Source organism: Paenibacillus residui, from assembly GCF_042677205.1.
Lineage (GTDB): Bacteria > Bacillota > Bacilli > Paenibacillales > NBRC-103111 > Paenibacillus_L > Paenibacillus_L residui.
Window position 1 is genome coordinate 1 of the sequence record NZ_JBHTIU010000076.1, and the last position, 47,170, is coordinate 47,170.

Below are 47,170 nucleotides of genomic sequence, written 5' to 3' on the forward strand. Positions count from 1 at the left end.
GTCGCCTCCCTAAGAAATACAATAATATATTGTAGGGTAGGACTCCAGTTTCGTTAGGGGGCCGTGGAGATTGTGCAGGTCTTTTGGACGTTTTTGCGAAAATCCCTCCGTTTGGCCAAAAAGACATGCACTTTCGAGCGTCTTTCGCTCTATTTTGGAAAAAGGACGAGATTCTACTGCATTTTTGCTCGTCTTTAGGGCCATGCGCCTGTTTCCGCCCATACAGCGGCTGCATGGCCGAGAAAGCGAAGTCAGCCCCGGAACGAACGGGCCCGTGCTCTTGGATCAATAAAAAAAGCTCCTAACGGAGCCATCTCGAAGATGAATAACCCGGTATTAGAGGAAGCTTTTTATGCCAATTAGAAAGTTTGTTCCATTTTAATGCTTTAATGAACTTAAACTTTCTAATGTGGTAAAAAAGCACCTAACGGAGCCTATCAATACCCCACAAAGTGACGTGTGACCTTCGAAGCGTATTTCGGGTACTTTGCGGGGAACCCGGAACTGAAGATGTATAACCCGGTATAGCGGAAGCTTTCTATGCCCCATAGGAAACTTTATCCTACATCGCATTAAATTTAAATGATTCCTATATGGTAACAAAAAAGGGCGATCTCTCGCCCCTTTTTGAATGGTCCCTCAATCGCTATCCCGATTAGGACCATTAAAATGTATCTTGCCACGCAGCGCAGCAAATAGTTGCATCAACACACGGCATCGTCAGCCGGACATCAATCAACCCGCTCAAACCAACCCGGGCAAATATTAGCGAAGCAGCCTCAGGCCATTGAGAATGACCAGAATGGTGCTGCCTTCATGACCGACGACGCCAAGAGGAAGCGCGATCCCTTGCGCGAAATTCGAAAGAATCAACAGAGCAATGACGGAAATGGCAAAGACGATGTTCTGTTTAACGATTCTCCGGGTCCGGCGGCCAAGCTCGACCGCCATCGAAATTTTGTCGATGTCGTCATTCATCAGAACCAGATCGGCGGTTTCAAGCGCAGCATCGCTTCCGGCCGCTCCCATAGCAATCCCTACGGTTGCCGTAGCCAACGCCGGAGCATCGTTAACCCCGTCTCCGACCATCGTCACTTTGCCGTATTTCTCCTTCAGTTCCTTGATTCGTGTCACTTTATCTTCCGGCAGCAATTCCGCAAAGACGAGATCGATCCCCGCTTCATCGGCGATCGCTTGAGCCGTTCTCCGCTGATCTCCTGTCAGCATGGCCACCGTAATGCCCAGCTTCCGCAGGCGGGCGATCGCCTGCTTGGCTTGCGGACGGATCCGGTCCTGAAGAGCCAATACCCCTGCTACTCCTTGTGAGTTCTGGACAATGGTGACCGTCTTGCCTTCATTCGCCCATTTCTCTACGATGGCTTCAATTTCTTCATTCATCCATTCTTTATCGGTGAAGGACGGCTTGCCGATTTTCCAGGTATCCCCGCGGTAATCCGCCTGAACTCCCCAGCCGGTCAGAGCCTTGAGCCCCGAAGCCCGCCCGATGCTCAATTGCTTCTCCTTTGCCTTGTCAACAATGGCTTTCGCCAGAGGATGCTCGGACAAGCTTTCGATGGAAGCTGCGATTTCAAACAACTCCTCCTCACTCATCCCTTGATAGGCCACCCAATCCGTAACCGCCGGCTGCCCGTAGGTGAGCGTCCCCGTCTTATCGAAGGCTACGACACTTGTTTGGGCAATGTTCTCTAAATGAGCTCCTCCCTTGAACAGAACGCCCTTCCGCGCACTATTGGATACGGCTGACAGCACGGCCGGCATAATCGACGCGACCAAAGCGCAAGGGGAAGCAACGACCAGAAACACCATCGCCTTATAGAAAGTAGCCTCCCAATTCCAGCCAAGCAGGAATGGCGGTATGGCAATTAACAATAGCGTAACTAATATAATGACCCTGGCATAAATCCGCTCGAACCGTTCTATGAAAAGCTGGGAGGCCGGTTTTTCGCTTTGTGCTTCCTGCACCAGCTTAATGATTTTGGCGAATAAGGTAGACTCGCTCGGCTTGGAAACTTCAACGAACAGCGCTCCATGGCCATTCAGCGTACCTGCGAACACTTCATCCCCGGGCTCTTTATCGATCGGGATCGACTCCCCGGTAATCGAAGCCTGATCCACGGCAGAGCTCCCTTCGCGAATCAGCCCGTCGGCGGGAATTCTCTCCCCCGGTTTAACCAGAACCAGATCGCCCACCGCCAATTGCTCGATCGGCACCTCTGTTTCCTTGCCATCCTTATAGAGAAGAGCCGTTTCCGGCTTTAAGTCCATGAGAGAAGAAATATCTTTGCTGCTCTTCTGCATTGTATAAGTTTCCAAGGCGCCGCTTAAGGAAAAAATAAAGATCAGCACGGCCCCTTCCGTCCAGTAGCCTATACTGGCCGCCCCGATGGCGGCAAGGATCATTAACAGATTGACGTCGAGATCCCTCTCGGCAATCAGGGTATGAAGACCTTCCTTCGCTTTGACAAATCCTCCTACAACGAATGCCAGCAGATACAAGCCAATAGAGACGGGCTCCGACACATACCCCATTCCCCAGGCTGCTGCGATCAGAATTCCGCTCGCCAGGGCCGCTATGCCTTCTCCATATTTACTCATCCAATCATTTCCTCTACCTTCATAGTCATCCTTACTATTGCAGCCTTTAGATTCACGGATCGATTCTTTTGCCGTTTGCAGAGAAGTACTCATGATCATAGCCCTCCTTATCTCAATGAGAATGATTACCATTTTTAACCCCCTAAAAACGACACATGCCGCTCCTTATACGGGAGCAGCATGCTACAAAACAAATTCAGGGCGTTATAAAATTAAATTGATTACTTGTTTATAATCATTATAATTTATTTTGGAGGACTTGTAAATTATAGTTTGTTCTAAATCAAAATAATTATTCGCGTCCGAAAGTCCGCTCCAACTGGCGAACCAGCTCGGCGGAAGCCTTCATAAGCTGCTCTACTCCCACAGTCATCTCCTGGATATGGTCCAAATGATCATGGATGAGATGATACAGGTCATTGGGTGTTGACGCCCTCTGGGGTAGTTCGGTGTCTCTGATTCTCCGGTATGTCTGCTCGTTCCAATCTCCCCCGGTTTTGGCCGGCGCAACCGCCCTGTCATAGGAATAGACGTCCCTTTCTTTCCTGGCCATCCGAATAACCCCGGATTTTGCCGTCCTGCCTTCTTGCCTTCCGGCTTTCCGGTTTCCCTTATCTCTTATCTCCTCTGATGGAATGAGCCATTCCTCATTCAGCTCGACAGGGGCCCTCTTAGCTCTGTTCCGGGCATTCTTCTTCCAATTAACCAGATCAATAGCTTCCAAGGTGCGAAGAGATTCGTTAACCCTTAAGCCAAGCTTTCTGCGAAACATCGTTCTTCCCTCCCGCCAAATCATCGCTTTTGATGTATTAGATGAGAAGAGCGGGGTTGTCTGCGGATAGCATCCGCCTAAATTGCCGGATCGGCCGATAAAATAGGCGCCGGCTTTTCCGTTGGACGTCATGTCTGTCCTTGGAAAGATAACAAAGAGGGTGTCCCTAGTCATCCATCCGATAACCTGGAGTACACCCTCTTAAGCTAATACCTTGTTAAGGCTCCATCATTTCGCCCATTGGCTTCACGGCGGAAGCCTCCGAATCGGAACCATTTCCGGCCGTCCCCGGCTTGTATGAAGAGCCTAGAAGCGGAGAAATGACGATGACCCCTATCACGAACAAAACCGCGGCGACTGTGAACATCCCTACGAGCGTGACTAACGGCTTAAGCACCCCGGACACCATCATCGTTACGACCATGGATCCCATGAAGAGAGGATTCAATATTCCATTCACCCGGCCTACGAAAGAGGATTCGGTGCTTTGCAGAATGAGCGTGCTGATTCCTATCTGAATCGCGGGCATGACCAGGCCACTGAGCAGCTGCCCGCCGAGTGTCAGCCATAGGTTGGTTGAGAAACCGACGATCAGCATTCCGACGGCACTGACCACCATACCGAAAGCCAGCAATCGCTGAGGGGCGATCTTGCGTGCAAATACCATAGCCAGACCGCCTCCAACAATCATCCCGATTCCGTTCGCCATCATGAGCCACTGCAGGTTTTCCTTATCTAACCCCAGTCTCTCGGTTACCAGAAAGACGGCCAGCGGCTGGATTAATCCGATAGCCAGACCGGCCAGCATGAAACAGCCTCCCAGCAGCGTCAGGGAGCGGCTTTGGAGCACATACCGGAAGCCCTGGGCCATTTCCTCACGAACTGTGGTCGAAATCTCTTTCTTTTCCTCCTGCCTATCCGCCGGGAGCAAGGTGAGAGCTGCCGCAGATAAGAGGAAGGCGACACCCATGATTAGAATGGCGACGTTGATTCCATACGATTGATAGACAAACGTCCCGAGAACAGGCCCCAGAATCATAAAAAGGGCGAACATCGTCTGATACAATGACATCCCCATTTGCATCAATTCCTCCGGGACATGGAGCTTGAACAGCTTCATTCCGGAAGGCTGGGAAAACTGGGACAATATAGCCGAGATCAACGTGGCAAAAAAGACAGCGTGCCAAGTTGCAAACATTAACGTGAGCAGCACGACGAAGACCGACACTGCACTGAGCAAATCGCACCAGATCATCGTCCGCTTGGGACGCCATCGGTCGGCGAAAGTCCCGCCGATAAACGAAAAAACGAAAATAGGCACAAATTCGGCCACATAAATCATGGATATCGCGAACGGATCCTCGTTGGTCATCTCCATGACAAAAAGCAATATCGCGTAATTACGAACCCATATTCCAATCTGAAGGAGCAATCCGGACAACAGGATGGCCTGAACAAACCGGTTGCGGAATAACCCCATTGGAGAAGGGTGGGATACGGTGGACATGTATTTATTCGCTCCTTCTATTCGGAAATCAAATTAACCCTTTTTACATTACATGGATTTTCCGTCCTACGCAATCGTTTTTTTCGTTATATTTAATCTTTCCCCCTAGAAAATATTGAAAACTATTCTTCCTATTCTTCCAATGCTTCCATAAAAAATTTTTAGATTGAACCATCCATTCCAAATGCAGCGCATTATCAGGATGGCTCAAGTCGCGAAAACAAAAAAACCTCTTCATCCTGACGGATTTCGAGGTTCTTCTTATGGAAATACTTCAACATCCCTTGGAGAACGGCATCCCCGACATCTATTTCAATTCAAATTCCACGCTCGTTTCGTCTCCCACCCTGTCGGATTGGTTATTATAAGGCTCTGAAATATAATAGGTCAGATTGGTAACCTCCTCCAGGTTGCTCTCTACCCGAAACACAATATTGCCCTTCTTCAGAACCTCTCCCCTAAACTCCCCTCCTACAGGATCGGAATGGTAGATACCGGTCTCAATCTGCTCCTTCGTATTGAGCACCAGCTTTCCTTGATGGGGACTCCAGTTCACTGTCTCACCGGATGTATTCTCAACCTCTACTTTAAAGACCACGGCATTAACCGGTTTGGAATATGGAGTGCTTCGGTAAGCCGGGTCCAACGTTATTTGCGTAATGGTCATTTTCATCGGTCCGCTCACGATGGTTTCATTGACATTGAAGCTCTTCAAAGCGCTAGGGGAGCTGCCTTCATTCAGAAGGACTTTGTTAGCCTCTCCGTCCCAAGCCACGGACAGCCCTAACGATTCGGCGACGGATCGAACGGGGAGATAAGTATTGCCGTCATAAGTGATCGGGTAGAGAGTTCCCCCCTGCTCATCTTTAAATTGCAGGGAACGGCCATTTAATTCTATCTGGATGCCTTTATTCAATGAGGCTTTAACCTCTTCCAGGCTGGTGGCGGCCCATGCGCCTATAGACATAGAAGCTGCGACAACAAGTGACATCATTGCGGTAAACATGAGCTTTCTTCTCACTGTTAACACTCCTCGCCATGGGAAAATGTTCCTAATTATTGTATCATAATCGGCGGCACGTTCAAACTCATCCTATTCAGCCGCTATTATCGCAAACTTCCATGCAATCTTACTTAAACAACAGAGAGAACACCGAAACAGCGTCCTCTCTTATTCATATATTTTGACTATACGATCTAAAAGTCTTATTATCCCGGACCTATAAGAACGGCCTGATTTGTTAGCTGCGTTCAACAATTTATAGTTGATCCTATTTATTGGATACCCCCCAACACTGTTTCTATAGACCCACCCGAACTTCATCGGATAAGATATTAAGAGAAGATCGTTAACGAAACGAATGAATAAAGGAATGATTGATTTGAAAGCAACCAGAGCCGCCAGCTTGTCCATAATCAGTAATTTTTTTGTCGTCACGCTCAAGCTGATCGTCGGTGTGTTAACGGGATCCGTGGCTGTCATTTCCGAAGCCATCCATTCCTCGCTGGATTTGATGGCGTCGGTTATCGCCTTTTTCTCCGTTCGCATTTCCTCCAAGCCTCCGGATAAGGATCATCCTTACGGACATGGCAAATTTGAGAATGTTTCGGGAACGATCGAAACGCTGCTCATCTTCGTGGCAGGAATCTGGATTATTTATGAATCCGTACAGAAGCTGCTGCACCCCGAGCCGATTCGTCTGCCCATTCTAGGTGTTACCGCTATGCTGATAGGTGCAGGAATAAACTTGATTGTGGGGCGCATCGTCAAGAACGTAGGGGAGAAAACGCAATCCGTAGCCATGCGTTCCAATGCCCTGCATCTCCTGACCGATGTTTACTCTTCCTTAGGGGTAGCTCTCAGCTTGCTGCTGGTCAGCCTGACCGATTTCTATCTGCTCGATCCGCTGATCGGGATAGCGATAGCCGTTTATATTATGAAAGAAGCTTTCTCGCTGGGGAAGGAATCCTTCCTGCCGTTGTTGGATACGCGTCTGTCCAAGGAGGAAGAGAAGCTCGTGCGAGAAATTATTGATTCTTACAAAGAGGAATTCATCGAGTACCACGCGCTGAGAACGAGAAGGTCCGGTCCCGAGGAGCATATCGATTTCCATCTCGTCGTGCCTTCCGATACAGATATTGTGACGGCCCACGATCTCTGCGACCGGATAGAGAGCGATCTGCAGAAGGTTCTACATGCTCCTAAAGTGTTTATTCACCTAGAGCCGGAGCATGAGCGGCTGACTCATCGTCCGGCTAGGTGAGGACAAGAATGCTGGAAGCAAAACGGTTACACCGCAACTGAAACTCGCAGGTTTTCTCCTATATACGGACATATCGTTTAGATCTCGTCACGTTTCAGCGATACTACCGTGTTCGCTAGAATATCCCCTTTCCATTCCCGCTAATGCAGGCTTGACGGTATTCCGACGGACTGGCCCCATACTTCTTGCGAAACAAGGTCGCAAAATAGCGGACATCCTGATACCCGATCCGCTCTGCGATATCCGCAAGCCTCAATCGAGGGTTCAGCAGGAGCTGTCTGGCCTGCTCCATACGTAATTGAATGACATACTCCTTATAATTTTGTCCTGTTTTCTGCTTGAACAACTGGCTGAAGTAGACCGGATTAAGGTAAACGATGGAGGCTACCTTCTCCAGCGACAGATCCTCCTGATAATGAGAACGGATATAATGAAGCGCCACCTCCACGGCACGTTCCCCGCCTTCTGCGTAATGCTCATAACCTTGAATTGTGGAAAACTGTCTCATCCGCCGGACTTTTTCCGCCACTTTAGTAAAATGGTCTACCCGCTCCGAATGCATCATTTGGAAAGGAAGGCGGAGATACTGTTTCAGATGGGCTCGCAGTTCGTTCAATAACCCGCCGAGCCTGCTCTCTTCTTCCAACGTAATCAACCCCAGCAAGCTCTTATTGTCCAGCAGTGTTACGAACCCGTGCCCGTATCTATCAATCAGCTCGCTCAGCACATTTTCGACGATGAAATTTTCCAATTGGACATTCCTGTCGCTTTCCATCTTGACCAGAATGAGGTGGAAGAATGGATGGTTTTCCATAAACCGTCCCAAATCAAACCGGCCGGTATCCAACCCCAGAGCCACCCTCTGAAAAATAGCCTCCCGTAAATATTTGCGGCCGCTCTTCCACCATTCCGCATCCTCGGCCAGCTCCGTTTCCCGCGCAATTTCCTCTTTTAACCTGCCTATCCTTTCGATCAGCGCCTCTTTGCCTATCGGCTTAAGCAAGTAATCCTTGGCTCCGAGCCGGACGGCTTCCTGCGCGTAGGCAAACTCGGAGTATGCCGAAATCACGATCCACTTAATATGCGGATGGCGCTTCCTTGACACTTTCATCAACTCCAGACCGGTCATCCCCGGCATCAAGATGTCGGTGAGTACAATGTGGATATAATGATTGCGCAGCAAAGCGGTTGCCTCCTCCGGGTTGGCGGCGAGGAACGTGCGGCAGTGGGGAAAGTGATTTCGCAGCGTTCTCCGAATACCTTCGCGAATGACATGTTCATCGTCGACAATCAACAAGTTCATGATCATCATCCTCCTCTATGGCAGGCAACGGCATCACGACAATGACTGTCGTCCCAGACCCGATGATGCTGTTTATTCTGAGACCGTAGGCTTCCCCGAACATCAGCGCAATTCTGCGGTGAACATTGGGCAGCCCGATTCCTTTCCGCGAGCCTTTGCCCTCTTCTGCAGTCGGGGTGGCCTCGGCTTTCCACTGATCCGCGCCCTCCGCCGTAGTTTTCGAACCGATAAGCTCTACTTCCCGCCTGTCCTCGGATATTCTGGAACCGATGCCATATAGCGACGCACGCAGAGCATGGAGAGCCGTTTCCTCTATGCCGATGCCATTATCTTCGATTACAACAAGAAGCTCGCGCTCTGTTGTTTGGGTATAAACACGAAGCTTCCCCGGCCGATCCACCGGCTCCAGTCCGGATTTCACGGCATTTTCAATAATCGGTTGAATGGTCATCTTCGGCAGCGGGACATCCAGCCACCGGCGGTCTACATCGATCTCGGCATGGACTCTTCCTTCCAATCTGCTTTCGATGATGGTCATATAATGGCGCATCTGATCCAGCTCCTGACGCAAGGTCGTCCGCGAGGCCTCCTGCCAGTCACTGCTGTACCGGAACATATGGGAAAGCGCAAGAATGACCCGCCCCAGCCGGTCATTCTCCCGTTCATCCAGCATCCAATAAATCATATCGAGCGTGTTGTATAGAAAATGCGGATTAACCTGAGATTGCAGCGCTTGCAGCTCGGCATTCTTCTCACTGATGGAAGCTAGCGTAATCCGCTCAATCAATTCGTCCATCCGTCGAACAATTCGATTGAACGAGGAGACCAGACTGTTGATTTCCTCAAAGGAACGAACATTGACCGCGCCTCTGAAATTCCCCCTCTCCACCTGCCGCATTTGACGAATCAACAGCTTGAGAGGAGAGGAAATATTCCGCGAAATCAAAGTAGCAAGCGCAATGGACAGAAGGACAAGCAGCACACTGACGATAATCAGATACTTTCTTGTCTTGATGATCTCCGCATGAATATCCGCCTCCGGAGTCAGTCCGAACACAGTCCATTCCGCGTGGTCAACCTGGGCGGCGGCAACTAATTCCCCTTCACGGTTCTCGACAACGGCACCATGACTCGTCGGACGCGGCAATCCGCTGGAGGTGGGAGCCTGCACGCGGTTCCATTCCGTGGAAGCCACCACCTTGTCTTCCTTATCCACAATGTAGACCCGGCTGTTCGGACTAATAGTGACATTGGAGAGCGCTTCGAGGATCGGCCTCGGATCCGTTTCGATGAGGAGAACTCCGATCGTCTGATAGGTCGACAGATCGTACAGCTTCCGGCCGAATGCAAAAACAGCCCCATCCCCCGAAGAGTCAAATACCGGGCCTTCGTATAATCCCATCCAGACGGCCTCCCCGGAGGATTGCTCCAGCTTCTTGAACCAATCCGTCTCCACATATTCGACATCATCCGTCGCCCCAGGAAAACGATTTTCATAAGTATAAATTTTGCCTTTATCCGTAATGATATGAATTCCTATAATGTCCTTGCGAGAGTAGAACACTGCACCCATAATGTTTTGGATCATCCGTTCCACATTAACGCCGGCCACCGGATCCTTTTCCTTCTCCCTCTCCTGCAGAAGGCGAAGCAGTTCATAGTTGCTATTCAACGATTTCGTCACACTGATGTATCCCTCAAGAAGCAGATCAAACAGGCCGGCCGTCTGAGAAATATTTTTCTCCGCCATATCGCTTATTTTCTCATGAATTAAGTCCGTAGTGCTGCGATAATAAAGATAACTGCCGAGCATGAGAAGAACCATCATGGAAGAGAGAAACAGCAGAAACAACCGACCGCGAATGGAATGGATTCCGCGCCCACGCGCCATCTTCAAGCCCTCTCCTTTAATAACCCGACCTGCTCCCATCTTATCACCCAACCGTCAAGGAGTCTGTCGAACGGAGGAAGCACTCTTCCAGTCCGAGAAAGTTCGACTTCCGGTCGCCGGTCGCCGGTCGCCTTCATAACGGTGATGCTCCGGTACTTCGGGACATTTGGAACGGACTCCTTGGCAAGCGCTAGCCTTTGACGGCGCCCGCCACCATTCCTTTAGTAATTTTGTCCGCAAGCAGAAAATAGATCAGGATCACCGGCAGGGCCCCAAGAACTAGAAAAGCGCCGATAGCTCCATAATTGACCGAATATTGGCTGACGAAGCTGTTTACACCGAACGGCAATGTCTTCAATTTCTCCGAGGAGATAAAGGTTGCGGCCATAATATATTCATTCCAAATATTAATAAAGGAAAGAATACAGACCGTCATCATAGGAGGAACGGATATCGGTAAAGTGATGCTGCGAAAAATGCGAAACACCCCGGCACCATCCACAACGGCCGACTCTTCCAGTTCCATGGGGACAGACTTCATAAAGCTGCTCAGAATAAATACCGAAATCGGGGTCTGAAAAGCGACATACGGCAAAATCAGGGATAAATGCGTATTCAATATCCCCATAGTTTTAAAAAGGATCATAAGCGGCAGTAAAGTCGCCTGCATCGGGATCATCATCCCAACCAGAAACAATAGAAGGACGGCTTGCCCGTACCGCCACTTAAATCGGGCAATGGCAAACGCGACCAGCGAGCTAAACAGCAGCACAATCAGCATCGTCACGGAGGTAACGATCAGACTGTTGAGCAAATATTTGAAGTAATGGCCCGATTCCACCGCATTCACATAATTGATCCACTGCGGGGAAGCCGGCAAGGAGAAGAAGCTTCCGGACAAGATCTCTTCGTTGGTTTTGAACGAATAAATAAACAACCATAGAAGCGGATACAATTGCGTAACAAACAGCACGGACAAGAGAACGAGAACAGCAGCCTTCGGCAGTGACACCCGCTTCTTCCCCGAAGGTCTAACCGGTTGTGAAGAAAGAGCAGGAACGGTGGCGCTCATGAACAGCCTCCTCTCTAGGTATATTTTTTCTCCAGCCGGTTGAAGGCCATATTAATAATCATCGTAGCCAGCAGGCAGAGGACGACCAGGAACGCGGCAATCGCGCTGCCGTACCCGTATTTCATCGATAAAAAAGACATGTTATACATATAGGTGGAAATCACTTCGGTAGCATGCGCCGGTCCTCCTCCGGTCATCACCATGACCATGTCGAACGCTTGCAGCGATCCGATAAAGGCCAGCACGACGGATATTTTAAAAATAGGAATGTTCATGGGCAAAGTGATATGCCAATCGGCTTTCAGTCCATCTGCGCCATCGATTTTGGCCGCTTCATAAATGTCGGAAGGAATATTCTGAATCCCGGTAAATTGGATCAGGACATGGTATCCCAAATATTGCCATAGGGCGACAAAATATAGCGAATACATAGCGATGGCGGGGTCCGTCAGCCAGGAACGGGTCCAACCGCTTAACTGAAGCCAATCCAGCACCTGATTCAGCATTCCTCCCATGGAAGCGGGGTTGTAGATCGTTTTCCATAACTGGCCCACCACAACGACCGACAAGATCACCGGCAAAAAGTAGCTGGATACGAGGAAATTCGGCTTTCGGACAAAACGGTTCAGCAAAATGGCCACAAATAATGCGAATGGAATTTCGGCCATGGAGAAGAACGCAAACATTAACGTTCTGCGCACGGACGGCCAGAACACCGGATCGTGGAAGAGCAGCCTCTCAAAATTGTTCAGTCCGACGAAGGTCGATTCTCCTATTCCGTTCCAATCGAGTAGTCCGCTGTAGAAGGAGACCAGAATCGGCACGAATACGACTCCGACATAAAGCAGCACGCTCGGCAGTATGAAGGCCGCTATTTTCCACGCAGAGACTCTTAGCACATTCAACGTAATTCTCCTCCTGTCCATGATTGGGGCAAAGGATTGAAAGCGGGCCCCAACCCTTATGCTGCCTCGATGTGAAATAACCCCTCATGCGCAGCTTACGAGTTTTATTATTATGAAAAAGGAATTTATTCCCCTTCCGTACCGAGGTACCCGCTTGTTTATTGGTTGCTTTCAAATGCAGTTTGATGCTCCTTCGCAACCTCCGCCGCATCCTTCTTCTGAACAAAAAGATTCTGGATGCTGGTTAGATGGGCTTGTGCCGTCCCGGGATTCATCGTATTGTCGAAAGCCAGATCGCCGCCCTTCACATCCTTGAAGAAGGAGAGGATTTCCATCGCCATTTCCGAGTAACCGGCTTCCTTGTAATCGCCGTCCACTTTCTGTCCAATCCCGACCGCACCTTTCGCTTTGAAGGACTCTATCGGAAAATTCAGCATAAAGTAGTTTAGAAAATCCTTCGTCTCCTCCAAATGCTTGCTATTGGCGGATATGGCAAAAGCACTGCCCGGGGCCAGCATAAATTCGTCCGGATCTCCGTTTCCATTAATCGTAGGGAATTTGAAGACGCCGACTTTCCCGTTAACCGAGGAGGTTTCGATCCCGCCGGTGGCCCAACTGCCCATGTAATACATCGCGGCTTTGCCGGTTTTGAACAGATTCTCTCCCGCATTGTAGTCGAAGGACGTTACCCCTTCCTGGAAAGCCCCCGCTTGAACAAGCTCCTGGAAGCTGTCGACCGCCTCGATAAAGGCCGGGTCCTCGAACGTTTTCCTGCCGTCCAGTACATCCTGCAGGAAGCCGGGCCCGTCGTTTGTACGAAGAAGCATATTCATGAACAGGAAGGAGCCGGTCCAGGTATCCTTCTCTCCGATGACCATCGGCTGTATGCCTTTTGCCTTGAGTGTGGTAACGACCTCGAGCATTTCTTCGAAGGTGGTCGGCACTTGAACGCCGCCCTGCTCGAACAGTTCCTTGTTATAATAGACCACGCCGATATTATTGCCATCGGGCAGCGCATATAAGTTATTGTCGAAGGTGTACCAGTCCAGAAGGCCATCCTGGAACGTTTCCTTCAGACCGTTCTTCTCCACCATATCATTTAATGGCGCAAATAATCCCGCATCAACGAACGGTTTCATTTGAGCTGCCGGATTGACAACCGTAATGTCGGGCACCTCCTTGGAAGCAGCCTGGGTCTTCAGCTTAAGCTTCTGCTGATCGGTATTCAACGAATCGAGCTCGATCTTCACGTTAGGATGATCGGCCTCATACTGCGCAACGATCTTCTTCATAATGCCATGCTTCGGGTCAGTCGGATCGGGGAAAATATTCTGAAAGGTGATCTGGATTTTCTCTTTCGGGTCGTTCTTGCTGCCTTCATTGGAATTGGCCGGCGGATTCGATCCCTGACCGTTATCGGAACCCTGGTTCCCCGAATTGCCGCCACAGGCGCCCAAAGACAACGCCAGCACTCCGATCAACGCAATTTTTCCAAGTTTAATGCCCACTTAGCACATCCCCCTTAATTTAATGGTACCTCCATTATCGCTTTGGGTTGGCAGCCCTTACAACAGATGAACTTCAGGATTGAGGTTTGCTTTCTTAAGAAGAAAGTGCCGAGGGGAGTAGTCGAAATCCGGAAAATTACGTCCTCTCGAAGCAGCGATCCATACGATGGGATGATTTTTCTAAAACCTGCCATACTAAGCTTAACATTATCTTAAAGGAGCCCCGATGGAATGAAAAATAAGAAGAAGCGCAATGAGGAAACCGGGCCGACTCTTGCACCTGGCATGAATATGCATGATGAAATGGAAGAAGAGGCAAGCGAACGGGAAATAGAACAAGGCGAATCGACTTCCGTTACCCGCCTGTATCTGGATCGAACCCCCGAGGATTAACAATTCCTGGACCAACTCAAACAGATAAGCCAGGCATTAAAGAGGCTCCCCGAAAAGTTATGGGGAGCCTTAGATGTTTTGGAACCTGATGGATGGCGGAACGTAATGTAAACTATAGCATTCTTCAATAAATAATGACGAAAATGACTGGAGGGGTACTTATGAGATATAAAGTCAACAATACGCCTATCCTCTGTCCCTGCTGCCGGAACGATACCTTCGACAAAGATTATCGGCAGCTAAACTCGAGGGGGGCCACCTTCTTCGGAATCGATTGGGCTAACCGAAATGCGGCTATTCTCGTCTGCACAAGATGCTCATATATTTCTTGGTTTATGTCTGATCCTTCCAGAGACTGAACCGTGTGTGATGACATTTCCCAAATGTAATTCTATACAGATTGGAACCGCAGCGTCAGCATCGAATGATCCGGCGTTTGCGGTTTTTGCTGTTCTGCTTATCCTTCATTCTAACCGTTAGAACAACTTTGTCGGATTAGACTTTCTTTGCTGTTCTCCCCGGATGGTATCCAAATAGTTATAGAGCGTAAACTTGGATATATCCAAAAACTGGCATACTTTATCGCCGGACTTCTTGATCAGGAAGGCTCCCTTCTGATCGAGGAATTCCACAGCCCTCTGCTTATCTTCCTTGGTCATGTGCGAAACGGCTTTGCCAATTTCATTCTGGCATTCCTGCAGCAGAAAATCAAGAAGCTCATTTACATCATTAACAAACGTTTCTTTCACTTCATTTTCGAAGCTGTGCATCGTAATGGACTTAATCGTTTGCTCAGCCATCAGAAACTCGGAGATGTCCAAATTAATACATAGGGCTCCGATCGTTTCATTTTCCTTGTTTTTCAAATAGATAGAAGTAGATCTTAAAATCCTCCCGTCCTTCGTCTGCGTAATATAATTGTATTTGTCCCCATCCTCCACCGTTCCACGCAGCACTTCAAGACCGAGGTTGCTCCCGCAATCACCGACCTTTCTCCCGGTAACATGCCCGTTTTCAATAACTGCGATCGTGCTTTCATATCCGTCCGTCAAGTCGTGAAAAACAACCTCGCACTTTTCCCCGAAATGTTTGGTGATGGCTTTGGCAATCGAGGAAAATAACTCTATTTCATTTTTCATGCTTTCCAATTTCATCCCGTCCCATACAAAAATTTTTTTATTCTTAATTATTTTTTATTCTAACACAAGATTAGCCGGCAGTCATTCATCCCTCTTCATAAAAAAAGCCGGTAACTACCCGATCGTCTAGCCCAAGACACGATCATCTGCAGTTCCGGCTTCGTTCCAATTTAATACCGATAAAACGTTCCTATTCGCTAATTTCCACTATCATTTCGATCTCTACAGGCGCCCCTCCAGGCAAGGAGGAGACCCCGATCGCAGCTCTGGCATGTTTGGGAGCCTCGTCAAAAAGCCTGTTCAACAATTCGGACGACGCATTGATCACTTCCGGGTGTTTCGTGAAATCCGGAGAAGACGCCACATAGCCGTTCAATTTCACAACCCGTTTGACTTTCGCCAGATCTCCCGTCGCCTGCTTCAGTGCGGCCAATAAATTTAATGTACAGACGACCGCCGATTCCTTGGCTTGTTCAATGCTCACATCTGCGCCGACAATTCCTTTGTAAGCCATCGAACCGTCAACCGAAGGCGTCTGGCCCGACAAGAAAATTAAATTCCCCACCGTCGAGAAAGCGGCGAACGGAGCATCTTTCGCCTTCTTTACTGGCAGCTGCAGCCCCATGTCGATAAGCTTTTGTTCAATATTCATAGTTCTTAGTCTCCTTTAGTTAATTGATTTCTTCATTATAACTCTCTGTTTACAGCATGACATCGCCGCTATTGGGCCCAAGTGTTTGACCGGTATAAATATTTCCATCCGGATCGGAAGCGAGGAAGATAGCTGTAGGAACAACTTCCTCCACTTGCCCGAATCGCGGCAGGGCAAGTTCGGATTTTTTCTGCCGTTTCCACTCCTCATCTACTGTGGCCATCAACTGGGTCTCAATTGGACCGGGCGCGATGCAGTTGGCCGTTATTCCATACGAACCGAGCTCCAGAGCGATCGACTTCGTAAAGGCGATGACCCCCGCCTTAGCAGCGGCGTAATGAGCATGCTTCACCCCGCCTTTCTGACCTAATTGGGAGGCTATGTTAATGATTCTCCCTGATTTTTGTCGGATCATATAAGGCACGGTATATCTTGTTGTCAGGAACACGCTTCTTAAATTCACATCGATCATTCTATCCCAAGTTTCAACGGACATGTCTTGAATAAGGCTGGTAGTCGAGATTCCCGCATTGTTTAACAAAATATCTATCCGGCCAAATTCATCCATCGTAGCCCGGACCAACCGTTCCGCTACCTCTTCTTGCGAAATATCTCCTTCCGTAAGAATGACCTTGACTCCATAGCTCTGCAGTTCTTGCGCGAATTTCTCCATTTCAGCCCGGTCCTGGCCGTAGTAATTAAGCGACAGATTGGCGCCCTCTCTCGCGAAACCTTCAGGAAATCCCCTGCCCATTCCCAATCCCGGTCCGGCCCCGGTAATGATTGCCGTTTTATTCTTCAATCTCATGCTTGATCCTCCTGCTCCCGTTGTTTTTCCAGCCATGATGCATACTGCCTTATACCGGCTTCGATATCAATATCCGGCTTCCAATTGAAATCCTCTCTCGCTCTATCTATCTTGAGTGCACCCAGGCTGTCGTAACCTAAATCTCCGGGGCCGACCTGTAGAATACAGTCCGGATATAGAGATTTCACGATGCCGACTATGGTCGAAAAGCGGATCTCTTTCCCTGCCCCTATGTTATATTCCGTGTACTTCCAGTTATCTGTCAACAAAGCGCAACCGATCGCTCTAACCATATCCTCAATATATATAAAGTCCAGCCTTTGGTCGGACCCATTATTCCAAATTGTAGGTATCCCATGTATAGCGTTATACAATAAAGTTCTAATTGGACAGTCCATCTGCCGTCCAGGTCCATAGACAAAGGATGCCCGCAATGAAACGGAAGGTATGCCATAATTTCGTACGATCTCTTCGCAAGCGACCTTGGAAGCCCCGTATGGGTGTTCACCGTGAAGCCTCTCCTCTTCACCGACTAGTTCCGCGCTAGTATTGCCGTATACACCAGCGGAGCTCATATGAACGAATTTTTCGACATGGTTCAGCCGTGCAGCCTCCAAGACGGTTAATGTTCCTGTCACGTTCACACGGTATATTTTATACGGATTGTCCGGGTACAGCTTCGGATGTGAAATGCCTGCATTATGGAAAACCTTGGTTACCCGAAACTCCTTCATGATTTGACATAACGTGCCGAGCTCCGTTACATCTCCCTCTACATAGTGACAGCCGTCCAACCGCTGGCTCGGACCCGGTATGGAAGGGCTGTAGCTGACGACACGGTGCCCCATGCCGCACAGATAACTAACGATATGTGTACCGATGAATCCGGATCCGCCCACCACTAGTATAGTCATTTTATCATTCCCCGTTTCAAGGCATCCGATGGGCTGATTTTCTGACGATGCAGATACTGTCCGCGGCCCGGCTTCCCAACGAACAAGCCGTTACTGACCAGCTCTTCCCCCCGGGAGAATACTCGCTCTGTGGCCCCTTGCAATTCCATTCCTTCGTAAACGTTATAGTCCGTTCCTTGCTGCTGCGTTCTATGAGATATTACCTTGGACCGGGCCGGATCTACAATGGTAATATCTGCATCGCTTCCTACGGCAATCGTGCCTTTCTTGGGATACAGCCCAAAAATACGGGCGGGATTAGTACTGGTGATTTCGACAAATTTCGATAAGGACACCCTCTGTTCGTAAACACCATAATGATATAAGAGTGGAAACGTAGTTTCAATTCCCGGGAGGCCGTTCGGAATTTGTGCGAAATTATTTCTGCCTCGCGTCTTGCCTCCTTCGAATGGAATGGAGGCATGATCCGATCCTATCGTGTGGATGTTCCCGGAGGCGATTCCTTCCCATAATTTGTCCTGATTCCATTTCTCCCGCAATGGAGGGGAGCATACGTATTTGCCCCCTTCGAAATCGGGCAGCTCCAGATAGGATTGATCAAGCACCAAATAATGCGGACAGGTTTCGGCGTAGACATGCCCGCCGCGTTCAACCGCTTGCCCGACTTCATTCATGGCATCGGCGCAGCTGACATGTACGATATATACCGGAGCCTTGGCAGTTTCCGCTATGCGCAAGGCCCGATTGACAGCTTCCGCTTCCAACGTTTCCGGACGGGTCAACGCATGATAGATCGGAGCCAACCGGCCTTGAGCGACCGCCTCTTCGACCAATTCGTCAATCACATCCCCGTTCTCGGCGTGAACACAGGTCAATATTCCGGATTCCCCCGCTTTTTTCATTAATCGATACATCTGCAGGTCATTCACCATATTGGTTTCCTTGTAAGCCATAAATAACTTGATGGACGTGACGCCTTCCTTGTCCGCCAATAGAGGAAGCTCCTCTAATACCCGCTCGTTGCATTCATTAATGATGCTGTGAAACCCGTAATCGATGCAGGATGGCATTGCCTTCTCCTTCCATACCCGCAAAGTTTCCAACAGGGACTGGCCTCGGACCGGATCGACATAATTAATGATAGTTGTAATTCCACCCATAGCGGCCGCGCGCGTCCCCGATTCGAAATCATCGACGGTATCCGGTATGCCCAGATGCGTATGAACATCAATCCCTCCGGGCAGAACATATCGGCCTTCCGCTTCAATGATCCGGTCGCCATCCTCTATCTTCAAATTTTTACCCAGTCCGGTGATAATCCCGTCCTCCATTAACACATCGGCCTGATACAGGTCTCTTGATGTGACGATCGTTCCGTTACGTATAATAGTTCTCAAGATTAGACCTCCTCGGCATTCAAATAATGAAGAGCTACCCGCGACAAAAGCTCCGTTCCCAGGGTAATGTCTTCCATAGAAGCATATTCTCTCGGATTATGACTTCCGCCGGTAGAACGGACGAATATCATCCCCATGTCCGCAAGCTCGGCCATTAATTGCGCGTCATGTCCTGCTCCGCTCGGCATTTCCAGATAACTCAAGCTCATTCTCTCGCTTTCCCGCTTCATGACCTCGATGATCTCTTGGCTGCACAGTGCCGGATTTGCTTTCAGTTTAGTATCGAAACTAACCGTCAGACCCCTCCTTCCCGCAACCGATTCGGCGTGATTCCGAATGCGCTGCAGGATGCTTTCGCGTCTCTCTACATCGAGATCCCGCACATCCGTCGTCATCACCACCCGGCCGGGGACGATGTTTACTTGACCGGGAAACACTTCCATCGTTCCTACCGTCCCTACCGCTGGCGAACCGTAGGATAGACAAATCTCCTCGATCCCGGTCGCTATTTCACAGGCCCCCAGCAGGGCGTCATGCCGCATGCCCATCGGTGTGGCTCCGACGTGATTCGGCTTCCCCTCGACGATGATTTCCGTTAAGGACAAACCTGTAATCCCGGTCACTATTCCAACGGGAATTCCCTTCTGTTCCAGAACCGGCCCTTGCTCGATGTGCATTTCGAGATAGAGCGCCATCTCACCCTTACGCCGGATCGCTTTCGTAAATAATTCATCGGGATTAAGACCGAAGTCCGCTAACGCCTGGCGTCGTGAAATTCCGTTAGCGTCGCGAATTTCCAAATCGGCCGGGGTTATTTTTCCGGTCATCGCTCTGCTTCCAAATATGCCGCCGGATTGAAACCGCGAACCTTCTTCTTCACAGAATGCGATAACTTCCACGGGCCGTGTGATGCTGATATTCTCTTCGGCAATATGTTGGACGACCTCAATTCCACCAATGACGCCGATGGTCCCGTCGAACTTGCCTCCGTTGCCTACCGAATCGATATGGGACCCCATAACGACCGGACGGGCTTGCGGATTCGTTCCTTCCTTGCGCCCGATCAAATTGCCGGCGGCATCCACCCGCACCGACATTCCGGCCTGTTCCATCCATGAACGGACCAACTGATGGGCCTTTCTGTCTTCATCGGTTAAGGCAAGCCGTGTTACTCCGCCCTCTTCGGTCATTCCGATTCGGGCCAGGCTGTTGATTCTGTCTTCAAGACGCTGTGAACTTATCATAGTATGGTTTCCTCCCTTGTTTACTCATGATGCTATTCCTAACGGACCTTCGCGGTTAGCGCGGAGACCGGCCACTTTTTAATATCAAGAAGCGGCATCGATGCGCTCGGCTTGATCCGGGCTTTTGGCAATGGATGATCTCATAAGCACGTAATAAATGACCCCGCCGAATCCGACACCCAAGAACCAATTGTAGCTGTACAGATAATCCAAGGACGGAAAAATAAGTCCCAGGAACGCAACCAACACACCGATGGCCATGGCGATGAGTGCGCGGATATTCCATCCCTGACGATAAGCATATAGGCCATCTCTCACATAAAAGGCGTCAACATTGTAATTCTGCCTGCGAATAAGGTAGAAATCTACGAGCATGATTCCCGTGACCGGCCCCATTGTGGCTCCGATCGCCCCCATCACTTCACCGATCGAGTCGAAGCTGTCGTACCACAGCCATGGCGCGGACAGCGCACCGATGATAATCGCAATCAAACAGGATCTCCGGAAGTTAAGTTTGGCCGGGTACAGATTTGTCATATCGTAGCCAACCGATACACCGTTGGTTGCAACGTTAACAGAAGCGGTAGAGATCAGAACCGAGAACGCCCCCAGAAGCACAATGAAAGGATGATCGAACTTGAGAAGAAGATCTATCGGATTCGTTATGGCCCCCCCGTAAGCGATTACAGTTCCTGACGCAACCAGTATGCTCATAAGTGAGAAGATCAGAAACATCAATGGCAGCCCAATCCCCTGACCGATAATGTGATCCTTCTGGCTGCGCGAAAACCGGGTCAAATCCGAAATGTTCAGAACCAGTGTCGCTACGGTACCAAGCAGTGCGGATATAGATAAAAAGAACGTTCCCCAGAATTCTCCCCCCGAAATAGTGGCAGGTGCAGAAACAAGGGGCTTAATCCCATGTGCCGCATCAACAGCCCATATGACGAGACCGACAGCAAGAATCATGATCAGGGGACCGGCCCACAGCTCGAACTTGCGAACTCTTTCCATGCCATGGTTGATAACGTAAGCGTGAAGAAGCCAGCAGATGACAAATGCTATAAAGTTGTTCAGGTCCATACCTACAATCTGATAGTCACCCAGTGACTTCCAGCCCGGAAACGCTACGCTTAATACGGCTCCGACGGCCTTACTTCCGATATACATATGGACACCGAACCAGAATATGGCCAGCAATGCGCGGAGAAATACCGGAACCTGCGCTCCTTTATAACCGAAAGCGGAGCGAATAAGCACGGGGAATGGCAATCCGAACTCGGCTCCCGGAACGCTGTTTAGTAGAATTGCGATAAATGCTACGCCGTAAGCGATTGCAACAACGGCGAAAGACTGCCAGAAGCTGAACCCTATCTTGACGAGGTTAGCCGCAACCTCCCAAGCCACAATGTTATGAACAATTCCCATCCAGACCGCGGAGTAGCTCCACCAGTTCCAGTTACGCTTCGATGGCGGTGTCGGGGCCAGGTCTTCATTGACTAATGTAGGATCCCACCGATTTCCTGCCTGCTTGTTCACTTCGTTCATAATTTCCGTTTCACTCCCTTGATGTGTTAAAAGTTTTGGAGATAAGCAAGCAGGATGGCTTGCTTGATTCCAGCCCGGGTAAAGCTGCAGCAAGTTGACTTTATATATAACCATTACCCGGTCGCTTTACAGAACTATCGATTAGATTTTATTCGTCACCTCCCATAAAAATTTTTAGATAGCATTAAAATTATTTTTAATAATAAATTGGATTCTTTACGATGTCAATCCTAAATTATTAATCCGCTATCGGCTTACGACGAGTTGTCCATCAACGGAGCTTGACATCATCATCGTTTTTTGTTGCAAATGCAACAAATTTCAGGTAAATTCAATGTACGCATTTTTATTGCATTTGCAACAATAACGCAGACTAAGGAGTTAATTATGAAGGATATTCTCCGTGAAATAGGAATGATTGCAAGGGCACTAGATTCTATAAGCAATATAGAATTTAAAGAGTGTGACCTTACAAGAGGGCAGTATTTGTACCTGGTCCGAATATGTGAACAATCGGGAATCATTCAAGAAAAGTTAGCCGAGATGATAAAGGTAGATCGAACAACAGCAGCCCGTGCTATAAAAAAACTTGAAATTAACGGCTTTATTGAAAAGAAAGAAGATACACATAACAAAAAAATTAAAAAACTTTTTCCAACAGAGAAAGGGAAAAATGTTTACCCTTTTATAAAAAGAGAGAATGATTATTCCAACACCGTTGCATTACAGGGATTTTCCGAAAGAGAAGCAGAAACCATTCTCCGTCTTCTTCAAAGAGTAAGAAAAAATATAGGAAAAGACTGGGAATTTGTTAAAAAGGGAAACAAGAGAAATTATTGATTATACAAAGGGGCGAAATATTTAAATGACCATAACTATAAAAAAGTGTACCCTCGAAGATTTACGCAAGCTTCAAGAAATTAGCTATGAAACATTTAACGAAGCCTTTAAGCACCAGAACTCACCCGAAAATATGAAGGCCTATTTGGAAAGGGCATTTAACTTAAAGCAATTAGAAAAGGAATTATCCAATCGTTTTTCGCAATTCTTTTTTATTTATTCGAATAATGAAGTCGCTGGATATTTAAAGGTCAACACGGATGATGCTCAATCTGAAAAAATGGGTGATGAAACCCTTGAAATCGAGAGAATTTATGTAAAGAAGAAATTTCAAAAACTCGGGCTTGGTCAATATTTGCTTAATAAAGCTATGGAAATTGCGGCGAAACATAATAAAAAGACAATCTGGCTAGGCGTATGGGAAAGAAATGAAAATGCTATTGCTTTTTATAAGAAAATGGGGTTTGTTCAAACCGGAGCCCACTCTTTTTATATGGGGGATGAAGAACAACTGGATTTTATAATGACCAAAACACTCATATAAAGTGAATTGAAAGGTATAGTTCGATTAAGGCGGGGTTTTTGTTTATACTTTTCTCGCTATTAATCTTTGGATAAGGCAGTAGAACAAGCAGATTAATTGTTACCGGCATAGAATAATATTATCTTTTTGGAAGGGAGAAGAAGCCTATGCGTTGTCCTCAATGTCCGACAAGGACAGTAGTCGATCCACCTGTAAGAGTATTTGAAAATGTGTTTCACCCTCAGATCGTACAAGTCATTCAGCCAGTCGAGATTATAAGAAAACATCATTGTGTACCTATCCCCCACCGTATCGTTAAGCCAATATTTAGGGACGAATTTTGCACAGTATCCAGTCGTAGGTCGAAGAGAAAAAGATGATCAAAAAGAACTGCCCCGCTCAGCCAGACGGCCCAGCGGGGCTTTTTTTGCCAAATGTGACCGATTGGGGATTGTGGAGAAATTCCCCTCAGATTAAGTAGGCTACCACAGTTCTACCACGAATTGGATGCATCTGCTAAAATAATAAATAATCTGGAAGCTGTTTATGATCGGTTGCCCAATATAAGAGTGCTAAGCCTGAATGACGAAGGAATTAGATTTGAAGCCGATGTATTCGAACAGGGAATTAGGATGTGGTTACTAAGTCAAGGCACGCAGATTGAGGTGTTGATTATGCTCAAATGCTGAAAGAACGAAAAACTATGTTAGCAAGTGTGAAATAAGAATGGAGATGGAAAATGGGAAAGCATGTTGATCTTACGGGTATGTTTCAAGATTTTAATTTTAAATTGGTGGTCATTGATGCGTTGCTTGATCTAGATCCGAAATTTAGACAGGAGCTTGAACAATTAAAGGAGATATATACAGAAAAGTATGAATGGTATGCGGATGATTCTGGCCCTATCGACGAACTGTTACAGTACTTCTCAGCCCTGGAACTTGAAAAGGAGGATTTGGATAAAGTCACGGAGCTGTGTTTGGATGGAGGAAATGAAATATACCATCTCATTCAGCCTGATTGGGATGGTGAGGATGATTTTTTTGATATTACACATGTCGGTGGCTTTGAGCACTTAATCAACCTGAAATCTATTACATATATCAGCATGTGTGACGTTGAAATTTTAAATCCAATGAAAGAAAAAGGCATCGCCATTTTCATTTAGACCCCTATGCCGCTGACCGCGGCACCATCAGATGATGAAAATGGATGGATTTTCAAGGTAGAATAGAGTTGAATGGCTTCAATAGTGTGAAATTTGAAAACTTAATGGATTTCATACAGTTAGATTTCTATATTCGGAAGAAATATGGAAAATAACTGGAAAATCTACAGTTAGTTTGCGCCAAAACAGCCGTTTCGCCCAAAGTTGCCCATTTTAACTGTAGTTTATCCAGTTAGTTTGATCATTTTCGCCCATTCGCTTGAATCTACCTGTACAAAATACAGTTAGACGTACCGCTCCGCTTGCAACGATGCCTGCAGACGGTAAAATAGACGGATTTTCAAGGTAGTTGGAAAAAGCCTATATAAGCGGGTTTGAAATGGCACCAAGTAAAGACTGACATATTTGATACAAAAAAATTTATATATAGAAAAAACAAAAAGCCCTTATACATTAAGGGCTTTCGGTGCTTTTACTTTCTATGCGGTCGAGAGGACTCGAACCTCCACGGGCGTACGCCCACTACCCCCTCAAGATAGCGTGTCTGCCATTCCACCACGACCGCGTATGTGATTATATTACCACGAATTGCCAATGAGAAGCAATGGTGAGCCATGGAGGACTCGAACCTCCGACACCCTGATTAAAAGTCAGGTGCTCTACCGACTGAGCTAATGGCTCTCATGCAGTTCTATGTCCGTTAGCCCAGTGCAGTTGCAAATCAGTGACAAACGGAAAAGATAAATGGTGACCCGTACGGGATTCGAACCCGTGTTACCGCCGTGAAAGGGCGGTGTCTTAACCACTTGACCAACGGGCCAAAGCTTGATTACTTTAAGTGTGCTCCTTAAAGCGACAAGAGTTATTATAACGGATATTCATACCTTTGACAAGCTTTTTTTCATATAATTTATTTTGGATTTTAATGCCATCATCAACTAAACAAAAAAGACCGCATACCGCGGTCCCGGTCGCTTATGTATGGCGGAGAGAGAGGGATTCGAACCCTCGCACCGCTTACGCAGTCTAACCCCTTAGCAGAGGGTCCCCTTATAGCCACTTGGGTATCTCTCCATGGCTCCCCGAACAGGACTCGAACCTGTGACAACTCGGTTAACAGCCGAGTGCTCTACCAACTGAGCTATCAGGGAATGTAAAGCGACATCTTTAAATTTATCATGAAGTTTCCATTTAGTCAAGTCCTTCGAGAAGGACTACCGTTAGAAAAAATCCTGCCGAAACCCGCCCTTTCTGTATATAATCACCTTAATTCCTCGTTCTTATCCAAAGCAAGCAGCCACAGCTTCCCCCTGCATTTCCCGCAAACATATTTACGAGGGTCTACCTTGCGTTTGCGCAAATATTCCATTTGGCAGGAGCCGCATACCAGCCGATAACGGTAGGGCTCCTTGCTTTGTCTGCCGGGCAAAGCCTGACAGAAGCGGGTTCCCCCCACCTCTTTCAACAAGGTTTTGAAATCAGCGTCACGGTGCTTGTATCCTTTGCGCTGCAAATGCAAATGATAATGGCAAAGCTCGTGCTTAATAATTTTCTCCACTTCGTCTGCCCCGAACGTCTCATAATGCTTGCGGCTTATTTCAATATGGTGGGTCTTCATGAAATATCTTCCTCCCGTAGAGCGAAGCCGGGAATTGAAGGTGGCCCGGTGAAGAAACGGCCTTCCAAAAGATCTCAACGAGATTTGTTCGACCCACTGCTGTAATTCCTCGTTGCTCATGACCTCTCGCTCCTTCTCCTGCATAACATGGATCCAGCGCCGCTGCCGGACCTCCCCTTCACGCATCTAATTAGAAATCCTTACGCTCAACTCACCAATTGACCGGCGGGGGAATACTATTGATCGGCGTTCAGCCCCGACAGCGATAGGTTATAAATCAGTGGCCCGGATTTCGCCGACATTCTCTTGAATTTGTACCGCATCTTAAGTACACTGTCAAGTAGAAACTTGTGTAATTGAGGATGCGGAAAACGGCTCTTAACTTTTTCGACATTGGAAACTATTTTGCACGAAACAAAAAGAACTTATCTTTATTTATTCGACACGAAAGACGTAAAGGCGGAGACGTTATGGTTTAACCGTCCTTCACGCGCAAGCGAAGAGAAAGAGAGGATAACGGACCGTATGGCCAAAATGCGATTTGGAATACTCAAGCTGGGGGATCATCTGGAGTTTGTGGAGATGCCGTCCACTCATATGTACCAATTGACAGCGTTGAACCGAAGACTTCACAAGGAACTGGACAAGCTGACGGCAGGCAATGTTCCACGGCTTCCCTATCTGATTGCGGAATGTGATGATTTGGAATTGGTAGACGAGCAATACCCGGTCACCGGAGGATTGGAATATGTCAACCGGCTGGAGAGTGCTTTTGCCGCTATTGAAGAAAACTCCTACCCGCTCATTTCGCTGCTTACGGAAATTCGTGCGCTGCAGGCCCAACTGGAGCAGTGGTATGAGGAAGAGACCGATCAATAGGCGGAAACAGGTCGCACAACAGCCCGTTCAATACTTCGTGGACCTGCACAAAATCGCCGATTTGCCCATATGGTAAATTAAGCAGGCGATTTCAGCAGGAAGGGGCGGGATGCATGCCGCAATGGCTATGCCTTCAACTGATGAGGGCTTTCCACAACAAAAACCGCAGGCAAGTCAAGTTGCTTAATGATTGCTGGTTCTTCTATCGGACCAAGCAAAATGAAGTGAAGGAGCAATCCTGAAGGGTAATCCCAATATGACATTTTTCGAATGGGGATCCATTCGAATCTAAAACAAGGAGCAGTCCGTTAATCGATTTCCGGACTGCTCCTTGATTTTATTTATCCTGCCGATGCGGATTTTTCATCGTCAGACTGACTCGGCCCTTTTTGACATCCACACTAAGGACCCAAACCGTAACCGTATCTCCTACGGAGACAACGTCCATAGGATGCTTGACATACCGGTCGCTTAGCTGGGAGATGTGAACGAGACCGTCATTCTTGACCCCGATGTCGATAAAGGCTCCGAAGTCAATCACGTTCCGGACGGTTCCCTGCAATTCCATGCCGGGAACCAAATCCTCAAGCTGAAGCACATCCGTCCTGAAGATTGGCGGCGGAAGCTCTTCCCTCGGATCCCTGCCCGGTCTCTGCAGACTGTCCAGAATGTCCCGGAGAGTAGGCCCCCCAACTCCCAGCTTGGGAGCGATTTGATCGGGATCTAGGCCCGCCAGCTTGTCCTTCAGCTCCTGCTGACCCAGGGCGTTCAGCTCCAGGCCCAATTCACGGAACAACTGATCCACCACTCCATAGGATTCCGGGTGAATAGGAGTTTGGTCAAGCGGATTCTCCCCATCGCTTATCCGCATAAAGCCGACACACTGCTCATACGTTTTGGCACCCAGCCTGGGAACCTTCTGCAGCTGCTTCCGGTTCGTAAACTTGCCGTTCTCCTCCCGGAATTTGACGATATTTTTGGCAATGGTACCGTTGACCCCGGCCACATAAGACAACAGCGACGGAGAAGCCGTATTCAAATCCACACCGACATGGTTAACTGCGGATTCCACCACAGCCGACAGGCTTTCCTCCAGCCTTTTCTGCGTGACGTCATGCTGGTATTGACCCACTCCGATCGACTTGGGATCGATCTTGACCAGCTCCGCCAGAGGGTCCTGCATGCGGCGCGCAATGGAAATGGCGCTTCTCTCGGCAACGTCCAGTTCCGGGAACTCGGTTTGCGCCAGCTTGGAGGCGGAGTAGACACTCGCTCCGGCCTCGCTCACGATAATATACTGAAGCTGCCCCTTGCCGGCAGATTGGATAAAATCGGCAACAAACTGCTCGGTTTCCCGGGAAGCCGTCCCGTTGCCGATCACGATCAGCTCCACTTTATGCTTGTCTACCAGCTGTTGGAAGATGGAGCGGGCCTCCGCCACTTTATTGTGCGGAGGGGTAGGATAAGTCACCGCGATATCCAATACCTTGCCGGTTTCATCGACTACCGCGAGCTTACAGCCTGTCCGGTATGCCGGGTCAACACCGAGAACCACCTTCCCCTTCACCGGAGGCTGCAGCAGCAAGTTCCGCAGATTTTCGGCAAATATTTGGATCGCGTGTTCCTCCGCCATCTCCGTCAGCTGATTGCGAATTTCCCTTTCCACCGCGGGGGCGATCAGCCGCTTATAGGCGTCCTCCACAATAGCAGTCAACGTATCGGCAACAATTGAACCCCAATGCTTAATATACTGTCTGGACATGTATTGATGGATTTTCTCCGCCGCGACATCAATGGATACCTTCAGCACCTCTTCACGCTCTCCCCGATTAATCGCCAAGACGCGATGAGGAGGGAGCTTGCGTACCGGCTCCTGGTAATCGTAATACATTTCATAGACCGATTCCTGCTCCGGATCCTTGGCTTTGGTTATGACCGTTCCTTCCTCCCAGACGAACTTCCTGACCCAAGCCCGTATTTTCGGATCATCAGCCATTCTCTCGGCGATAATGTCCATAGCACCCTGCAGAGCTTCCTCCGCGGTATGGACTTCTTTATCAGGTTGGATATATTTACCTGCCTCTGCCATCAGATCGCCCTGCTTAGGCTGCTGCAATATCCATTCCGCTAGAGGCTCGAGCCCTCTTTCCTTGGCGATGCTCGCTCTCGTCTTCCTCTTCTGGCGGTAAGGGCGGTATAAATCCTCGACTTCCTGCAGCTTGACGGATTTCTCGATGTCGGCCCTGAGCTCCGGAGTCAGCTTGCCCTGCTCGTCAATCAGGCGGATCACTTCCAGCTTGCGATCCTCGAGACTTCTTAAATACTGAAGCCGTTCTTCTATATTGCGAAGAGTGTTCTCATCCATCTCCCCGGTCATTTCTTTACGATAACGAGCGATAAAAGGAATCGTGTTCCCTTCATCCATCAGCTCCACCGTTGTCCTGACCTTGCCCGGAGGAAGCTGCAGTTCGCTGGCGATCTGCTTGAGAATCCGTTCCCGCGTCGCTGCCTTCTGTTCCTCCGTCACCTCGACAGCGACGGTTTGTTCTTCAACATTTGCCATCCGTAGCATCCATCCTTTGTCTATTAGTTGTCCAACAGGGGAAATGACCAAAATGCAGGTGTAAGTAACCGAGAGTGGTTACAGCTTTCGTGGCCGTTAATTATGGAAAAAGGCATGGCTAATGGTAAGATAAGCAGCATTGAATGAACAAAATGACAACAAGAGGCTGTCTATCAATGGCGTATAACTAAGATCATGTGAGAAACCTGCACGGTTTGGTTATAACGGACCCTAGAGACCTTAATCGCTCCAGAAGGGCCTTTCGTTAACTTTAACGGACTGAGACGACCTTATTCCCAAGAAACATACGCGAAAGCAGGAGAAATCTATGAAATAAGCGCATCTGTGTCCGTTAGTCTAAAAAAACCGCCTAATTTGACAAAATAGGGTCTCTCAGGTCCGTTACATTTTCGCAGTAATCCATTACCAGTTTCATTGATGCTGCACGAACTTTGCTATTACTATTACTATTACTAGTACTAGTACTAGTACTATTACAATTAACCAGTTGTACGCCCTTTTCCACATTAAATCGACAGCCTCGACAAGGTGTTTAGTCCATAGAATATTCCCCAGTTTTTCCGAGCAATCCCCAATCGCATAAAAAAAGGGGGATATTAGCTCCCCCGCTCCGCTGCTCGTACACCTGGTTGTTTAATTTAAAAGTCAATCAGTCCGACGCTAATTTGCAAGGCATCGTCTACCTTGCGCATCGTTTCATCGTCCAGATGAGTGATTTTATCAGTCAGCCTCTGCTTGTCGATGGTACGGATCTGCTCCAGCAGGATGACCGAATCGCGGTCAAAGCCATGTGTCTTGGCATCTATCTCGACATGAGTGGGCAGCTTCGCCTTCTGAATTTGGGCCGTTATGGCCGCTATAATGACAGTCGGACTGAACCGGTTGCCTATATCATTCTGAATGACAAGAACCGGACGAACTCCTCCTTGCTCCGATCCCACGACCGGAGAGAGTTCAGCAAAAAAAACATCGCCACGCTTAACTATCAACATCTACACCCCGCTAACTAAGCGGTCTAATGTGCTTCCCGCATCTTCCTCTGCTTGAAAGGACTCGGAAGCAATGTTGAGATTGATTTTGGCCATTTCCATATAGCCGCGCTGCATAGATTCGCGCAGGTGCCTTTTTTTGCGCTCCATTAGATAAAGCTTCATCGCTTGCCGAATCAGCTCGCTTCGATTAGATTTTTCCAGTTCCACAATCCCGTCCACTTCCCGCAAAAGCTGGTCAGGCAAACTGATCATGATCCTTTTCGTGTTCGCACTGGACAAAGAACTCGCACCCCCAAACATTACTCAACCAATATTACCATTATAGCGGATTTCAAGCAATTTAATACAAGAAAAAATATATGCGCAAGATATATCAATTATGTTATACAAATGATAAAGATCGTGGCGAGTTATTCCATAGTCCTGTCAATAATGCCGCAGCAGATTCAAAGTGTTCTGAACCTTGCCGTGGCTAACGTATACTTTGGGAACCCGGTGCGAGATCATGCAGACGATCTCATAGGGAATCGTGCCGAGCGTTGCTGCAATTTCCTCTACGGGAATAATTGCATCTTGCTGCCTTCCAAAAAGCACCACTTCATCACCACAGGCCGCTTCGGGAAGATCCGTCACATTAATCATGCATTGGTCCATACATATCGTACCGACGACGGGAACACTCTGTCCCTTCACCAGCACCCGCGCCCGGCCCGTCAACATTCGGGAGTAACCGTCGGCATAACCGACCGGCAAGGTAGCTATCCTCTCCCCGTCCTGTCGGGTTCTATACACCACACCGTAACTGATCCCTTCATTAGCCGGCATCGATTTAACCATGACAATCTTCGTCTTGAAGCTCATAACCGGCTCCAGCAGAATCTTCTTCTGATTAACTTGAGCCGAAGGGTAAATCCCGTACATCGCAATCCCCAGTCTCACCATATTATAGGTAAGCTCCGGCAGATCGATGGCCGCAGCGCTGTTCCCGGCGTGCAAATAGGGAAATCTGATACCGCGCTCGGCAAAGTATTGAACGATTCTGTCAAACCGGCTGTACTGCATCCTCGTGTACGTCTTATCTTCCTCATCTGCGCTGGCATAATGAGTAAACAAGCCCTCCACGATCACTCCCGGAGTTCGGAGCGCCCGTTCGATGAACGCTATCGCTTGTTCCTCCTGATGCAGGCCCAGCCTCCCCATACCGCTGTCAATCTTGATGTGAATCTTGGCCGGATGCTTCTCGCCGGCCAGTTCGGCCACCGCCTGCAAATTCTCTTCATTGTACACGTTCAGCGTAATTCCGTTCTCCAGAGCAAGGGGAATCCCCTGCGCAGGAGTGTGACCCAGTATCAGGATCGGGTCTTCAATCCCTGCTTTTCTCAATTCCAACGCTTCATCCAGGAATGCCACCGCCAAATATTTAACACCGCAAGACGATGCTTCCTTGGCTATTTCAACGGCTCCGTGGCCGTAAGCATCCGCTTTGATCACCGCCATCATTTGTATAGACGGGTCCAACAGGCTGCGGAAGGCATTCAGGTTGTGACGAAGCGCGTCCAATGAAATCTCTATCCATGTCGGACGATAAAACGAATCCAAGCCTTCCACCTACTTTTACAGCGTAAGGGGATACTTAAGAAGCCTAAACTTCTCTAGTAACCCCTCGGTACCGGCGTTTCTGGTGCTAATAGCTTTAATGTTAAACGCTTCTGGGTATGCTGTCAATGAATCGTCGGGCTCTATTTTGCCGACTGATCCTGGACGGATTGGGCAATGGCAACCATTTCCTCAGCAGGAAGATCGCCGGAGGATAAACGGAACTCTACGCCATCGTATGTCCATATCAGCGTTTTCTTGTCCTCTCCCGTCATCACCGCAAAGGTATAGCCCAGGTCCACCAAGGTTGCGGGCAGGACGGAGACGGAGCGGTCCACCGGCTTGGATTGCAGCAAAGTATAATGATAAGTGCCGGAATATCTTTGCAGCAGTCCCTTGCCGTCTCCAAGCTTCACCTCGGTTACCTCCGATTGGGTAACTCCCTCCGGCATGTAGGCGGGATCAATAAATACCAGTGGTTGCTGCTTATCTCCGTCCGTCTGCCCGGCTTCAGCCGAGGCCTGCCCCTTGGCTCCGTCCGACTGCTCGCCTTCTGCAGAGACCTGCCCCTTGCCTCCATCCGTCTGCTCGCCTTCAGCAGAGGCCCGCTGCTTGCCTCCATCCGTCTGCTCGCCTTCTGCCGAAGCCTGTTGCTTATCTCCATCCGTCTGCTCACCTTCTGCCGAAGCCTGCTGCTTACCTCCATCTGTCTGCTCACCTTCTGCTGCGGGCGATTGTCCCTCTTTCGGAAGCATCGTCGGAGCAGTCGGCAGCATCGATGCCGTCATATTTCTCTGCATATCGAAGGAGTCTTTATCGAATTGTTTATTAAACTCGAAATGGCTGAACTCCATTGACACCATGACGTTATTGCCGGCATCGGTCACCTGCACGTTCTGCGGCTGAAGCGTCTTCTTGTCGAGCCATATCTTCTGCCTCACCAGGGACGCATTCTGGTAGTTGGCCAGTACATCAAAGACATATGCATTCTCTTCGGCCGTAAACTGACGATCCTTATCTGTCAGGATGCTGTCCGCAATCGACTGGAACAGATAAGCCTGCCCTTGATTGTCCGGCCAATTGCTCTGGAAGCGGAAGCTTTTATTCAAATGAGGAGTCAGCACATACACCCCTTCATCATTTCGCAAAACAATTTGGGTAATATCCTTCTTGTCGTTAGTTAAAGAAATTCGGTAATAGTGCGGTTTCTTGAACCAGACTTCGACCTGGTATTCCTGGGGCACCTGCCCCGTATGCAGCGTCATCCGGCCCACTCCCTGATAGCTCTCCATCTTGCTGACGACTTCGTTCAGTTCCTTGACTACAGCTCCGGCATCCTTAGCGCCGCATCCGGATAAAATGACTGCAATTGCCAATACGATGGCTGCCATCCACGTGACCCGTCGCATTCCCATCATCCCTCTCTCCTCAAGGTTTGTTAACCAGCCCAGCTTTCGCAAGCCTTTGCGATTTCACTGATACATGTCTATGTAGAGACTTGGCCATTTATGCGGACTAGTTTGACGAGCTTTGAGGGTGAAGCAGACTGCTCCTACAGCAGCGATTTGAAAGCCAATTGCTAATAGAAGTTACCGGATTCCGGCGGCGCCTGCTGAGTTCGCTCGATTACGTTGACGGCCATAAATTACGGATGTTAAGGGAGTTTATCCAGAACGAACGAATTGAGCCGAAGCTCAAATAGAAATAGATCTTCGGCTCTAATAATGATGAAAACGATTATTTTTTGCTCAAACACAGTTGCTTCTTCTTACAATATGTCAAACATCTAGATAAAACCATCGTTTCAATACTTCCGCAATCTCACCGTTCGGACTCCGCAATGATAACAGAATTAGGTAAATAGTGCATGAGGTTCCTCGTCAGTATGAATAATAAGGTATGCAAATGCGACTATCAGTTTAAGGTGGAATGGCCGAAATGCGATCTCGTTTATTTAAACGATTTTATAAATCCTTGCAGCATAAGGAATCCGAAGAATCGATTGACATTCAGCCCGACACTAAAGCAACCCTTCAGCACACACTTGATGAATTTGCAGATTGTACGGATTTGGTTTCCCGAACTTATCCGGAAATCGGCGTCGTCATTCTTTTTTTCGGACATCTGGTAGATGACGAAAAATTAAATCGCGATGTAATTACTCCACTTATGGGCGTATCTTCCATATCTGATGTTCCTCAAATCCTTCAACGCTCCCAGTTTAAACTAACCGGCGATTCTAAAGAACTGATTACAGGTATACTCACCGGGAATGTCGCTCTCTTTCATAACGAGAACTGTTATCTGATTGATGTATACTGCCCTGCCGCACGTTCGATTGAACAATCCGAAACGGAAACGGTGATTACCGGTCCGCATGATGCCTTTACCGAGAAGGCCGAGTCGAATCTTTCTCTAATCCGTTCCCGTTTAAAAAGCTCTCACCTCAAAGTCATTAAAGTAACCGTAGGCGAAATTACCAAAACGGAAGCCTATGTCCTTTACATCAAAGATATTGCAAATATGGACTATGTCCGGGAACTGACCGACAGACTTATAAACATCGAAACCGATGCTATTTATGATACTAATATGTTGATTCAAGTGATCGATGATAATCCGAATTCCATCTTCCCGCAGTTTCTGACGACGGAACGCCCCGATGCGGCCGTATCCAAATTGACTGACGGCAGAGTTCTCTGCTTTATAGATGGCAGCCCTTCGGTTATCAGTGCACCAACCTCCTTTTTCGAATTCTTTACTTCTTCGGACGATTATTATCAGCGATGGGTCATTGGCACCGCCACCCGGCTGCTAAGATATGTCTCATTTCTCATTACAATTACATTCACGGCATTGTATGTATCCGTCACCACCTTCCATTATGAAATGATTCCGGAAAATTTGCTGCTGTCTCTGACAGAATCAAGAAGCAAGGTACCGTTTCCGCCATTGATCGAAGCTTTACTGATGGAAACGACGATTGAGCTACTACGGGAAGCGGGGGCACGTCTGCCTACCAAAATCGGTCAGACGATCGGAATTGTAGGGGGAATCGTTATCGGACAATCGGCGGTTCAAGCGGGCTTTACAAGCAATATTTTAGTGATCGCTGTCGCGTCTTCCGCCATCGCCTCCTTTGTCATCCCGAGTTATGTCATGAGCGCCTCTATTCGTTTGATTCGCTTCGGTTTAATCCTGTTGGCCGGAATGTTGGGAAATTTCGGACTGGCGCTAGGCATTGCCTACATTGTTATCCATTTAAGCGGACTGACAAGCTTGGGTACTTCCTATGTTACACCGGTCGCGCCATTTCAAATAACGGATTGGAAGGATGTATTCGTTCGAGCTCCGTTCTGGGTTATTAAACGAAGACCGACACAATCCGATTCGCCGAATAAAGTGCGTAACAAAATGCGGAAATGAGGTAATTCCAAAGTGAAAGAGAAGCTGAGCTTTTTTCACGCAACCATCTTAATCTATATGTTCCAATCAGGCGTCGCTATCTTGGGTATGCCGAACCTATTGGCAAATTATTTTGGAACGAACGGATGGCTTGGGATTTTCCTTGTTTCCTTTATAGTATCCGTCAACATATTGCTCATATGGATAGTTCACCGGCTTGGCGGAAGCAGATCGGTATACGACATTTTGGAGCAATCCGTTCCGAAGCTCGTCCTCTTTCCGGTTTATTTGGCATTAGCTTTTCTGTGGGCTATGCTTGGATGCCTGACAACCAAACAGTACGTGTTAATTTTTCAAATGTTCTCTTTTCCTACTACCCCACCAATGGCCTTGAAATTATTAATGGATATTCTTGCTTTGTTATTAATTAGTAAGGGAATTTACGTGATTGCTAAAGCCGCGACTATTTTTTTCTGGCTCATCATATGGATGCTGCTGTTGTTACTTTTCTTCTTGGGAGATTTCGAATGGGCCAGATTGACCCCTTTTGTATTTAAGGGCGGGGAGAGCATACTCTCGGGAAGTCTGAATCTTTTCTTCGGTTACCTCGGGTACGAACTGAGTCTTTTTATTTTCCCCTATACGGACCGAAAAACAAAGTTTATAAAGGCGGTGTTCATCGCCAACATAATGATCACATTCGTCTATTTAATTACTTGTATTGTTTGCTTCGGTTTTTATAGTATTGATCAATTGAAAACGATCCAATATCCCGTCATTGACATTATGTCTTACATAAGGCTCCCGTTTGTGCAGCGTGTAGAAAATTTATTTTACGGATTCTTTATGTTTACAACCTTATTTTCTACAGTCATGTATGTTTGGGCGGCCAAAGAAGCTTGTCAGCGTATATTCCCAAAGACGAAACCGGGAGTGCTTGAGTTTATCATCCTGACGATTGTTTATTTCATCGGATTTATTCCCGAAGTCATGAACGAAGTTAGACAATGGCTTCAGACGTCGGGACATATCCAAATCGGTGTAGCATTCGGCTTCCCTATCATTGTCATTCTCGTATTACTTCTACAGCGTAAGAAAGGTGGAGTGGCAGATGGTTAAAAAATGGTTTGGCCTAACGATACTTTTGTTAACCATTCTTACCGGATGCGGAGACCAGCGTATTTTGGAAAAAGCAGGATTTATCGAGACGGAAAGCTTCGATTTGTTACCGAACGGGCAATTCCTTATATCCAATAGCGTCCCGATTACGGAACCGGGGGTTAAAACTCAGAGGAAAGTGTTAACCACTGAAGCGAAAAGCAGTAAAGAAGCCAAAGTTGAGTTTGCCAGACAGACAAGCCTGACCTTAGTGAACGGACAATTACGAAATCTGATATTCGGTGTGTCACTGGCGAAACAAGGGTTGTGGGACCAGTTTGATACATTTAGCAGAGACCCTTCCGTTTCTCCACATGCCAAAATAGCAATAGTCAATGGGAGTGCAAGCAGCCTGCTGGCCAAAGATTTCAAGCAGCACCCGCGTACGGATCAATACATTGATCGATTATTAACAAAAGAAGCGAAGGAACACGCAATACCTAAAGTGACATTATATGAATTTACCAGGGATTTTCTAGATGACGGCATCGACCCCGTCGTCCCGGTCATACGGGAGGATCGGGATAATATTTCATTAGACGGTATCGGTTTATTTAAGGGTTCTCGATATATCACCAAAATTGAGCCGGATGATGCGCTTATCTTCGGATTTCTCCGAGACAATGTCAAACGTGGTAATCTTGATGTGGAACTCGGACAGGCTGAAGGAGAAAACGAATTGGTAATGTTCAATTCCTTAACCTCCCGCAGAAATATAAAGGTAAAACGAACGGACTCGGGAAGTCCGGAAGTCGAAATCAACGTGAAAGTAAAGGGTTCCATCCTCGAGTATATTGGACCGCGTGATCTGAGCGAAGAAAAGAACCGAAGCAGCATCGAAACCATGATGTCTGATCATATTACCCGTAGGGCAAACAAAATGGTAAAACATATGCAGATGAATCGGGTAGATAGTTTAGGGATCGGCAAATACGTGAGAAACAACATGAGTTACGAAGCATGGAAAGCTATGGATTGGGAGCAGAAATACCCGGATGCAAAAGTCAAATGTAAAATCCAATTTAAAATAAAAGATACCGGTAAAATCGAAAAATAAAATGCCGCCCCTTCGACAAAAGTGGACAAGAGAGTAAATGGCTTCCGAAGCCATGAAGCAACCGGCCGGGAAACGATGAACGTCCCCGGCCAAGGATATACTATTGCTATTCGATAAGGCGGTATGGCAAAAAACTCCGGCCCCCTTCAATTTAATTCCGGCTTCAGCGGACCGGCCAACTCGTTCATGAAAAACAGCTTGCCGGGGAGAGTAGGCATGTAGGAGGAGGGCACCCATGGGTCCGCCCCATACCGCAGTGTCGTCCAGAGCGACATTCCCTGCCACATCATCCCCCTGCCGAGAATTCCGTCCGCTCCGCCAATCGCATAGTCGGCCTGCAGGAACAGTCCCGGCCCGATCGTATTAGCGTAGCAAGGAATCAGGGTAGTCCGGCTCTTGAAGCTTGTGATTGCGTTCTGCTCGATCGTCAGCGGGTGGAGACGGGCCCCTGTCCGATGCGTGCTTAGCTTCCATTCGTCTTCCGAGCTGTATTCCCCGGCATAATGCGGTTCCCAGAAGGCAATGTGGAACACTCTCCCTATTCCGTATACGACTCCAAGCTTCGCGTTGGCCGATTTTAGCTTCGCTATTTTCTCCGCGTAGGTCCCGATATTATCCCTGGTGGCGAAGTTTCTCTGCTGCACCGGGACCGTCAGCTCGCCCAGCGGCCCGTAGAAAGCTTTTTCCATGGCATACTGGAACGAGCCCGGATTGGAAGCCGGAAGCGTATTTCCGTCCGCATCGCTCCATTCATCCATGTTGAAGCCATGGACATGATCAGCGCTCACATTCCACATTTTCAGGAAGTAAACGGTCCACTTGTACATCCCCATAGGGCCGACCGGCAGAATCAAGGCCAGCGGCTCTCCGCGTTCTTTGGATGTTTTGATAAGCATGGCTATTTCATGGCCAAGATAGACGTTAAATTCCTCAATACTATGGCAGGCCACCGGCTGAAATTGCTCGTGCCAATGCGCCTGACGCTCAGTAATCTCTTCGGGGGAGCTTCCTATGCACCCCTCTATTTTGGCAAGATCCCAGCCCGAAGGCAGCCATTCTTCCATCATGGACCCTTTGATCGTCGTCAGCAGATTCATCGACATCACTTCCTTCGTTTATTTTATTGCAGCCAGCCCTTCAGTTGGGCAATCGCCGCTTGAATATCCCTGGTCTGCTGCTCTCCCCAGATTTCCCTCTCGATGATCAGGTTTCCGTCCATTCCTATTTCCCGCAAGCGTCTTATCAGCTCCGGGAAATGGGCTTTGCCTTGACCGACGGGAACCTCCCGGCCCAGTTCATCCCCATTGGAGGGGTACATCCCGTCCTTAATATGGACTTCCCTCACATGCTTACCGATAACATCAAGTGCGTCTACAGGATTTCCCTTGCCATACATAATCAGGTTCGCCGGATCCAGATTTATGCCCACGTTGCTCATTCCGACGCGTTCAATCGTTCTCAGCAGCACCACCGGCGTCTCCTGCCCTGTCTCCAGCCAGAACTCGATTCCCAATCGCTCGCAATAGCTTGCAATTTCACGGATAGCTTCCACAACACCGTCATACTCCGGGTCCGTCAAGTTCTCCGGGATAAAGCCGCAATGGGTGACCAGAGCCCGAGTCCCTATCCAACCGGCAAAATCGGCCCACTTCTTCAACACTTTCATGCGCTCCTCCCGGTACTTGACCGGAACAATGCCGAGGGTAAGCGGCCCCTCCTTGAAGTCCCACACCTGCGGCTGGGGCAGCCCTCCCCAGAAGGCGCTGATCGTTACACCGGCAGCCCCGGCATGACGGACCGTGTTCTCAGCGATCTCCCGAGTCGCCATGGACACATCCCAGCACATGAGCTGGCAGACGTTCAAGCCGAAATCGCTCATCTTGGCAAAACAGTCTCCCTCATTCGCCAAGTGGGTGATAACACCGATATTCATTGCCATGAATTTCACCTGTCCCTCCTATCGTATTCATTCCATAAAATACTATAGATCCGGGGCAGGACCAGGACATATTTATAACCGGTCAGGTCATTTATTAAGCATTGGTGCACTCCGCTATTTCCCGGATGGCTTGGCGAAGCATCGGTTCGATCTCCTCGGAGAAAGGCGCGGGCAGCAGGAAATAATGAGTGGACCAATAAGCTTCATAGCCGCCCTCCCCAATCTGTGCCGCGGTAGGAATATACCCGATCATCCCGTTCGTGTACCCTAGAGGCAGTACGCGCCCATTACAGGCTTCTTTCATGGCTTCTTTAATATAGAGGCCGTACTCCACAACGACTTCCGCATTCATGGCGACAACGGACAAGCCCTCTGCCAAAGTTAAGGTGACGACGTCCAGCGGCCTCTGCGGCTGCAGGCGGGGAGGGCATTCCAGCAGCTTCCTGCTCCATTCCCCGATGACCCCGGGCTCATCCATCCGCTTCACAAGCTCCTGAGCGGAGGGCGGGTTCTGCAATGGGGCGGACAGCGTTACGATGCGGGCTGTCAGCGGACAACCCTCCAGCCGTTCCCACTCCCCGTTCATCGCCCCGAGGACATCGCCGGCGAACTGCTTCGCTATTCGCGTCACTTCATCGTCATTGCCTTTCAGGATCAGCTCGCCGTCGGCGCCCGCCGGGTTGATATCCCCGCAGCAGCCCTGCAAATAAGCGGAGACGACCCCTCCCCCCAGCGTTTGCTCAATCGTATCCATGGCCGCTCCGCAAAATTCGGAAGACACCCAATTTTCCATATTAGCGACAGGATGACAAGCGAAATGAACAAGCAGGGCTTTCGTTTCCCCTGTCAGAGAACGGTAACGGACCAACTGCACTTCAGAGTCATGCGGCCCGCCCGGATTCGCCTTGAAATCACATTGTCCGTCCACCATCTTCCGGCGGTTGATGCCTATATCGCTGCGCCCTCGTATAAATTCCACATGTACGGCCTCCCGGTCGGCCATAGCCTGCCCGATCCCCTCCAATACAAGAGCCTCCAACTCCACTATATAGCGGAGATCCGCTTTGCCCAGTAAATCGGAAAATTGGGTGCTCGTCTGGGGCCCGGAGTGCGTATGGGTGCCATGAAGCAGGATCGAATCTTCCGGAATGCCCCACTTCTCATGAATTTGCAATTTAAGCTGAGGTACCCGCTCACTGCCCCACCAGATCAAATCCGCAGACACTAACAGCGCCTGCATCTCTCGTCCGTCCCCGTCCATATGGCGATAATAAAAGATCCGGGCGTACAGCGGATGAGTTATCCCCTTGCAGCCCCCGTCTTCACTTCGCAAGCTGAATCCGGCAAGAGGCACACTATGCTGCGGGGTAATATCGATTTTCGAGGTTCCTAACCAAAGCTTCGTTTCCATCCTCAATCCTCCTAGTATATGTCAGCCTTTCACCGCTCCGACCAGTTGGCCGTGAATGAAATACTTCTGAACAAACGGGTAAATCGCAATAATGGGCAAGACGGTCAGCATCAACGCCGCCATCTTGATATTCTGGGGGTGTACCCGGTCCTGCCCTTTGATCATGGCCTCTTGCGAGAGCTTGCTGGCCGATCCGGAATCTATCAGTATGTCTCTCAGATGATATTGTAAGGTCCATAATTCTTTATCACGGATGTATATTAATACGTTAAACCATTCATTCCAGTAAGCAACGGCGCTGAATACCGTAAAAGCCGCTATCATCGGCAGAACCATCGGGAAGATGATACGTGTAAGCATCACCAGTTCCCCGGCTCCGTCAATTTCGGCGGATTCCATAATTTCCTTATGCAGCCGGTCAATCACATTTTTGAAGACGATAATGTAAAAAACGTTACATATGCTGGGAAGAATGAGCGCCCAATAAGTATTCGTCAGGCCCAGCTTTGTGACAACCAGATAAGTCGGAATCAACCCGCCGTTGAAAAACATCGTCAATAGAATGAAATGGAAGAAAAATTTTCTGCCGATCAAATGTTTATGGGAAAGGGAATAGGCCGCACTGATCGAGAACGCAATGACCAGAACCGTATTCACGACCGTCAGCATGACGGTATTGGCGAAAGAACGAAGGAAGGAAGCATTGGCCGCCAGCTTGATATACCCGTCCAGGTTGAACCCTCGGGGCCAAATGCCGATATTGCCTTGGACAACCTCTTGGTAGCTGCTTAGAGAGATAGCCATCGCATTGAAGAACGGGACAATAACGGAGAGGCAGAACAGCCCGAACAAAGAGTAGTTAAAGATATTAAAGATAGTTCTGGAGGTTGATTTGTAAACAATCATAGTTATGCCTGCCTTTACTAGGTTAATAGAGCCCTGTACCGCTCAGTTTCTTGGAGACCCGGTTTGAAACAACCAACAGCACAAATGCCATTACACTTTGAGTCAAGCCTATCGCAGTCGTTAAACTATATTGAGATTGTTCCAACCCCACCCGGTATATATAGGTGCTGATAACTTCAGATACGTCATACACCAATGGATTTTGCAATAAAAATACCCTCTCGAAGCCAATGCCGAAAATGTTCGCGAGCTGCAGCAAAAACAGCAGCGTAATCATAGGAACCATCGCAGGCAGCGTAACATGAATCGCCTGCCGGAAACGGCTGGCTCCATCGATCATCGCCGCCTCATACAGGCTGCTGTCAATGCCGGCAATAATGGCAAAATATAAAATCGCGGACCAGCCCACACTTTTCCATATTTGCGCTATGACTGCAATGGCACGGAACATTTCTTTCTCGGCCATAAAGTAAATCGGATCGATTCCGAACGCCGATTTCAGGAACATATTGAGCAAGCCGTCCGCAGGGGACAGCATCTGATGAACCAGCCCGGCGACGACAATCCAGGACAGGAAATGGGGCAGATAAGAAATGGTCTGCACTATTCTCTTGAAGCCTCGGGCGAAAATTTCGTTAGCCAAAAGCGCAAACAGAATCGGCGCCGTAAACCCGAATAGAAGATCATAAAAGTTCAAGATGAGGGTATTTTTCATAACCGACCAAAACTTGGCATCGTTAAGAAAATAGGCGAAGTATTTCAAACCTGCCCAATCGCTGCCAAACACGCCTTTATACACGGAATAATCCTTAAAGGCGACAATGACGCCGTACATCGGAATGTAGTTGAAGAAGAACAAGGAAATAAGGGTCGGCGCTAGAAGCAAATAGAGGGTGATAAGGGATCGGGTGCGTACTTTTCGCTTGGACATCTTCCCCGCCATATCCTCCTTCCTTTAATAGACTGAGGCGCCCGCTTTGAGCTATGGAAGCGAAAGGGCACCTTCGATATAAAATCAATGAGCTTTACCAGCCGGCATGCTTCACGCCCTGGCGGATAAGCATTTCTTTGTTTTCATCCAGATATTTCTGCATCGGACCGTAGATAACATCGCGGAATTGAGCTTCCCATTGCTTCACCCGCTGATCGAATTGTTCCATCGTAATCTTGCCCATGATCGCCTCGACCGTAACGCTGTTGATCGCCAGCCGGGCTTCCGAAGCCTTCAATACGGCTTCATCCGGCGCTACATAGCCGGGCAGCTCTCCGATTCCGTTCTCCCTTGCGATTTGGTCCATTGCGTATATGCTGTTATATACCTCGTCCGTATACTTATCCCCGAGAGCCAGTCTATGAGAAGCGACTTTGGCATCCTGCCCTTCGAGAAAACCGAACACTAATGCCAAATGAAGTGACCAATAATCCTCTGTCCCGGGTCCGATCTTATCCGTAGGAACCCGCTTTCCGTCAACGGTATTATAGGTCACGCCTTCGCCTTCGTAGCCCCAGAAGATGGATTCGTATAATTCGTCCGAGGCGAACGCTTCGATTACCTTCCATGCTTCATCCGGATGTTTGCTGCTCGAAGAAATGTACAAACCGTGTGTAATGATGGGAAGCCCCATCTTCGGCTCGGCATATTTCTTATCTTTCAACACTTTCGGATATTCCTTCAGCGGAGGCGCAAACAGCCACTTAACCTCTTTGGCGTGAGGAGGCAGCGATTTCTCCGTCTTGTAGTACACCGCCCCGGGAGCGATCTGATCCGCGCTGTTCACCTGCAGCAATACCGTGTTGTTAATAACCTTCTCATTGTATCTGGAGTCGTCGGTCGTCGCGAATTCGGGATCCAGCAGTCCCTGGTCGTATAAATCTTTCATAACCAATGTCGCTTCCCGGAATTCCGGCAGAAGGACGTTGGGAATGATTTCTCCGTCTTGAATTCGCCAACCGTAGGGAACCGCCCCGTACCAGAAATAAATCACGCTGCCTCCGCCCGTGAATACATTATCACCCGATGCCGCATTGGACATGATGACGGCGTCCGGGATCTCCTTCTTCACGACCTTGAAAAATTCAATCCATTCGTCAACCGATTTGGGCCATACCCCGTTATTATATTTATCGATGAGTTCCCCTCTCATCATGTTCACACCCGAGCCCTGCGGACCGGCCTCCCAGGCCATCGGTATCCTCCAATACTTGCCGGTGACCGGATCTTTGGCAAATTCCATCATTTCCTTCGTAATATACTTCTGCACCTGCGGGGAATTGTCGTAGTATTCCTTCAAGTCGATGAAGGCGCCTTGTCTGGCGGCCCGGTAGGTCTCGTCAACCAAATAAGTCTGAACCAAATCGGGCATCTTGCCCGAAGCCAGCATAAGATTGAATCGGGTCGGAAAATCTGCGTAGGAGGGAACCTCCAGCTTCAGGTCTACACCCGCTTGTTCCTTAACGATATTAATAAACTTGTTGTTCTCCGGATCGACTCCTTCGGGATGGGGCAGTCCGGAATCCCCCATGAACATGGAAATGGCCACCCTGCCTTTGTTATCCGAATCTCCTTCATTCGAAGAGGGATCTTTCGAGCATGCGGCGACAAGCAGGATCAGTACGGTTATCATAGACAAAAAGATACGATTGGTTTGTCTACCCATCGTTGATCAGCCCCCAATTTTTCACAACGGCTGTAAGCGCTTACTAATGGTTTGTGCCATACAGCCTCACGATATAATTACTTCTGAGGCAAGTGAATATCAAACCGGTTCGTTTGCATCACTGGCCTCAGATGAAATCATTTCGTATAGGATTAGGAATACGATTTAATGACTTTCTCAAGAGCTTTCGCAATATCATGCATGGCCTGCTCATCTTCGAGCAGTGTAACCTGTGTCAGCCACAGCGCCTCTTTCTCGCAAGCTCTTTCGCTTACAGGACAGGAATACTCATGATCCCGCCCGCTTAATTCCTTGGATGCCTGCTTGATGGCCTCGTTGGTATTCAATGAGTTATAGCCGGTCAGGACGAAGATGCCCTCCGCATTCACCTTGTTAATAAAATCGTCCTTATCGATTCCGCGCGCGAAATCGGAATCCAGCTTGAACATATACAAGTGATTGGCATGTCTCGTCACTCTCGGATCTCTGGTCAACAGCTTAATGCCGTCTATCTCGGAAAGAAGCCCATCCAGAATCTTTACATTGGCTTCCCTTGTTCTCATCTGCTCCTCCAGGCGGGTCATTTGCGCAAGGACAAGCGCGGCCTGGAATTCCGTCATCCGGTAGTTTTGGCCGATTCTTTCATGCTGGTACCACTTGCCTCCCGGGATTCTGCCGACGTTAATCAGCGACCACGCATTGATCAGCAGTTGTTCGTCATTCGTCGTGATGACCCCGCCTTCTCCGGAGTTCAAGTTTTTGCTCGATTGCAGACTGAACGTCCCCATATCGCCGAGCGTCCCGACACAGCGCCCGTCCCACTTCGCCCCAATGGCTTGAGCGGCATCCTCCACCACGACAAGATTATGCTTCTTGGCGATCTCTACAATGCGGGTCATATTGGCCGGGCCGCCTGCGATATGTACCGGAACGATCGCCTTGGTGCGCGGGGTGATGGCGGCTTCGATCTTGTCAGGATCGAGGAGCAGAGTATCCTCCTCGACATCGACGAATACCGGAATGGCGCCGATAGCGAGCGGTGCCGAGGCGGTAGCGACGAACGTATAGGGAGGTACGATCACTTCATCTCCCGGCTTCACTCCGCATGCCTGAAGCGCTACCGAAATGGCGACGGTCCCGTTAACCAGAGCGATCGCATGATTGGCCTCCTGAAGTTGAGCGAATTTCCTCTCCATATTCGGCAGTTTGCCGTGCATGGAACCGTATTCAAAAATACCTCCCCAATTGCCCGATTCCAATACTTCCATAATCATTTTTCTTTCCAAATCGTCAAATACGGGCCATCTGGCTTTCCAGCCTCCTTGCCTTACGGGCACGCCCCCGTCAATTGCCAGTTTTTCCTTATCCATGTCCCATCTTCTCCTTAATCATATTCTTTTTCTTTTCTAATATGTAAGGTACTATAGATGTAACTACGGGATAGGTCATTATCCAAATAGCATAAGTCACATTTTAATCTTTGGGAGAAGGGAAGATTTTTTCCGATGGGAATGTTTCCTGAATATCACGACACCATCACCGTCGCCAATGTCAAGAGAGGCCAACTGCCATTCTACATATTGGAAATTACGATTGATTTCCTCATCAATATGCATCACCACGATTACGTGGAGCTCTTATACGTAGTGGAAGGCAGCGGCATCGAGATCATCAACGGAAAGAAACATACCCTTCAGCCGGGAACGGCCTCCTTCCTGCTCCCGCATCATATTCACGAGATTCAAGGCAATCCTGCCTCTCCGCTGCGGGTCTATTGCTGCATGTTCGACATCAGCGTCCTGTTCGGCTCCCGCTTCGACTTCGAGCTGGTGGGCAGATTGCTGCGTTCGGGGGGCGACCTCCCGTCCTTCGTCGACTTCAAGAATGAACAAATCGAACAGATGAACAGCATCTTCTCCTCGATCGTCCGGGAATATACCGGCTCCAACTTCGGCAAGTTCACTTTCATCCGTGTCAAATTGCTGGAAGCGCTGCTTCAGTTTGCCCGCGAATTGCAGCCTGCGGCCCAGGATGAATTCAGGCCTGCGCTTGATTCACAGAAAAGGCTGGAGAACGTTATTCAATACATCCACACCCACTACGCCGAGAAGCTTACCCTGGAAACATTGTCCAAGAAATTCAACTTAAGCCCTCCTTACATAAGTCAGGGTCTCAAGAAGCTGTGCGGGGAAGGGTTTGTGGATTATATGCATAAGATCCGAATTGGCAGCGCTCTCAGTTTACTGTCTTCCACAGATATGCCTGTCGCCGACGTTGCGGTGGAGGTCGGCTTCGATTCTTATCGCAGCTTCACCCGCGTGTTCAGGAAACTGCGGGGAATGACGCCGAGCCAATACCGGGAAACGTATATCAACACAGACGATATTGCGTCTCATTTTACCCAAGGGTAACCGTAAGAGCAAGCAAGGCCAAGGGGACGTCAGTGTCAAGCTAGCGTGGGCAGTCATTTAAGATGCCTGGAACGCGAACCCCGAAGGAACCTC

41 protein-coding genes and 5 tRNA genes are annotated in these 47,170 nt (G+C 48.7%); 12 read left to right on the plus strand and 34 right to left on the minus strand.

The window, feature by feature from the left end:
• Nucleotides 1-765: 765 nt before the first annotated feature.
• From ACFQ03_RS19190 to ACFQ03_RS19205, 4 genes are all read right to left on the minus strand, one after another.
• A complete protein-coding gene (locus tag ACFQ03_RS19190; RefSeq protein WP_370451734.1) occupies nucleotides 766-2,715 on the minus strand; it encodes a heavy metal translocating P-type ATPase in 1,950 nt (649 codons plus the stop codon).
• A 193-nt stretch (nucleotides 2,716-2,908) separates the two neighbouring features.
• Nucleotides 2,909-3,388: a hypothetical protein gene (locus tag ACFQ03_RS19195; RefSeq protein ID WP_379290223.1), complete on the minus strand. Its 480-nt coding sequence runs from the start codon at nucleotides 3,386-3,388 to the stop codon at nucleotides 2,909-2,911.
• 217 nt (nucleotides 3,389-3,605) lie between these two features.
• Nucleotides 3,606-4,895, minus strand: a complete 1,290-nt coding sequence (locus ACFQ03_RS19200) for an MFS transporter (RefSeq protein ID WP_379290225.1) — start codon at nucleotides 4,893-4,895, stop codon at nucleotides 3,606-3,608.
• A gap of 307 nt (nucleotides 4,896-5,202) precedes the next feature.
• Nucleotides 5,203-5,916, minus strand: a complete 714-nt coding sequence (locus tag ACFQ03_RS19205; RefSeq protein WP_379290227.1) for a stalk domain-containing protein — start codon at nucleotides 5,914-5,916, stop codon at nucleotides 5,203-5,205.
• A gap of 361 nt (nucleotides 5,917-6,277) precedes the next feature.
• Here ACFQ03_RS19205 and ACFQ03_RS19210 point away from each other — a divergent pair, with 361 nt between their 5' ends.
• Nucleotides 6,278-7,159: a cation diffusion facilitator family transporter gene (locus ACFQ03_RS19210; protein WP_379290229.1), complete on the plus strand. Its 882-nt coding sequence runs from the start codon at nucleotides 6,278-6,280 to the stop codon at nucleotides 7,157-7,159.
• A gap of 115 nt (nucleotides 7,160-7,274) precedes the next feature.
• Here the strand turns inward: ACFQ03_RS19210 and ACFQ03_RS19215 are convergent, their stop codons facing one another.
• The 5 genes from ACFQ03_RS19215 to ACFQ03_RS19235 form a co-directional block, all read right to left on the minus strand.
• On the minus strand, nucleotides 7,275-8,462 hold the full coding sequence (locus ACFQ03_RS19215; protein WP_144938002.1) for a response regulator: 1,188 nt from the start codon (nucleotides 8,460-8,462) through the stop codon (nucleotides 7,275-7,277).
• Nucleotides 8,437-10,353: a cache domain-containing sensor histidine kinase gene (locus ACFQ03_RS19220; RefSeq protein ID WP_379290232.1), complete on the minus strand. Its 1,917-nt coding sequence runs from the start codon at nucleotides 10,351-10,353 to the stop codon at nucleotides 8,437-8,439. Before ACFQ03_RS19220 ends, ACFQ03_RS19215 begins: the two co-directional genes overlap by 26 nt.
• Before the next feature lie 190 nt (nucleotides 10,354-10,543).
• The gene (locus ACFQ03_RS19225; RefSeq protein WP_144937996.1) at nucleotides 10,544-11,425 is read right to left on the minus strand and encodes a carbohydrate ABC transporter permease; all 882 of its coding nucleotides are present in this window, start codon (nucleotides 11,423-11,425) and stop codon (nucleotides 10,544-10,546) included.
• A gap of 14 nt (nucleotides 11,426-11,439) precedes the next feature.
• The gene (locus ACFQ03_RS19230) at nucleotides 11,440-12,330 is read right to left on the minus strand and encodes a carbohydrate ABC transporter permease (protein WP_144937993.1); all 891 of its coding nucleotides are present in this window, start codon (nucleotides 12,328-12,330) and stop codon (nucleotides 11,440-11,442) included.
• A 158-nt stretch (nucleotides 12,331-12,488) separates the two neighbouring features.
• Nucleotides 12,489-13,838, minus strand: coding sequence for an extracellular solute-binding protein (locus ACFQ03_RS19235; RefSeq protein WP_225312565.1), 1,350 nt, complete (start codon nucleotides 13,836-13,838; stop codon nucleotides 12,489-12,491).
• Nucleotides 13,839-14,069: 231 nt separating this feature from the next.
• Between ACFQ03_RS19235 and ACFQ03_RS19240 the strand changes: the two genes are divergently transcribed.
• Nucleotides 14,070-14,231: a hypothetical protein gene (locus tag ACFQ03_RS19240; RefSeq protein WP_186328373.1), complete on the plus strand. Its 162-nt coding sequence runs from the start codon at nucleotides 14,070-14,072 to the stop codon at nucleotides 14,229-14,231.
• A gap of 161 nt (nucleotides 14,232-14,392) precedes the next feature.
• On the plus strand, nucleotides 14,393-14,590 hold the full coding sequence (locus tag ACFQ03_RS19245; protein WP_144937989.1) for a hypothetical protein: 198 nt from the start codon (nucleotides 14,393-14,395) through the stop codon (nucleotides 14,588-14,590).
• A gap of 117 nt (nucleotides 14,591-14,707) precedes the next feature.
• Here ACFQ03_RS19245 and ACFQ03_RS19250 read toward each other — a convergent pair whose 3' ends face one another.
• The 7 genes from ACFQ03_RS19250 to ACFQ03_RS19280 form a co-directional block, all read right to left on the minus strand.
• Nucleotides 14,708-15,370, minus strand: a complete 663-nt coding sequence (locus tag ACFQ03_RS19250) for a helix-turn-helix transcriptional regulator (protein ID WP_313960589.1) — start codon at nucleotides 15,368-15,370, stop codon at nucleotides 14,708-14,710.
• 190 nt (nucleotides 15,371-15,560) lie between these two features.
• Nucleotides 15,561-16,022 (minus strand): RidA family protein, encoded by a 462-nt coding sequence (locus ACFQ03_RS19255; protein WP_144937982.1) that lies wholly within the window; start codon nucleotides 16,020-16,022, stop codon nucleotides 15,561-15,563.
• 49 nt (nucleotides 16,023-16,071) lie between these two features.
• Nucleotides 16,072-16,830, minus strand: coding sequence for an SDR family NAD(P)-dependent oxidoreductase (locus ACFQ03_RS19260; protein ID WP_379290236.1), 759 nt, complete (start codon nucleotides 16,828-16,830; stop codon nucleotides 16,072-16,074).
• Entirely contained in the window at nucleotides 16,827-17,744 is a 918-nt protein-coding gene (locus ACFQ03_RS19265; protein WP_379290238.1) for an NAD-dependent epimerase/dehydratase family protein, read from the minus strand. Before ACFQ03_RS19265 ends, ACFQ03_RS19260 begins: the two co-directional genes overlap by 4 nt.
• On the minus strand, nucleotides 17,741-19,141 hold the full coding sequence (gene hydA, locus ACFQ03_RS19270) for a dihydropyrimidinase (protein WP_379290240.1): 1,401 nt from the start codon (nucleotides 19,139-19,141) through the stop codon (nucleotides 17,741-17,743). Before hydA ends, ACFQ03_RS19265 begins: the two co-directional genes overlap by 4 nt.
• Nucleotides 19,142-19,143: 2 nt before the next feature.
• Nucleotides 19,144-20,385 (minus strand): M20 family metallo-hydrolase, encoded by a 1,242-nt coding sequence (locus tag ACFQ03_RS19275; protein WP_379290242.1) that lies wholly within the window; start codon nucleotides 20,383-20,385, stop codon nucleotides 19,144-19,146.
• A gap of 84 nt (nucleotides 20,386-20,469) precedes the next feature.
• Nucleotides 20,470-21,933, minus strand: coding sequence for an NCS1 family nucleobase:cation symporter-1 (locus ACFQ03_RS19280; protein ID WP_379290244.1), 1,464 nt, complete (start codon nucleotides 21,931-21,933; stop codon nucleotides 20,470-20,472).
• A 387-nt stretch (nucleotides 21,934-22,320) separates the two neighbouring features.
• On the opposite strand from ACFQ03_RS19280, the gene ACFQ03_RS19285 reads away from it, so the two are divergent.
• The 3 genes from ACFQ03_RS19285 to ACFQ03_RS19295 all read left to right on the plus strand — a co-directional run bounded on the left by ACFQ03_RS19285 (nucleotide 22,321) and on the right by ACFQ03_RS19295 (nucleotide 24,464).
• Entirely contained in the window at nucleotides 22,321-22,773 is a 453-nt protein-coding gene (locus ACFQ03_RS19285; protein ID WP_144937976.1) for a MarR family winged helix-turn-helix transcriptional regulator, read from the plus strand.
• A gap of 25 nt (nucleotides 22,774-22,798) precedes the next feature.
• Complete coding sequence (locus tag ACFQ03_RS19290; protein ID WP_379290246.1) at nucleotides 22,799-23,317, plus strand: GNAT family N-acetyltransferase; 519 nt, start codon at nucleotides 22,799-22,801, stop codon at nucleotides 23,315-23,317.
• 718 nt (nucleotides 23,318-24,035) lie between these two features.
• Nucleotides 24,036-24,464, plus strand: coding sequence for a DUF6892 domain-containing protein (locus ACFQ03_RS19295; protein ID WP_144937964.1), 429 nt, complete (start codon nucleotides 24,036-24,038; stop codon nucleotides 24,462-24,464).
• A gap of 482 nt (nucleotides 24,465-24,946) precedes the next feature.
• Here the strand turns inward: ACFQ03_RS19295 and ACFQ03_RS19300 are convergent.
• The 6 genes from ACFQ03_RS19300 to ACFQ03_RS19325 form a co-directional block, all read right to left on the minus strand.
• Nucleotides 24,947-25,029: transfer RNA gene (locus ACFQ03_RS19300), tRNA-Leu, on the minus strand.
• 40 nt (nucleotides 25,030-25,069) lie between these two features.
• Nucleotides 25,070-25,145: transfer RNA gene (locus ACFQ03_RS19305), tRNA-Lys, on the minus strand.
• A gap of 64 nt (nucleotides 25,146-25,209) precedes the next feature.
• Nucleotides 25,210-25,284 (minus strand) — tRNA-Glu (locus tag ACFQ03_RS19310).
• A 162-nt stretch (nucleotides 25,285-25,446) separates the two neighbouring features.
• A tRNA-Ser gene (locus ACFQ03_RS19315) sits at nucleotides 25,447-25,538 on the minus strand.
• A gap of 1 nt (nucleotide 25,539) precedes the next feature.
• Nucleotides 25,540-25,615, minus strand: a tRNA-Asn gene (locus ACFQ03_RS19320).
• 110 nt (nucleotides 25,616-25,725) lie between these two features.
• Nucleotides 25,726-26,202, minus strand: coding sequence for a SprT family protein (locus ACFQ03_RS19325; protein ID WP_150959519.1), 477 nt, complete (start codon nucleotides 26,200-26,202; stop codon nucleotides 25,726-25,728).
• Between the two features lie 405 nt (nucleotides 26,203-26,607).
• Here ACFQ03_RS19325 and ACFQ03_RS19330 point away from each other — a divergent pair, with 405 nt between their 5' ends.
• Nucleotides 26,608-26,961, plus strand: a complete 354-nt coding sequence (locus ACFQ03_RS19330) for a hydrolase/acyltransferase (protein WP_150959518.1) — start codon at nucleotides 26,608-26,610, stop codon at nucleotides 26,959-26,961.
• Nucleotides 26,962-27,074: 113 nt separating this feature from the next.
• Nucleotides 27,075-27,203, plus strand: a complete 129-nt coding sequence (gene cmpA / locus ACFQ03_RS19335; RefSeq protein ID WP_144937961.1) for a cortex morphogenetic protein CmpA — start codon at nucleotides 27,075-27,077, stop codon at nucleotides 27,201-27,203.
• 95 nt (nucleotides 27,204-27,298) lie between these two features.
• On the opposite strand, the gene ACFQ03_RS19340 is transcribed toward cmpA, so the two are convergent.
• The 5 genes from ACFQ03_RS19340 to ACFQ03_RS19360 form a co-directional block, all read right to left on the minus strand.
• Complete coding sequence (locus ACFQ03_RS19340; RefSeq protein WP_144937958.1) at nucleotides 27,299-29,524, minus strand: Tex family protein; 2,226 nt, start codon at nucleotides 29,522-29,524, stop codon at nucleotides 27,299-27,301.
• 659 nt (nucleotides 29,525-30,183) lie between these two features.
• Nucleotides 30,184-30,534 (minus strand): type II toxin-antitoxin system PemK/MazF family toxin, encoded by a 351-nt coding sequence (locus ACFQ03_RS19345; protein WP_010276580.1) that lies wholly within the window; start codon nucleotides 30,532-30,534, stop codon nucleotides 30,184-30,186.
• Between the two features lie 3 nt (nucleotides 30,535-30,537).
• On the minus strand, nucleotides 30,538-30,837 hold the full coding sequence (locus ACFQ03_RS19350; protein WP_144937955.1) for a CopG family ribbon-helix-helix protein: 300 nt from the start codon (nucleotides 30,835-30,837) through the stop codon (nucleotides 30,538-30,540).
• Nucleotides 30,838-30,963: 126 nt separating this feature from the next.
• Complete coding sequence (alr, locus tag ACFQ03_RS19355; RefSeq protein WP_379290250.1) at nucleotides 30,964-32,136, minus strand: alanine racemase; 1,173 nt, start codon at nucleotides 32,134-32,136, stop codon at nucleotides 30,964-30,966.
• A 140-nt stretch (nucleotides 32,137-32,276) separates the two neighbouring features.
• Nucleotides 32,277-33,551 carry an outer membrane lipoprotein-sorting protein gene (locus tag ACFQ03_RS19360; RefSeq protein WP_379290252.1) on the minus strand — a complete coding sequence of 425 codons (1,275 nt, stop codon included), beginning with the start codon at nucleotides 33,549-33,551 and terminating at the stop codon, nucleotides 32,277-32,279.
• A 520-nt stretch (nucleotides 33,552-34,071) separates the two neighbouring features.
• Here ACFQ03_RS19360 and ACFQ03_RS19365 point away from each other — a divergent pair.
• The 3 genes from ACFQ03_RS19365 to ACFQ03_RS19375 are packed head-to-tail and all read left to right on the plus strand — an operon-like array spanning nucleotide 34,072 to nucleotide 37,753.
• Entirely contained in the window at nucleotides 34,072-35,559 is a 1,488-nt protein-coding gene (locus tag ACFQ03_RS19365) for a spore germination protein (RefSeq protein ID WP_379290254.1), read from the plus strand.
• Between the two features lie 12 nt (nucleotides 35,560-35,571).
• Nucleotides 35,572-36,657 (plus strand): GerAB/ArcD/ProY family transporter, encoded by a 1,086-nt coding sequence (locus ACFQ03_RS19370; RefSeq protein WP_379290256.1) that lies wholly within the window; start codon nucleotides 35,572-35,574, stop codon nucleotides 36,655-36,657.
• Complete coding sequence (locus tag ACFQ03_RS19375) at nucleotides 36,650-37,753, plus strand: Ger(x)C family spore germination protein (RefSeq protein ID WP_379290258.1); 1,104 nt, start codon at nucleotides 36,650-36,652, stop codon at nucleotides 37,751-37,753. Before ACFQ03_RS19370 ends, ACFQ03_RS19375 begins: the two co-directional genes overlap by 8 nt.
• A 146-nt stretch (nucleotides 37,754-37,899) precedes the next feature.
• On the opposite strand, the gene ACFQ03_RS19380 is transcribed toward ACFQ03_RS19375, so the two are convergent.
• The 7 genes from ACFQ03_RS19380 to ACFQ03_RS19410 form a co-directional block, all read right to left on the minus strand.
• Nucleotides 37,900-38,850: a glucosamine-6-phosphate isomerase gene (locus ACFQ03_RS19380; RefSeq protein ID WP_379290260.1), complete on the minus strand. Its 951-nt coding sequence runs from the start codon at nucleotides 38,848-38,850 to the stop codon at nucleotides 37,900-37,902.
• A 23-nt stretch (nucleotides 38,851-38,873) separates the two neighbouring features.
• Nucleotides 38,874-39,692, minus strand: a complete 819-nt coding sequence (locus ACFQ03_RS19385; protein WP_379290275.1) for a sugar phosphate isomerase/epimerase family protein — start codon at nucleotides 39,690-39,692, stop codon at nucleotides 38,874-38,876.
• 94 nt (nucleotides 39,693-39,786) lie between these two features.
• The gene (locus ACFQ03_RS19390) at nucleotides 39,787-41,103 is read right to left on the minus strand and encodes a hypothetical protein (protein WP_379290262.1); all 1,317 of its coding nucleotides are present in this window, start codon (nucleotides 41,101-41,103) and stop codon (nucleotides 39,787-39,789) included.
• A 21-nt stretch (nucleotides 41,104-41,124) separates the two neighbouring features.
• Nucleotides 41,125-42,009, minus strand: coding sequence for a carbohydrate ABC transporter permease (locus tag ACFQ03_RS19395; protein WP_379290264.1), 885 nt, complete (start codon nucleotides 42,007-42,009; stop codon nucleotides 41,125-41,127).
• 22 nt (nucleotides 42,010-42,031) lie between these two features.
• On the minus strand, nucleotides 42,032-42,940 hold the full coding sequence (locus ACFQ03_RS19400) for an ABC transporter permease (protein WP_379290265.1): 909 nt from the start codon (nucleotides 42,938-42,940) through the stop codon (nucleotides 42,032-42,034).
• A gap of 94 nt (nucleotides 42,941-43,034) precedes the next feature.
• Nucleotides 43,035-44,666 carry an extracellular solute-binding protein gene (locus ACFQ03_RS19405; protein ID WP_379290267.1) on the minus strand — a complete coding sequence of 544 codons (1,632 nt, stop codon included), beginning with the start codon at nucleotides 44,664-44,666 and terminating at the stop codon, nucleotides 43,035-43,037.
• 152 nt (nucleotides 44,667-44,818) lie between these two features.
• Nucleotides 44,819-46,036 carry a DegT/DnrJ/EryC1/StrS family aminotransferase gene (locus tag ACFQ03_RS19410; RefSeq protein WP_379290269.1) on the minus strand — a complete coding sequence of 406 codons (1,218 nt, stop codon included), beginning with the start codon at nucleotides 46,034-46,036 and terminating at the stop codon, nucleotides 44,819-44,821.
• Between the two features lie 135 nt (nucleotides 46,037-46,171).
• Between ACFQ03_RS19410 and ACFQ03_RS19415 the strand changes: the two genes are divergently transcribed.
• A complete protein-coding gene (locus tag ACFQ03_RS19415) occupies nucleotides 46,172-47,077 on the plus strand; it encodes an AraC family transcriptional regulator (protein ID WP_379290271.1) in 906 nt (301 codons plus the stop codon).
• The last annotated feature ends 93 nt before the right edge of the window (nucleotides 47,078-47,170 follow it).

Coding starts and splice junctions, on each gene's coding strand:
- ACFQ03_RS19190 (WP_370451734.1), bottom strand. CDS start 2,715: ATGATCATGAGTACTTCTCTGCAAACGGCAAAAGAATCGATCCGTGAA.
- ACFQ03_RS19195 (WP_379290223.1), bottom strand. CDS start 3,388: ATGTTTCGCAGAAAGCTTGGCTTAAGGGTTAACGAATCTCTTCGCACC.
- ACFQ03_RS19200 (WP_379290225.1), bottom strand. CDS start 4,895: ATGTCCACCGTATCCCACCCTTCTCCAATGGGGTTATTCCGCAACCGG.
- ACFQ03_RS19215 (WP_144938002.1), bottom strand. CDS start 8,462: ATGAACTTGTTGATTGTCGACGATGAACATGTCATTCGCGAAGGTATT.
- ACFQ03_RS19220 (WP_379290232.1), bottom strand. CDS start 10,353: ATGGCGCGTGGGCGCGGAATCCATTCCATTCGCGGTCGGTTGTTTCTG.
- ACFQ03_RS19225 (WP_144937996.1), bottom strand. CDS start 11,425: ATGAGCGCCACCGTTCCTGCTCTTTCTTCACAACCGGTTAGACCTTCG.
- ACFQ03_RS19240 (WP_186328373.1), top strand. CDS start 14,070: ATGAAAAATAAGAAGAAGCGCAATGAGGAAACCGGGCCGACTCTTGCA.
- ACFQ03_RS19245 (WP_144937989.1), top strand. CDS start 14,393: ATGAGATATAAAGTCAACAATACGCCTATCCTCTGTCCCTGCTGCCGG.
- ACFQ03_RS19250 (WP_313960589.1), bottom strand. CDS start 15,370: ATGAAAAATGAAATAGAGTTATTTTCCTCGATTGCCAAAGCCATCACC.
- ACFQ03_RS19255 (WP_144937982.1), bottom strand. CDS start 16,022: ATGAATATTGAACAAAAGCTTATCGACATGGGGCTGCAGCTGCCAGTA.
- ACFQ03_RS19260 (WP_379290236.1), bottom strand. CDS start 16,830: ATGAGATTGAAGAATAAAACGGCAATCATTACCGGGGCCGGACCGGGA.
- ACFQ03_RS19265 (WP_379290238.1), bottom strand. CDS start 17,744: ATGACTATACTAGTGGTGGGCGGATCCGGATTCATCGGTACACATATC.
- ACFQ03_RS19275 (WP_379290242.1), bottom strand. CDS start 20,385: ATGATAAGTTCACAGCGTCTTGAAGACAGAATCAACAGCCTGGCCCGA.
- ACFQ03_RS19280 (WP_379290244.1), bottom strand. CDS start 21,933: ATGAACGAAGTGAACAAGCAGGCAGGAAATCGGTGGGATCCTACATTA.
- ACFQ03_RS19285 (WP_144937976.1), top strand. CDS start 22,321: ATGAAGGATATTCTCCGTGAAATAGGAATGATTGCAAGGGCACTAGAT.
- ACFQ03_RS19290 (WP_379290246.1), top strand. CDS start 22,799: ATGACCATAACTATAAAAAAGTGTACCCTCGAAGATTTACGCAAGCTT.
- ACFQ03_RS19295 (WP_144937964.1), top strand. CDS start 24,036: ATGGGAAAGCATGTTGATCTTACGGGTATGTTTCAAGATTTTAATTTT.
- ACFQ03_RS19325 (WP_150959519.1), bottom strand. CDS start 26,202: ATGAGCAACGAGGAATTACAGCAGTGGGTCGAACAAATCTCGTTGAGA.
- ACFQ03_RS19330 (WP_150959518.1), top strand. CDS start 26,608: ATGGCCAAAATGCGATTTGGAATACTCAAGCTGGGGGATCATCTGGAG.
- cmpA (WP_144937961.1), top strand. CDS start 27,075: ATGCCGCAATGGCTATGCCTTCAACTGATGAGGGCTTTCCACAACAAA.
- ACFQ03_RS19340 (WP_144937958.1), bottom strand. CDS start 29,524: ATGGCAAATGTTGAAGAACAAACCGTCGCTGTCGAGGTGACGGAGGAA.
- ACFQ03_RS19350 (WP_144937955.1), bottom strand. CDS start 30,837: ATGTTTGGGGGTGCGAGTTCTTTGTCCAGTGCGAACACGAAAAGGATC.
- ACFQ03_RS19360 (WP_379290252.1), bottom strand. CDS start 33,551: ATGATGGGAATGCGACGGGTCACGTGGATGGCAGCCATCGTATTGGCA.
- ACFQ03_RS19365 (WP_379290254.1), top strand. CDS start 34,072: ATGCGATCTCGTTTATTTAAACGATTTTATAAATCCTTGCAGCATAAG.
- ACFQ03_RS19375 (WP_379290258.1), top strand. CDS start 36,650: ATGGTTAAAAAATGGTTTGGCCTAACGATACTTTTGTTAACCATTCTT.
- ACFQ03_RS19380 (WP_379290260.1), bottom strand. CDS start 38,850: ATGAATCTGCTGACGACGATCAAAGGGTCCATGATGGAAGAATGGCTG.
- ACFQ03_RS19385 (WP_379290275.1), bottom strand. CDS start 39,692: ATGGCAATGAATATCGGTGTTATCACCCACTTGGCGAATGAGGGAGAC.
- ACFQ03_RS19390 (WP_379290262.1), bottom strand. CDS start 41,103: ATGGAAACGAAGCTTTGGTTAGGAACCTCGAAAATCGATATTACCCCG.
- ACFQ03_RS19395 (WP_379290264.1), bottom strand. CDS start 42,009: ATGATTGTTTACAAATCAACCTCCAGAACTATCTTTAATATCTTTAAC.
- ACFQ03_RS19400 (WP_379290265.1), bottom strand. CDS start 42,940: ATGTCCAAGCGAAAAGTACGCACCCGATCCCTTATCACCCTCTATTTG.
- ACFQ03_RS19405 (WP_379290267.1), bottom strand. CDS start 44,666: ATGGGTAGACAAACCAATCGTATCTTTTTGTCTATGATAACCGTACTG.
- ACFQ03_RS19410 (WP_379290269.1), bottom strand. CDS start 46,036: ATGGATAAGGAAAAACTGGCAATTGACGGGGGCGTGCCCGTAAGGCAA.
- ACFQ03_RS19415 (WP_379290271.1), top strand. CDS start 46,172: ATGGGAATGTTTCCTGAATATCACGACACCATCACCGTCGCCAATGTC.